This is a genomic window from Nocardia wallacei (genome assembly GCF_029868745.1).
Taxonomy (GTDB): Bacteria; Actinomycetota; Actinomycetes; order Mycobacteriales; family Mycobacteriaceae; genus Nocardia; species Nocardia wallacei_B.
The window spans coordinates 1-57,671 of record NZ_JARWOP010000271.1; the positions used below are offsets into that span (position 1 = coordinate 1).

Annotated in this window: 18 protein-coding genes (1 of these 18 running past the window's edge); 11 read left to right on the forward strand and 7 right to left on the reverse strand. The window is 70.4% G+C overall.

The window, feature by feature from the left end:
• Nucleotides 1–231: 231 nt before the first annotated feature.
• From QH470_RS24200 to QH470_RS24220, 5 genes are all read left to right on the forward strand, one after another.
• On the forward strand, nt 232–558 hold the full coding sequence (locus QH470_RS24200; protein WP_280274625.1) for a cupin domain-containing protein: 327 nt from the start codon (nt 232–234) through the stop codon (nt 556–558).
• 65 nt (nt 559–623) lie between these two features.
• A complete protein-coding gene (locus tag QH470_RS24205; RefSeq protein WP_280274626.1) occupies nt 624–1,655 on the forward strand; it encodes a Dyp-type peroxidase in 1,032 nt (343 codons plus the stop codon).
• Nucleotides 1,652–2,452 (forward strand): family 1 encapsulin nanocompartment shell protein, encoded by an 801-nt coding sequence (locus tag QH470_RS24210; RefSeq protein ID WP_280274627.1) that lies wholly within the window; start codon nt 1,652–1,654, stop codon nt 2,450–2,452. Before QH470_RS24205 ends, QH470_RS24210 begins: the two co-directional genes overlap by 4 nt.
• A gap of 57 nt (nt 2,453–2,509) precedes the next feature.
• On the forward strand, nt 2,510–3,040 hold the full coding sequence (locus tag QH470_RS24215; protein ID WP_280274628.1) for a hypothetical protein: 531 nt from the start codon (nt 2,510–2,512) through the stop codon (nt 3,038–3,040).
• A gap of 91 nt (nt 3,041–3,131) precedes the next feature.
• Nucleotides 3,132–3,530 (forward strand): NUDIX hydrolase, encoded by a 399-nt coding sequence (locus QH470_RS24220; RefSeq protein WP_280274629.1) that lies wholly within the window; start codon nt 3,132–3,134, stop codon nt 3,528–3,530.
• On the opposite strand, the gene QH470_RS24225 is transcribed toward QH470_RS24220, so the two are convergent.
• Nucleotides 3,517–5,157 carry an MFS transporter gene (locus QH470_RS24225; RefSeq protein ID WP_280274630.1) on the reverse strand — a complete coding sequence of 547 codons (1,641 nt, stop codon included), beginning with the start codon at nt 5,155–5,157 and terminating at the stop codon, nt 3,517–3,519. The two genes, QH470_RS24220 and QH470_RS24225, sit on opposite strands and share 14 nt — an antisense overlap.
• Nucleotides 5,158–5,248: 91 nt before the next feature.
• On the reverse strand, nt 5,249–5,917 hold the full coding sequence (locus tag QH470_RS24230; protein WP_280274631.1) for a TetR/AcrR family transcriptional regulator: 669 nt from the start codon (nt 5,915–5,917) through the stop codon (nt 5,249–5,251).
• A 201-nt stretch (nt 5,918–6,118) separates the two neighbouring features.
• On the opposite strand from QH470_RS24230, the gene QH470_RS24235 reads away from it, so the two are divergent.
• Genes QH470_RS24235 through atzF form a run of 5 tightly spaced genes read left to right on the forward strand, consistent with a single transcriptional unit; the run spans nt 6,119 to nt 12,739 of the window.
• Nucleotides 6,119–7,639: an amino acid permease gene (locus QH470_RS24235; protein ID WP_280274632.1), complete on the forward strand. Its 1,521-nt coding sequence runs from the start codon at nt 6,119–6,121 to the stop codon at nt 7,637–7,639.
• 42 nt (nt 7,640–7,681) lie between these two features.
• The gene (locus QH470_RS24240; protein WP_280274633.1) at nt 7,682–8,431 is read left to right on the forward strand and encodes a DUF1989 domain-containing protein; all 750 of its coding nucleotides are present in this window, start codon (nt 7,682–7,684) and stop codon (nt 8,429–8,431) included.
• Complete coding sequence (locus QH470_RS24245) at nt 8,428–9,045, forward strand: urea amidolyase associated protein UAAP2 (RefSeq protein WP_280274634.1); 618 nt, start codon at nt 8,428–8,430, stop codon at nt 9,043–9,045. The genes QH470_RS24240 and QH470_RS24245 overlap by 4 nt, the downstream gene beginning before the upstream one ends.
• A complete protein-coding gene (locus QH470_RS24250) occupies nt 9,042–11,117 on the forward strand; it encodes a 5-oxoprolinase/urea amidolyase family protein (RefSeq protein ID WP_280274635.1) in 2,076 nt (691 codons plus the stop codon). The genes QH470_RS24245 and QH470_RS24250 overlap by 4 nt, the downstream gene beginning before the upstream one ends.
• Nucleotides 11,114–12,739, forward strand: coding sequence for an allophanate hydrolase (atzF, locus tag QH470_RS24255; protein WP_280274636.1), 1,626 nt, complete (start codon nt 11,114–11,116; stop codon nt 12,737–12,739). Before QH470_RS24250 ends, atzF begins: the two co-directional genes overlap by 4 nt.
• An 8-nt stretch (nt 12,740–12,747) precedes the next feature.
• On the opposite strand, the gene QH470_RS24260 is transcribed toward atzF, so the two are convergent.
• The 3 genes from QH470_RS24260 to QH470_RS24270 form a co-directional block, all read right to left on the reverse strand.
• Complete coding sequence (locus QH470_RS24260) at nt 12,748–14,169, reverse strand: vanadium-dependent haloperoxidase (RefSeq protein ID WP_280274637.1); 1,422 nt, start codon at nt 14,167–14,169, stop codon at nt 12,748–12,750.
• A 228-nt stretch (nt 14,170–14,397) separates the two neighbouring features.
• Nucleotides 14,398–15,975 carry a hypothetical protein gene (locus QH470_RS24265; RefSeq protein ID WP_280274638.1) on the reverse strand — a complete coding sequence of 526 codons (1,578 nt, stop codon included), beginning with the start codon at nt 15,973–15,975 and terminating at the stop codon, nt 14,398–14,400.
• A complete protein-coding gene (locus QH470_RS24270; protein ID WP_280274639.1) occupies nt 15,960–16,724 on the reverse strand; it encodes an ABC transporter ATP-binding protein in 765 nt (254 codons plus the stop codon). Before QH470_RS24270 ends, QH470_RS24265 begins: the two co-directional genes overlap by 16 nt.
• 1,207 nt (nt 16,725–17,931) lie before the next feature.
• Here QH470_RS24270 and QH470_RS24275 point away from each other — a divergent pair.
• Nucleotides 17,932–18,657 (forward strand): hypothetical protein, encoded by a 726-nt coding sequence (locus QH470_RS24275; RefSeq protein ID WP_280274640.1) that lies wholly within the window; start codon nt 17,932–17,934, stop codon nt 18,655–18,657.
• A gap of 673 nt (nt 18,658–19,330) precedes the next feature.
• Here the strand turns inward: QH470_RS24275 and QH470_RS24280 are convergent.
• Both QH470_RS24280 and QH470_RS24285 read right to left on the reverse strand, forming a co-directional pair.
• Nucleotides 19,331–19,924 carry a Uma2 family endonuclease gene (locus QH470_RS24280; RefSeq protein ID WP_280274665.1) on the reverse strand — a complete coding sequence of 198 codons (594 nt, stop codon included), beginning with the start codon at nt 19,922–19,924 and terminating at the stop codon, nt 19,331–19,333.
• Between the two features lie 134 nt (nt 19,925–20,058).
• Nucleotides 20,059–57,671, reverse strand: partial view of a non-ribosomal peptide synthase/polyketide synthase gene (locus tag QH470_RS24285; protein WP_280274641.1) — the 3' portion only. Its footprint extends 14,239 nt past the window's final position; only the last 37,613 of its 51,852 coding nucleotides appear in the window; the start codon falls outside the window, past its right edge — the gene reads right to left on this strand; it ends in the stop codon at nt 20,059–20,061.

Below are 57,671 nucleotides of genomic sequence, written 5' to 3' on the forward strand. Positions count from 1 at the left end.
GTCCACAACACCACCCCATCCGGCGTCGGGTGCCCCCCCCCCCCCCCCCCCCGCGGAACGGAAAAAACCCACCCCCACCGGCCCCCCCCCCCCCCCCCCCCCCCCCCCGCCCCCCCCCCCCCCCCCCCCCCCCCCCCCCCCCCCCCCCCCCCCCACCCCCCCCCCCCCCCCCCCCCCCGGGGGGCCCCCCCCCCCCGGGCCCCCCCCCCGGCCAATATTCCAGCGGGGCAAATGGACAAGAAATCGCTGACGGCGGTGGCCCGGCAGCAACTGAAGCTGGCCGCGACCGCCTCGAGTGGACGCAGTTCGCAGACGCTGTACGGCGGCCACGCCCACAGCCTCCGGCAGACCGTGATCGCCTTGACCGCCGGGCACAGCCTGGCCGAGCACGACACGCCCGGGGAGGCGACGATCCAGGTACTCACCGGCACGCTGACCGTGCTCAGCGGCGCCAACGAGTGGAAGGGTTCGCCGGGCGATCTGCTGGTGCTCCCGGGCGCCCGGCACAGTGTGAAGGCCATCGACGACGTGGTGTTCCTGCTGACCGTCGCCATGTGACGCGCCGACGGTAGCCGCGGATCCCACCCGGCCGCCGTTCGGCGGAACCCCGTAATCTGTCGATCATGGGTGAGCCGCAGCCGATTCTCGATCCGCTCACACGGGCCGCGATCTTCCTCGTCGCCACCATCGATGAGGGAGGCGAGCCGGCGGTTCGCGATCTGCTCGCCGACCTGTCCGGGCTGCGGCGGTCGGTCGGTTTCCGGGTTCCCGGGGGCGAGCTGAGCTGCTGCGCCGGCATCGGTTCCGCGGCCTGGGACCGCCTCTATTCCGGCCCGAGACCGGCTGAGCTGCACGAGTTTCCGGGCTACCGCGGCACGTACCACGCGGCTCCGGCCACGCCCGGCGATCTACTCTTCCACCTCCGCGCCGAATCCATGGACGCCTGTTTCGAGCTGGCGATGGTGATCGGCGACCGGCTGCGCGGCGTGGCGACCATCGTCGACGAGACGGTCGGCTTCCGCTATTTCGAGCAGCGCGATCTGCTCGGTTTCGTCGACGGCACCGAGAATCCGGAGGGCCGCGCGGCGGAGGCGACGGCGCTGGTGGGCGCGGAGGATCCGGATTTCGCCGGTGGCAGTTATGTGATCGTGCAGAAGTACACCCACGATCTGGAGGCGTGGAACGCGCTGTCGGTGGAGGAGCAGGAACTCGTCATCGGCCGCACCAAGCAGCGCGATATCGAACTGTCGGACGCGGAGAAACCGCTGAATTCGCACGTGGCGGTCAATACCGTGTACGACGAGGACGGCACGCAGCGCCAGATTCTGCGTGCCAATATGCCGTTCGGCAGTGTCCGGGCGGGCGAGTTCGGCACCTACTACATCGCCTACGCCGCCACGCCGAGCGTCACCGAGCGCATGCTGGAGCGCATGTTCCTCGGGAGCGACGAGGCGGCCTACGACCGCATTCTCGATTTCTCCACAGCGGTCACCGGCACCCTGTTCTTCACCCCGACGACCGAATTCTTGGAGGATCCGCCGGACCCGCCGCAGGAGCGGGTCGCGGTGGCCGACGACGACCTCGAGCTGTCCGGTGCCGCGCCCCCGGGGGCCGGCTCTCTCGGTATCGGCACGTTGAAAAGGAGTAAGGCATGAACAACCTGCACCGCGAACTCGCGCCGATCACCGCCGCGGCCTGGTCGGCGATCGAGGAGGAAGCGACGCGCACGTTCAAGCGCCATATCGCCGGCCGGCGGGTGGTGGATCTGTCGGGACCGCACGGCACCGACTACTCCGCGGTCGGGCTGGGCCGCACGACCACCATCACCGCCCCGGACGAGGGCGTGCTGGCCCGGCAGCGGCTGGTGGCTCCGCTGGTCGAGTTGCGGGTGCCGTTCACGCTGCTGCGCGAGGAACTCGACAATGTCGAGCGCGGCGCCCAGGACACCGATCTGGACGCGGTCAAGGACGCGGCCCGCAAGATCGCCTTCGCCGAGGACCGGGCCATTTTCGAGGGCTACCCGGCGGCGAACATCACCGGCATCCGGGCCGCGGCGTCCAACGAGCCGGTCGCGCTGCCCGCGGATCCGCGGCTGGTACCGGAGGCCATCGCGCAGGCGCTGAGCGAGCTGCGGCTGGCCGGTGTCGACGGCCCGTACTCGGTGCTGCTGTGCGCCGACCTGTACACCCAGGTCAGTGAGACTTCCGACCACGGCCACCCGATCCGCACGCACATCGAGCGCCTCATCCCGGAGGGTGAGATCATCTGGGCCCCGGCCATCGACGGCGCGTTCGTGCTCACCACCCGAGGCGGCGATTTCGACCTGCAACTCGGCCAGGACGTCTCGATCGGCTACCAGTCCCACGACGCCGACGCGGTGGAGCTGTATTTCCAACAGAGCATGACGTTCCTGGTGTACACGGCGGAAGCCGCGGTCGCCCTGCGGTCCTGATCGCTACCCCGGCCCAGCACCCGGCCGGTACGGTGGCTCGCGTAGCTAGGAGGGTCGATGACAGCGGTGCGGGCCGGGGTGGTGCCGGGGCGGCGGGCGCTCGTGTACAGCGTGCTGGGCGTGCTGACCACGGTGTTGATCTGCGCGGGAGTGGTCGGGATGTTCGGGGTGAATCGGGTTTTCACCGGGCTGGCGGCCGGGGCGGTGGTGGCGATCGCGCTGCTGGTGCGGCTGTTCGGGCGCGATGCCGTGGTACTGGCCGACCAGGCCATCTATCTGCGGACGCCGCTGCACGAAGCCAGCATCGACTGGGAGCGGGTGGTCGCGGGGCGGTTCACGCTCGACGAGCGGGCCCGCTGGTCGCTGGCGCTGGATCTGACCGGTGGCGACGAACCGCACAGCGAACTGGTGCTGCTGAGCATTCCGCCGGTGGTGCGCCCGGTGTCCAACGCCTATGAGCACCGCAAGCGGGAGCAGGTGGCCGAGATTCGGAAGGTGTTGCGGCACAAGCGGATTCCGGTGACCGTGCTGCCGGAGATCGCGGAGTCGCTGCACGAGCACTGGAAGCTCGCGCCGCCGGCCCGGTGATCCCGGCAACGCATTCCGGACGACGAGGAGAACAGTTCGTGGTGAGGCGGGAATTCGTGGTGAGGCGGAGATTCGTGGTGAGGCAGGGCGCATGATCCGGACGGCGGCGGTGGCGCACGTCCGGGAGCGGCGGCTGCTGCAGGCGCGGTCGACCGGTAAGGACGTCTTCTATATGGCGGGCGGGAAGATCGATCCCGGCGAGACGCCGGTGCAAGCGCTGCATCGCGAGGTGCGCGAGGAACTCGGCGTCGCGGTGGCGGCCTACCGCGAACTGGGTGTGTTCGAATGCGAGGCGTACGGGCACGCGCCCGGCACCGCACTGCACATGACGTGCTTCACCGCCGATTTGACCGGCGAGCCGCAGCCGACCAGCGAGGTCGCCGAGATCCGCTATTTCACCGGCGGCGAATACGCCGCCATGCCGCACGTCGCGCCGGGGTCGATGCTGGTGTTCCGGCGTTTGCACGAGCTGGGCCTCATCGACTGGTGATCGGGCCGAAATCGGTTGGCCCAGTGCGCCCGTCGCGCAACGGGATTCGGCTGGAGGCAAGGAAGCCGAGTACCAGCACCAGTGCTGCGACGAGCAGGGTGACGCGGGTGGCGTCGGCGAATCCGCGAGCGAGGGCGTCCACGACCACCTGGGTGCCGTCGTGCTCGCGCAGCACCGTGACGGCCCCACCGGCCGATTCCCGCGTCGCCACGGCCACCTCGTCGACGGCCCGGTCCGGCAGTCCCGGCACGTCCGAGAGGCGATCGGGCACTATGCGCGACAGCGACACCGCCAGCACCCCGCCGAGCACGGCGGCACCGAGCGCGAAACCGACCTGCCGCACCGTCAGCCAGGCGGCCCACGGCCCGGTGTCCACGGACCGCCCGTCACCGAGCAGGGCCCCGGTGAGCTGCGCGGCGACCGCTCCCAAGCCGATTCCGTAGCAGGCCAGCAGCGCCCCGAGCAGCCACGGCGACACGTCCGGCGACACGCACAGCGCGGTCACCGCCACGGCCACGGCTTGGATGGCCAGTCCGGCCCGCACCATCCACACCGGCGCGAACAGCCGCGCCCGCGACGCGACGACGCCACCGGCCAGCAGTGCGCCCAGCGCCATCGCGGCGAGCACACAACCGCTGCCGAGCGTGGTCAGGTCGAGCACGTTCACCAGATACAGCGGCAGCACGAACAGCAGACCGAACTCGCTCAGGGTCACGGCCAGCACGACCAGGCTCCCCCATCGGAAATCCCGCGCGGTGAACCACGAAAGATCGCACAGCGCAGCACGTTCCCCCTGCGTTCGATGCCGCTCCCACAGCACGAACAGCGCCAAGAGCACCACCCCGAGCAGCAGCAGAAGCGGAATCGGTGAACTCGCCGCGCGAGTCGACCAGGTCAGTCCGAAGAAGCCGAACTCCCGCAGCGGTTTCCACCAGCCGTAGGTCTGCCCCTCGATCAGCGCGAACACCACGAGCGCGAAACCGGCCGCGCTGAGCAGCAGGCCGTCGATATCCGGTCCGGGCACCGGGCCGCGCGCCTTGCTCTCCGGCACGAACAGCGCAAGCCCCGCGAGCACCACCACGCCGAGGGGCACGTTCACCAGAAATATCCACGGCCAGGTGAAGCTGGTGCTGAGCCAGCCGCCGAGCACGGGACCGACGACGGCCACCGCGGACACGACCACGCCCCACGCGGCGAACGCCAGGACCCGATCACGCTCGCGAATCACCGCCCGCGCCGTCGCCAGCGCGCCCGCCAGCACCGCCGCCCCGCCGATGCCCTGCACGAGACGACCCCAGATCAGCGTCGACGCGTCGTCCGCCGCGGCGGCGAGCAGGCTACCGGCGACGAACACCACCACACCCGCGGCGAAGACGCGGCGGCGGCCGAACCGATCACCCACGCGCCAGGCGGTGACCAGCAGCGCGGCGAACACCAGCGCGTAGACGGCGGTCACCCACTGGGCCTGGGTGAAGCTCAGGCCCAGATCCCGGATGATCGCCGGTAGCGAGACGCCGACCGCGGTGCCGTCGAGGCTCACCATGGCCAGGCCCAGCGCCACCACCGCGAGCGCGCGAACGCGCCGAGGGTCCTGGTGCAGGGGCGAAGCTAGCTCCACGTCCGTCATGCGCAACTCCCGCCGTCGAGTGGGAACGCCGTGAAAGAACCTCGGGTCCCACACAGTCTACGAGCGGTTTGCCCAAAATTCGCCTGCCTGCTCAGGCGGCCGCGACACGCTCCAGCAGTCGCTCGGCGGCGGACCGCACGGCTTCCTGATCCCCCGACCAGCCGAGCAGGTGCAGCGCGGCCTCGGGAATCAGGCGCTCCGCGTACCCGGGCGCGGACCCTTCGTCGGAGCGAATATTGATCGCGCTCTCCACCAGCCGGAAGGGCAGCACCCGCACCCCCGCTACGGGCGACGCGCCGGTCTCGTCCTGCACCTCGCCGGCCAGCTGTTCGTAGTGGCCGCGCAACTCCTCGCGCCGCAGCCGGAACGCCTCGAACCGCTCGGACCGCAGCTCCGGCAATAGATACAACGCACCGAGATTCCAACGCGCGGAGCACAATTGGCGCACGTCGAACCAGGCCAGCGCGTACAGCCGCACCGGCGCCGGATCAGCCTCTCCGCGCAGCCGAGTCGCCAAAGCCAATGGGCCGGTGACGGTTTCGTCGAGGAGGGCGTCGAGGATGTCATCCTTGGCGGAGAAGTGGTGATACAGGGAGGCCTGCCGGATACCCACCGCATCGGCAATGCCGCGGGTCGAGGTGCTGGCATATCCCTTGGTAGTGAACAGCTCCGCGGCCGCGTCGAGGATCTCGGCGCGCGGCGTGTGCCCTTGGCGCCGCCGCGGTTCGAGACGCGGGCGGCCGGGTCCGAGTTGCGTCACCTCTTCATTCTGGCCTATCGGCGCCGCCCGACCGTGCGCACGTCGGCACTCGTGAGATTTCTGTCATCCGACAGAAACGCGGGCAACGCAGAAGTTACCCGAAGGGGCGGGACCGATACATCGGCGTCACCACCGCGGCGGCCCGGATTGGAAAACTTTCACTCGATAGATATTGGCCACGACGCCTAAGGACTCCCGCCCATGGCCACCACGCTCGCCCCCGCCGTCCAGTCCGACAGTGCCGACCTCGAAAGGTTCGGCTACCAGCCCGTTCTGCACCGCAAGCTCGGCCGCTACGCCTCGTTCGCGGCCGGGTTCTCCTTCGTCTCCATCCTCACCACCATCTTCCAGTTCTTCGGCTTCGGCTACGGGTTCGGTGGCGGGGCGTTCTTCTGGACCTGGCCGATCGTCTTCGCCGGGCAATTCCTGGTCGCGCTGAACTTCGCCGAGCTGGCGGCCCGCTACCCCATCTCCGGCTGCATCTATCAGTGGTCGCGGCGGCTCGCCGGTGAGGTGGTGGGCTGGTTCGCCGGCTGGATGATGATCATCGCCCAGATCGTCACCGCCGCCGCGGCCGCGATCGCCCTGCAGGTGGTGCTGCCCTCGATCTGGAGCGGCTTCCAGATCATCGGCACCGATACCGCGCTGACCTCCCGGTCCGGAGCGATGAACGCGGTGCTGCTGGGCAGCGTGCTGCTGGTGCTGACCACCGTGGTGAACGTGGTCGGCATCGAGCTGATGGCACGGTTGAACACCATCGGCGTCACCGTCGAGATCGTCGGCGTGCTGGCGACGATCGCGCTGTTCTTCTCGCACGCCGAGCGCGGTCCGAACGTCGTGTTCGACAATGCGACGGCGGCGCCGGGCCCGTACTGGGCGGCGTTCCTGGTGTCGGGGTTGATGGCCGCGTACGTGATGGTCGGATTCGATTCCGCCGGTGAGCTTTCCGAGGAGACCAAGAACCCGCGCCGGGTGGCTCCGCGCACCATCCTCACCGCGCTGGCCGTGTCCGCGCTCGGCGGCGGGCTGATGCTGCTCGGCGCGCTGATGGCCGCGCCGAGCCTGAACGACGGGGCCTTGGCGAGCGACGGGCTGGCCTACGTGATCTCGGCGAAGCTGGCCACCCCGGCGGGCAAGGTGCTGCTGGCCTGCGTGGCGGTGGCGATCACGGTGTGCACGCTGGCGATTCAGACCGCGGGCTCGCGGTTGATGTTCTCCATGGCGCGGGACGGGAAGCTGCCGTTCGCGCGGCGGCTGGCCGCGGTGCATCCCCGGTTCGGCACCCCGGTGCTGCCGTCGGTCCTGATCGGCGCGCTCGGAATCGCGCTGCTGGTGGTCAATCTCGGCAATCCGGCGATCTTCGCGACGCTGGCCAGCGTCTGCATCGTCACGCTCTACCTGGCCTATCTCCTGGTGACGGTGCCGCTGCTGGTGCGCCGGGTGACGGGGTGGACCGACAGCGCCTCGGCGCCGGAGGGCCTGTTCACCCTGGGCCGCTTCGGAATTCCGGTGAACGTGGTCGCGGTCGTCTGGGGCGTCGCCATGGTGGTGAACCTGGCCTGGCCACGCGCCGAGGTCTACACCCCGGAGGGCGGCGGGTGGTGGATGCTCTGGGCCGCACCGCTTTTCGTCGCCGCCGCGATCGCTGTGGGTGCGGTCGTGCACTACGTGGTCGTCGCGGCTCCGGCCCGCCGCGCCGTTCCGGCCGTCCAGCCCGCCTGAACCCTGGAACGACTGACACATTCTCCGAGAAAGGAGCCGAGCATGACCACTACGGCATCGACGACCGGGGCGCGGGAGCATGCCCGCGCGCAAGCGGCGGCCGCCGCGGTCGATGGACCCGCACTGCCGCAGGATGTTTCGGCAGACCGAATCACCTTCGCGCAGCGGGTACCGGCCGGTGGATACGCGAATGTGGTGCTGGGGCGTGGGACGCGGGTCCGGCTCGGCGACCCGGGTGGGGCGGCGTGTGCGCACCTGCTGCTGTTGCGCGCCGAATCGCCATGGGAGCGGCTCAATGTCGCCGATACCGTGAAGGTCCCGTGGCAGGCCTATCTGGGCGCGGGTCATCCGCTGCTGTCGGATCAGGGACGGGTGCTGGCCACCGTCGTCGCCGACTCCTCCGGACATCACGACACACTGTGCGGCCCGAGCGACGCGGCGCGACAGGCACTGCGGCTGGCCGGCGCCAAACACGGCCTGACGCCACGGGATATCGGCCCGACCGTCTCGTTCTTCCGGGGTGTCCGGGTCGACTCCGCGGGTGGCCTGGTGTCCTCGGGTGGGTCGGGCGCGGGGGCCGCCGTGGACCTGCTGGTTCACCTTCCGGTCACGCTGCTGGTCGCCGATGCCGCGCACCCGTTGGACAGCACACCGCCGACCGATCTCGACATCGTCGCCTGGCATGCCCCCGAAGACCTTGCCCAGCAGCATAATTCGGAGCCGGAATACCTGCGCGCCGTCGAGAACACCGAACATGCCTGGCACGCCGCACGCACCCTGGAGGCACTGTGACCACGCTCGCCCGCACAGTCGTGCTGGATCAAACCGTTCCCGCCCGCGCACCCTGGTCGGCGGTGGTGCGGGCCGGTGACCAGCTGGAGATCATCGACCTGCACGGCAATCAGGCCGTGGACTGCCTGCTGTACTCGGCCGCCGACCACGCCGACCGCTACAGCGCGCAGGCCACCGTCGCCGCCCAGCGCAATATCTTCCTGACCACCGGCAGCGTGCTGCGCACCGACTCGGGCACGGCGTTGATGACGGTGGTCGCCGACGAGGTCGGCAACCACGACACCGTCGCGGGCGCGTGCTCGCAGGAGTCGAACACGCTGCGCTACGGCCACCACACCCGCCACCAGCACGCCTGTGTCGAGAATTTCCTCACCGAGGCGCTGAAATGGGGGCTGGGTAAACGCGATCTGGTGTCGAACATCAACTGGTTCATGAACGTCCCGGTGGAGGCCGACGGCACCCTGGGCATCGTGGACGGGCTGTCGGCGCCGGGAAAGAAGGTCACGCTCCGGGCCGAGATCGACACGCTGGTATTGGTGTCGAACTGTCCGCAGATCAACAACCCGTGCAATGGTTTCGACCCGACGCCGGTGCGCATGGTGGTGACGCGATGAACAGCGCGATCACCGATCGTCCGGCAGCCGAAAGCCGTTCTGCGCCTTCGGTCGACGAGACATCCGGGCACGACGGTCCGTCCCTGGAGGTGATCCGGCCCGGAATGCTGACGACCGTCCAGGACTGGCCGGGCCGGATCGGATACTGGCACGTCGGCGTGCCGCCGTCGGGACCGATGGACGATCTGTCGTTCCGGCTCGGCAACCGGGCCGTCGGCAATCCCGAAGGCGCGCCCGGACTCGAGTGCACACTGGCAGGTCCGGCGCTGCGATTCGCCGAGCCGACGCGGCTGTGCGTGACGGGCGCGCCGGTGATCGTGACCGTCGACGGAGTGCGCGTCCCGCAATGGCGGACCGTCGACGTCCCGGCTGGTGGCGTGCTGGACGTAGGCGCGATGCCGGGCCCCGGCATGCGGTGCTACATCCTGATCGCGGGCGGGCTGGCCGTGCCCGAATACCTGGGCAGCGCGGCCACTTTCACACTCGGTCACTTCGGTGGCGACACCGGCAATGCCCTGCGGCCCGGTGACATCCTCGCGCTCGGCGGTGCGCACGGCCCGGTCGCCACCGCGATACCCGCCGACGAGCAGCCGGTGCTCACCCACCGCTGGGAACTCGCCGTCACCGAGGGACCGCATGGCGCGCCGGAGTTCTTCACGCGCAACGACTTCGACACCATCCTCGCCACCGACTACGAGGTGCATTTCAACTCCGACCGCACCGGGGTACGGCTGATCGGGCCGAAACCGCAGTGGGCGCGCACCGACGGCGGCGAGGCCGGACTGCACCCCTCGAACATCCACGACAACGCGTATTCCGTAGGCGCGCTGGACTTCACCGGCGACACCCCGATCCTGCTCGGACCGGACGGGCCGAGCCTGGGCGGCTTCGTCTGTCCCGTCACGGTCACGGCCGCCGACCGCTGGAAGCTCGGACAGCTCACGCCGGGCGATACGGTGCGCTTCGTCCCGGTGCGCGCCGACCGGGCCGCCGCACCGAGTGCGCTGGGCCCCGCCCGCCGCGCGGGCTGGCCGTTCGTCCTGTCCACCGGCGGCGACGGCGACGACGGCGTGCTGGCCCGGGGCGAATCCGACGACACCTCGGTCACCTACCGGCGCGCCGGTGACGACGGCGTCCTGGTCGAATACGGTGACATGACACTGGATCTCGGGCTGCGCGCCCGCGTGCACGCCCTGCACCAGCACCTGCTGGAGCGACGCGAGCCGGGCATCACGGAGCTCACCCCGGGCGTGCGGTCGCTGCAGGTGCGCATCGATCCGGACCGGCTGCCGACCGCGACGCTGCTGGCGCTGCTGGCCGAGGCAGAAGCGGCGCTGCCGCCGGCCGAGGACCTGGTGGTGCCCAGCCGCACCGTGCACCTGCCGCTGTCGTGGGACGATCCGGCCACCCGGGAGGCCATCACCCGGTACATGCACGGCGTGCGCGCCGACGCGCCGTGGTGCCCGTGGAATATCGAGTTCATCCGCCGGATGAACGGCCTCGCCGACGTGCGGGACGTCTACGACACCGTGTTCGCGGCCGAATATCTCGTGCTGGGACTGGGTGACGTGTACCTCGGCGCGCCCGTCGCCACGCCCACCGACCCGCGGCATCGCCTGGTCACCACCAAATACAATCCCGCCCGCACTTGGACCCCGGAGAACGCGGTCGGCATCGGCGGCGCGTACCTGTGTATCTACGGCATGGAGGGTCCGGGCGGATATCAGTTCGTCGGACGGACCACACAGGTGTGGAACCACCGGTCCTTCGCCGCCGCCCGGTCCGGTCCATCCCGCGACGAGGATCCGTGGTTGCTGCGGTACTTCGACCGGATCCGCTGGTATCCCGTCTCGGCGGACGAATTGCTGGAGCGCCGTGCCGATTTCGCCGCCGGGCACTGTGAGTTGCAGGTCGAGGAGGGCGAATTCCGGCTGGCCGAGCACCGGCGCTTTCTCGACGACAACGCCGACGCGATCGCCGAGTTCCGCGGCCGCCAAGCCGAGGCATTCGGGGCCGAACGCGACTCCTGGCGGACCGCGGGCGAATTGACCGACGCGAAAGTTGGCCCATGACTGTGTGGATTCATCGGCGGCCGGAAGCCGAAGTCGCGGCCGAGACCGCGGCGGCGCAAGGTCCGCTGGGCGGATTGCGGCTGGCCGTGAAGGACAACGTGGACGTGGCCGGGATGCCGACCACCGCGGGCTGCCCCGAATTCGCCTACCGGCCCGAGCGGGACGCGGCGGCCGTGGCGGCACTGCGGGCGGCCGGTGCGGTCGTGGTCGGGAAGACCAACCTCGATCAGTTCGCCACCGGGCTCGTCGGCACGCGCTCGCCGTACGGGGCGGTGCGCAACGCGCTGCGGCCGGAGTACGTCTCCGGCGGTTCGAGTTCGGGATCGGCGGCGGCCGTGGCGCTCGGCGAGGCGGATATCGCCATCGGCACCGACACCGCCGGTTCCGGCCGGGTACCCGCCGCGTTCCACGGCATCGTGGGGATCAAACCGACTGTCGGCGTGGTCGATACCGCGGGCGTGGTGCCCGCCTGCCGTTCCTACGACTGCGTGACGATCTTCGCGGCCGATCCGGCGACGGCGAACCGGGCCATGGGAATCATGGCCGCCGGGGCGCCCGACCGCGCCTGGCCGGCGGATGTCCGGCTCGCCGCGCCGCCGAAACCGGTTGTCGCGGTGTTCGATTCGCTCGACGCGCTGGATCCCGTGTGGCAGGCGGCATTCGACCGCACCGTCGCGGACCTCCGGGAGCGCGGCGTGCGGATCGTGACGGTCGATCCGGAGCCGTTCCTCGCCGCGGCGCGGCTGCTCTACGACGGTGCGCTGGTCGCCGAGAGATATTCGGCCGTAGGGGAATTCGTCGATGCGCACCCCGACGCGGTGGACCCGACCGTGGGCGCGATCATCGGTAACGCCCGGGATATTCCCGCCCACCGGCTGGTCTCCGATCTCGCCGAGTTGCAGCGGCTGCGGGCGCGCGCACTGGACAGCCTGCGCGGCGCCGACGCCCTGCTCGCCCCGACGACACCGATCCACCCGACGATCGCCGAGGTCGAGGCCGACCCGATCGGGGTGAACTCGCGGGTCGGCACCTACACGAACTTCTGCAACCTGTTCGACCTGTGCGCGGTCGCGGTGCCGGCCGGAACGGCGGGCGAGGCACAGTTCGGCGTCACCGTCTTCGGCCGCGCCTTCGAGGACGCCGTGGCGCTGGATATCGCGGCGCTGGTCAGCAACGGCGACAAGGACTCTCCGCTGCCCGATCCGGCATGGCCGCTGCGGGTGGCGCCGGTGCACGAACTCGTCGTGTTCGGCGCCCACCTGCGTGGGCAACCACTCGAGCACCAGCTCACCGAACTGGGCGCGCGCTGGGACGGAGCCGTCCGCACCGCACCCGCCTACCGGCTGGGCGCCCTGGACACCACGCCACCGAAACCGGCCGTAACCAGGTGCGCCGACGGTGAGACGGGCGTGTCCGTGGCCGGTGAACGCTGGCTGCTCTCCCCCGCCGCACTGGGTCGTTTCCTGAGCGGGCTACCGGCTCCCATGCAGCTCGGCGCGGTCGAACTCGACGACGGCAGATGGACCACCGCGTTCGGCTGCGACGCCGCCGCGGCGGCCGCCGCCAAGGACATCAGCGAATACGGCGGCTGGCGCGCGGCCCTCGCCGCCGGGGCGGTCTGATCCCGCCCTCACGGCAGCCGCGGACCCGCCGCCGCGGCCGCCCGCAGTCCGTTCGCCCACAGGTCACCGGCGATGTCCAAGCCCAGCCGCACGCCGCCGATGTTCTGCGACAGGTCCATCCGGCCGTCCGCGTCGACGGCGAAGGCATCGAAACTCCAATGGACGCCGAGGAATACGCGGCTGCGGGCATTCTCCTCGATCATCTGCCACAGCCCGCCCGGGAAGGTACGTGTGTGCCGAGGGCGGCGGATCCCGTACCGGTCGATGCCGGCGCCGTCGAGTTCGTCGGATACGAAAGCCAGTCCGTCGGTGAGGGAGTCGGGGCCATCCGTGCCGATGCCGCAGTGGCGGCGGGTGATCTGCAAGGCGGCCGCACCGAGCGCGGCGTGGCCGGACGGATACGCCGGGAACGGCGGTGTGGCGGAGGGGATGCCGGGCTCGTTGGTGTGAGCCGCGCCCAGGGGCAGCCAGAACGGGTCGCACAACGTGTCCCACCCCTGTGCCGCAAGGCCTTTCGGGCCCATGGACGGATCGTGCTCACGGATTCCCAGCACCGGGCGCCACAGGTTGTGCCGGTACTTGTCGTCCCAGGCCAGGATGGCCGCGTCGGCCATGGCGGCATTGACCAGCGCGAACAACCGCGCGTTCGACGCGATTCCGGACCGCCGGGCGGCGGCGACCGCGCGCACGATCAGGTTGTACAGCCGAGGCGGCGTGCCGATCTTCTTCGCGGCGTCGTAACCCCAGAACGTGCCGATCAGGGTCTCCTCCGGCGTGCGGGGCGACAGGCCCGGCGGCAGCGCGCCGGACAGCTCGGTGGCGATGCCCTTGCCGCGCACCTCCCGCAGCGCCCGTTCGTAGGCGGGGTCGGTCTGCTTGGGCGGGGCGTCGAGGGTGTGCCGGGTGGTCGCCGCGAAGCAGCGCGAGTGGGCGCCGTAGTGCGGCGCGTAGTAGCCCTGGTCCGGATTCGCCGGGTCCGCACGGTGTTTCAGCGGTTCGAGACTCGGGCGATAACCCACGCCGTCGAGTCCGGGATCGGCGGCGCGGGCCGACAGCACGGCGTGGCCGACGGCCAGGCCGTGCGCGCTGCCGGTGCCCGTGCCCGGACCGCGCAGCCCGGCCTGCTGCAATGCCGCGTCCAGCCGGGCGGTCTGAGCCGGATACAGCGCGGTGAGGGTGGTGTGGGCGGCGACCGCGACGGCCGCCTCGGCGGAGGCGCCCGGTGGCGCGGTCGGCGGCGTGGTCAGATAGGTGCCGTGCGCCGCGGGCACGATGCCGAAATAGGCGTCGTGCATGGCGAGGTGGGTGATGGCCAGCGCACGGGAGCTGCCGACCGTTCCGCGCACACCACGTTCGGCATGATGAACGACGGTGTGCGCCATCCGATCCGACTCCAGCGCCACGTTGTTCCAGTACAGGATCTGATCCACTTGTCTTCCTACTCGGAATATCGTCACGGCGCCGGCCCGCGGGAGCATTGCGACTGGACGAAATTGCCCTCAGGTCCGAGCATGCCCGTGCGGAGCCGGGATCGCCGTAGTAGTCGACTACCCGATTCGGGAACGGCGCGAACGGGACGGCCGAGTAGCGCTGTTGCGCGCGTGCGCCGTGGTACCGCTGATGGAGGAAAAACGCAGGCGCACAACGGCTTCGAGACCTCAGCGGGGTTTCACCTCCGCAAGCAACTCCGGTCCATGGGAATCGAGTCGTCGCTCGGTGACGCGGGCCGCGAGCACGGTCGTGCCGACGCCCGACGCCAGCCCCACGGGCAGTGCGCACCACTGGACCACCGGACTGTGCAGGTAGACACCGAATCCCAGGATCGCGAGCACCGGCAGATTCACCAGCAACTGACCGAAACCGACCGCGAGCTGCACCAATGCCCTTGCGCAGCCGGGATTTCCGCCGCCGCCCGCGAAGGGGTTGCCGCGCTGCGGCGGCAGCGGATACGCCGCGTACACCGACAGGAAGATCGCGGCGCTCACCCCGACGCCCACGAACACCGGCAGTGTCGACACCGCCCAGGGATAGAACTCGGCCCGCCCGAGCGCTCCGGGCAGGATCAGGGTGAGCAGCAGCGCGAGCGGACCGACCAGCACCACCCAGGCGATCATCCGACCGCGCACGTCGGCCCGGCTCGCACCGGGGACGACCAGGGTGTGCCACAGCGCCGTGCCGTCGAAGGCGTACATGTTCGCGCTGGCCATCGCCGCCATCCACACCACGAAGGTCCCCGTGAACGGCACCGGGACACCCGTGCCCTGCAGCGACAGCATCACCGGCAGCACGATGCCGAGCAGCAGCAACGGCAGCAGCGCGGCGCGACGGCGGCTGTCGCGCCACCAGGTGCGCAGTTCCTTGGTCACCACTGCGCCCACCGGCGTCGCGGGCGCCAGCCGTGTCAGGATGCCGCGGCCCGTCTGCACCCGAACGGGACCCGCGGGCGCCGCCGTGGTGATGAGCCTGCGACGCAGTAGCACCGCCCAGGCCTGCCACAACAGGGCCGACAGCAGTGCCAGACCCAGCAGGCACAGCGCGGACAGCCACCACTGTCCCCGCCCGGCCGCCTCGACGGCGTAGGGTGCCCAGCCCGAGGGCGGTATCCGCAGCGCCAGCGCGACCGGTTGTGCCGCATGCTCCAATTTCGGTGCGACAGTGGTGATCAGCAGTTGCATCGGGTAGTAGGCCAGGCCCGCCAGCGCGGCGAGCAGCACACCGAGGTCACGGCCGCGCCGGGAGCGCATGGCCGCACCGATCCAGGCCAGCAGCACCCGCGACAGCACCACCACGAAGACCAGTTGCAGCGCCGCGCCGAGCACCGCGACCACCGTTGTCGCGACCCCGACCTGGGCGGCCAGCAGGACCAGACCACCGAACGCGATCAGGTTCACCACGGCCGCCGGGCCCGCGAACGCGGCGGCCAGCAATCCCGTCGCCAGCTGCCGGTAACTCAGCGGCAGTAGCCGAAAATGCTCCGGTTGCAAGGTCTCGTCGCTGCTCCCGGCGAGGATCGGGCCGCACAGCCAGCCCAGTGTCCATACCGCGTAGAGCGCGGCGGCGACGTTGATCGCCGAGGGCAGGTCCCACTCGTGCCCGGCCAATGCCGTGAACAAAGCGGTGAATCCGGCGGCGAGCAGACCGAACACCAACCCGATCCAGAAGGCGACCGCGGCCTTGCCGCTGCTGAGCGAACGGACGGTCAGCCGCCACCGCATCCTGATCAGGACGCCAACCACGACAGCCCCTCCTCGCCGCCGACGCGACCGCCGACCAGCCGCACGAACGCCTCCTCCAGCGTGCCCTCGCCGCGCACCTCGGCGACCGTGCCCGTGCTCACGACCCGTCCCCGGTTGATCACCGCGAGACGGTCACACAGGTTCTCCACCAGCGCCATCACGTGACTCGACAGCACCACCGAGCCGCCCGCGGTGACGAAGCGCTGCAGGATCGTGCGGATGGTTCCGGCCGACACCGGGTCGACGGCCTCGAACGGCTCGTCGAGCACCAGCAGTTTCGGCGCGTGCAGCAGCGCCGTCGCCAGCCCGATCTTCTTGCGCATACCCGCGGAATAGTCGACGACCAAGGTGTTCTCGGCGTCGGTGAGTTCCAGGACGGCAAGCAGTTCCGCCGCCCGTTCGGCCACGGTGTGCGCGGCCATCCCCCGCAAAAGCCCTGTGTACGTGAGCAATTCACGCCCGGTGAGCCGCTCGGGCAACGCCAGCCCGTCCGGCAGCACCCCCACAATCGTCTTGGCCCGCACCGGGTCCGCCCACACATCCGCCCCGAAAATGTGCGACTCCCCCGCATCCGGCCGCAACAACCCCACCGCCATCGACAACGTAGTCGTCTTCCCCGCCCCATTAGGCCCGACCAGCCCGAAGAACGACCCCGGCGGCACAGTCAACCCCACCCCCTCCACCACCCAAGGCCCCCCAAACCCCTTGTACAAGCCCCTCAACCGCAATGCTGAGCTATCCGGCCGCATGATGACTCCCCTTCCACCGAACGCGCCTCACGTCCCACAATCAGGGATCGTCCCACGCCCAACCCGCGCAACACCGCCCATCACCCCAACACCGAGCCGACCGCCCGAGATCCCCGACGCGTTCACCGATATGGATCCCTGCGTAGACGAGGTCGTGACGGTCGCCGGAAACCGGCACCGAAAGTCGTGATCCGGCCTGAGCGGACGCAAATCGGCGTGAAGTGGCAAGGATTGCCGTGTGTGCGCGGATTGTGTCCGCACAGGCCGGGCGGCTGGCTCGAACGACGTGCGCAGTCGAAATCCCCAACGGTTAAGCAGTTTTCATGTTCCCAACCACTGTTCGACCTCATCGAGCGTGCACATGCGGACAATCGGTTCGCCGTCAGCAGCGTCGTACAAGCTCCACCGATTCCGTGATGAGGGTTCTCGCAGCAAGCGGTAGCCACCGCGCCGGGCATGGAACATGAGCCGCTGATATCGCGACCGGGTCGGTTCCACGGTCGCATCCGGCCGCTCGTTGATCATCGCACCCGCCTCCCGGATATGTCGGCGGCACCATCTCCAGGAGTGCGATATGTAGTCCAGAAATGGTCGTGCACCGCATTCCACAAAGCGGCCAAACGGGGAAAACGCTCCCTTACCTCCACCAGATCGGGCGCATGGTCGAGCGAGCATGCGACCAAGGTCTCCGCACCGGCACCTCCACCGCCCGTACCGGGTAGGTCATGCCCCGCGCGGCGACCCGTTCCCGCGGCGACATCGACTCCGGCGTCAAACGCCCGGCCAAGGTCAGCGTCCGATCCGATGCCGGCTCCCGCCCTCGGAGTCGATTCCGGCACTTGCATGTTCGTCATCGCCTATCTCCTCTCGATAGTGCTGCCGCCGTTGCCTGCCGATGAGTGCTGCAACGCGAACCCGATAGCGGGCTGAGTCGAGTTTTGCGCGATAGTTACGACGATCGAAGGCATGGGACCGCTACGAAACCGCTACGCTGCTGGTACAGAAGGGATCGGCGCGGAGGGCAGGTGCGCGGGCCGTGATCGTCGTGGGGAAGTGGACAGGTGTCGAGGTGCGTGCGCTTCGACTCCGAGCGCTGCGGTGGACCCAGCCACAGCTCGCGGAACGGACCGGATTCAGCGAGGGCGTAGTACGGAAATGGGAAGCCCGGGGCGGAACGATCACGCTCAGGGGTCAATACGCCGAAGGCATGGACACGCTGCTGCGGGACTTGGATCCAGAACAGCGCGCGCGATTCGAGATCGCCCTTACCGAAATGGGTAGAGGGTCGGTCGCGGACGGCTGTCCCACCATTCCACAGGGTGTGCTGGCCGATCGGTCAGGAATCGGCGTGGACGGCGTCGATGCTGAGCGACTGGCGTACATCAAGGCGCATCCGAGACGTATCGATCGGAAGGGCGTCGATGAACTGTCAGTTGTGTTGGCGGCGTGGCGGAAGCTTGATGACTCGGTGGGATCGGAGGCGGTACTTCCGGCCGTGAACGAGACCGTGCACGAATTCGGTCCGATGATCGGTTTGTCGGAAGCCGCTGGTCGGTATAAGCAAGCCTCCCCTGCCGTGTTGGCGGTAGCAGCTCAGCAGGAGGCTCGAGGTCATGCCCTCCTCGGCAAGGCAGAGGAAGCCGAGCGCCAGCTGGACAGAGCCGACGAATACGCGGTACGCGCTGCCGAGGAGCCCGACCGGATTCCACCGTGGTTGTACTTCCACAGCACGGATCTGCTTGTGCTGCAACGCGGATTGGCGTACAAGTACCTCGCGGAATCCGGCCGCCCGAAGTACCGACGTAAAGCAATCGCGGTATTGACCGCCGGGCTGTCCGGCCTCGATCAGGAGACCCGCGAATCCGATTGGATGCGCTGGTACGTCGACCAACTCGCCGAGTTGGTGCATGGCACGGACTGGCGACAACCCTGATTCGGATTCGGTTCGTTCGGGATAGCCTGGCAGGCGCGATTGAGCCGCGCACAGTGCTTGGGAGGAGCGCGACCTCGGCGGCTCGAGGACGCATGTGGTACTTGCGCCGGGCGGAATGTGTGCCCGTTCCACAGACCGTATGCCGAGTCATCGGTCGCGGGCGTCGGCCGACGGCGGGTTCCAGCACTCGTCGCGCGGAGATTATCCGACTGATCTCGAAACAAGGGACACCGAATGAGAACATCCACCCGTAGGCCGCAGCGCGGAACTCGTGCACGCACTCTGGCACGTGCCTCTGCTATCTCCGCACTGCTTTTCTGTCCGGTAACCGTATCGGTCGCTGTCGCACTCGGTGCTCCGGTGGCGTTCGAATTCGCTGATGGGTTCGATGCCACCGATTATCGGCCTGAGGTTGCCGACCGCGTGGTTCCGGCTCGGCCCGGGCAGGCGCCACCGAAGACCACGCCTCCGAAGTCGACTCCGCCGAAGCCGACTCCCCCCAAAACCACCCCGCCAAGGACACCGCCTCGCGATAGGGAGCATCATCACCACCACTATTACTACAATGACCCTTACCCGCTTCCTTCCAATCCGCCACCGTGTGACGGCGTGTGGTTCGGAAGTGGTTGTGCGAAGGTGAGTTGAGTGGCTCCGACATTGGGAGATACGGGACCTAGCGCAGTAGTGTGGCCGGATCGATGGTGAATTCGAAGGGCGAGTGCAGGGTTGCGGGCTCGCCCGCGGCGATCCGATGGGTCAATTCGTATTCACCGTTCTCGGCGAGAACATGTGCGAACAGCACCGGAATTGCTTCGCCGGGAAGACGGCCTTTGAACGAGTTGGCCTCGATGCGCCAGTAGTTCGGGATGCCCGCCTCCGCGTAGACGGCGGGCTTCACCAGTCTGTCCTGCAATGTTGTCGAGGCAGAGACGATCTCTACCGCGAGGAGGACGTGCTCGGCTGGAACACCTCGGCTGTCCTTCTCCACGCTGCCTTTACCGGCAACGAGATCCGGAATGGGCTCGTCGTCACCGATCACGACGCCGAGACCTGGCCAGACCCAGTAATCGCTGGGTTTCGCGGCAATCAAGTCGATCAGCAACCAGGTCAGAACTTCTTGGTGACGCGGCTTCGGCGCGGCGTTCACGATGAGCTGGCCATTCAGGACCTCGTACCGGATTCCGTGATCGGGCAGGTTATCGAGGTCGGCCGCGGTCCAACGATCCCCCGCAGGTAGCAAGGCGGACGATCGCTCGGGTACCGGCATCGCCACGTAAGCCACCTCCTACTCGCTGACCTGGGGCGTCGCTTGTCGCCGCCCGCCAGTGCAGTCTACCCAGTCGGGACGACATCGGGCCGGTGAAAGATGCTGCGCACATCCTTCACCGGCCCGATCGCGATCTACTCCGCGGTGATGATTCGGATCTCCTCGTCGGCCGAGTCGGTCGGATCCCCTGGGTTGGTGAACCAGTGGGTGACCTCGCCGTCGGCGAGGTCGGCCTCGACGTCGCCGGTGGGGAGGACCGAGAGGGCGCCTGTGGTGGACCAGGTGAGGAATTCGGCTACTGCGGCGGGGCCGGTGGTGGCGGTGGTGAATGTGGTGGACTCGTAGTCGATTTCGTTCTCCTCGCGGAGGGTGTCGGCGCGGTCGAGGGACTGGTCCTGGGTAAGGGTGGTCCAGGCGCCGTCGGATCGGCGGTAGACGAAGGCCGGGTGGTCCTCGGTGAGGGGGCGGACGCGGTCGGCGTAGGAGACCGGGTGGGTCGGGGCCGCCGACAGTTCCGCCTGCACCTTCGGGTCCGAGGGCACCAGCCAGCGCACCGAGCTGGCCGCCGGTTCCTGGGTGATGCCGAAACCGGCTCCGGCGGAGACGATCTCGCCGAAGGAGAAGCCCTCGGCGAACAGCGCCGCCGCGCCGGCCTTCTGCACCGCCCACACGGCGACCACGGCGTCGACCGAGCGCGGCAGCGTGACCGCGACGATGTCGCCGGGGCCCACACCGCGATTGATCAGCACCCGCGCCAGCTGCGAAGACCGCGTGTCCACCACGTGGTACGGGGTTTCCGTCCCACCGGACAGCAGCGCCGGAGCCTGCGGATCCTCCTCCACGACCTCGCCCAGGATCTTGGCGACCGTGCGCGCGCCGACCCGGGCCGGTTGCGCGGATTCGGTTGCGGTGACCCCGGATTCGGCGAGGAGGCGGGCCCGCTCGGCGGGATCGACGATGTCGATGTCGCCGACCGGCGCCTGCGGATCGCGGGCCAGCGCCGCCAGCACCCAGCGCAGACGGTTCGCCAGGGTCCGCACCTCTTCGGCGGTGAACCGGTTGGTGAGGTACTCCAGGCTGAGGCCGATCGTGGCCTCCTCGGTCACCATGAGGGTCAGCGGGTAGTGCGTGCCGCCCTCGAAACCGACCCCGGTCACCGACACGCCGTCGATGGAGCTGGCGGCCGCGATCGCTTCCTTGTCCACCGGGTACGACTCGAACACGATCAGCGAGTCGAATCCGGCGGCCGCACCGGCCACCCGCTGGATGTCGGTGAGCCCGACGTAGTGATGGTCGAGCAGCGCGGCCTGGTCCCGTTGCAGCCCGGTCAGCAACTCGGCGACGGACCGCCGGCCGTCGGCGCGCACCCGCACCGGCAGCGTGTTGATGAACAGGCCCACCATCGACTCGATACCGGGCAGTTCCGGCGGACGACCCGAGACCGTCGCGCCGAACACCACATCGTCGCGCCCGGTGAGGCGGCCGACGAGCACGCCCCACGCGGCCTGGACCAGCGTGTTCACCGTGATGCCGAGGTCCGCGCAGAACTTGGTGAGCTGCTGGGTCTGCTCGGCGTCGATCGTGGTCGCCAGCTTGGCGATCTCGTAGTTCTCCACCGACCGCGGCTGCGGCGCGAGCTGGGTCGGCTCGTCCACGCCGGACAGCGCGTCCGCCCAGGCCCGCAGTGACGCCTCGCGATCCCGCGTGGACAGCCACGCCAGGAAGTCGCGGTAGGAGCCGGGCTCCGGCAGCACCGTGGTCTCGCCGCGCACCGCGTACAGCACCAGCAGATCCCGCATGAGCAGCGGCATCGACCAGCCGTCGAACAGGATGTGGTGCGCGGTGATGGCCAGTCGCCAGTGGTCCTCGGCCGTGCGGAACAGCGCGAACCGCAGCAGCGGCGCGGAGGCCATGTCGAAGCGGGCGGCCCGCTCCGACATCAGCCGACGCTCCAGCTCAGCCTCGTCGCCGTCCACGAGATCGACGGTGCGCCAAGGCACTTCGACCCGGTCGAGCACGATCTGCACCGGCTGACCGTCCCGGTCGGTGGTGAACGCCACCCGCAGGTTCGCGTACCGGTCCACCATGCCCTGCGCCGCGGTACGCAGCCGCTCGACGTCCAGGTCACCGGTGAAGTCGATGGCGGCCTGCTGGCTGTACACGTCGACGGTGGACTGCGTCATCAGCGCGTGGAACAGCAGACCCGACTGCAGCGGCGACAGCGGCCACACCTCGGTCATGCCGGGGTAGGTCCGCTCCCACGTCTCGGCGTCGGCCGGATCGACCTGCACCAGCGGGCCGGTCGGCAGTTCCACGTCGTCCGCGTCGCCCAGCCGCGCGATCGCCGCCAGTCCGGCGATGGTGCGCTGCTCGAACACCTCGCGGGCGCCGAACCGCACGCCGCGCGCCTTGGCCCGCGACACCAGCTGGATGGACAGGATGCTGTTGCCGCCGACGGCGAAGAAGTCGTCGTCGACACCGATCTCGGTGCGGCCCAGCACATCCGCGAACACCTCGGCCAGCGTCTGCTCCGTCGGGGTGGACGGGGCCCGGTAGGCCGTGGTCTCGAATTCCGGCTCCGGCAGCGCCTTGCGATCCAGCTTGCCGTTGGCGTTCAACGGCAGCGCGTCCAGCACCACGAACGCCGACGGCACCATGTAGGACGGCAGTGCCGAGTTCAGCTCGGACTTGACGCGGTCGATGTCGACGACACCGTCCGGCACCAGGTACGCCACCAGCCGATCACCCAGCCGCGCATCCGACTTCGCCAGCACCGCGGTCTGCGCGACCTCGGGCAGCGCCAGCAGCGCGGCCTCGATCTCACCCAGCTCGATACGGAAGCCGCGGATCTTCACCTGGAAGTCGGTGCGGCCCAGGTAGTCCAGCTCGCCGGAGGCGTTCCAGGCCACCAGGTCACCCGTGCGGTACATGCGCTCGCCGCCGGATACCCCGAACGGGTTGGCCACGAACCGATCCGCCGTCAGATCCGGTCGGCCGAAGTAGCCGTGTGCCAGCTGCGCACCGGCGAGGTACAGCTCGCCCGGCACGCCGACCGGCACCGGCCGCAACCGGGCGTCGAGCACGTAGACCCGGCTGTTCCACTCCGGCGCACCGATAGACACCGACACCTGATCGGCCTCGCCGACCTCGTGACTGGTGATCGACACCGCGGCCTCGGTGGGCCCGTACAGGTTGAACAGAGCCGCGGTGTTGTCGCGCCGGAACCGCTGCGCGGTCGCACCCGGCAGCGCCTCGCCGATGGCCAGCACCCGCCGCAGCGAATCCGTCAGCGCCCCACCGGATTCGGTCAGCAGCGCGTCCAGCATGGACGGCACCACGTGCAGCGTGGTCACCCGCTCGCGAGCCATCAGGTCGTTCAGGTACTCCGGATCCTGGTGTCCATCGGCGGTGGCGATGACCAGGCGGCCACCGCACACGGCCGCGGTCCAGAACTCCCAGACCGACAGGTCGAACGTCGCGGCCGTCTTGAGCAGCACCGCGTCATCCGCGCCCAGGCCGAATTCGGCGGTCTCCCAGAGCAACTGGTTGACGATCGCCGCGTGCGGCACCGCCACGCCCTTCGGACGGCCCGTCGAACCCGACGTGAAGATCACGTACGCGGTATTCGACGGACGCAGCGGCGCAACACGATCAGCGTCGGCCACCGGCTCACCGGACACCTCCGACAGCTCCAACTCGTCGATCCGCACCACATTCGGCACGGTCCCGGCAGCCGGATCGGCCGCCGCGCCCTCGGAATACGCGGCGGCCACCGCGCGCGCGTCGAAACCGCTGTCGGCGTTGGTCAGCACGCACACCGGGCCGGCAGTCCCGAGGATGTAACCCACGCGTTCCGCGGGCTGGTCCGGGTCGACCGGCACATACGCACCACCGGCCACCGACACCGCATACATCGCCACAACCAGGTCCACCGACCGGCGGAACGCCAAGGCAACCCGCGACTCCGCCCCGACACCCAGCGAAACCAGATGCCGCGCAAGACGGTTCACCCGCTCGGCGAGTTCGGCATAGGTGACGGCGGTCCCGTCCGGACCCACCAGCGCCACGGCGTCCGGCGTCGCGGCGACGGTGCGGTCCAGCAGCGCCGCCAGCGTGAGCGACCGATCCACCTCGTGCTCGGTCGCGTTCCACTCGGTGACCAGCGTCGCCCGCTCGCTGCCGCGCAGCAGCTCGAGATCGCCGACCGGCGTCGCCGGGACCGCCACGATCTGGCGCAGCATCCGCACGAAGCGCGCGGCGAAGTCCTCGACCGTGGCCGCGTCGAACAGATCCGTGGCGTAGGTCAGCACGCCACCGATCCCGGCCGGCGCGCCCGCCTCGTCGTAGCTGTCCGACACGATCAGGTGCAGGTCGAACTGCGAGAGCTGGGTGTCGAAGTCGACGCCCGACAGGCTCAGGCCCGGCAGCTCGAGGCTGGTCCGGCCCAGGTTCTGGAACGACAGACCCACCTGGAACAGCGGGTGGTGCGCCGTCGACCGGACCGGGTTGAGCACCTCGACCAACCGCTCGAACGGCACGTCGGCGTGCGCGAACGCCTGCAGATCCGACTCGCGTTGGCGGGCAAGGAGTTCCGCGAACGGCGCGCCCGCGTCCACCCGGGTGCGGAAGACCAGGGTGTTGACGAACATGCCGATCAGGTCGTCGAGTTCGCGTTCGCCGCGACCCGCCATCGGCGTACCGATCGCGATGTCGTCGGTGCCCGACAGCCTGGCCAGCAGCACCGCGAAGGCGGTGTGCACGACCATGAACAGCGTCGCGCTCTCGCCGCGCGCCAGCTCCGCCAGCGCCCGGTGCAGCTCGGCGTCGATATCGACCGAGACCTTCGCGCCGGTGTAGGACTGCACCGCGGGACGCGGGCGGTCGGTCGGCAGGTCCAGCCGGTCCGGCAGGTCGGCCAGCGCCGCCTTCCAGTAACCGAGTTGCTTGGCCGCCAACGACTCCGGATCGTCCTCGCTGCCCAGCAGCGCGCGCTGCCAGAGCGCGTAATCGGCGTACTGCACGGCCAGCGGGGCCCAGCTCGGGGCCTCACCGGCGGCCCGCGCCGCGTAGGCGGTCATGATGTCGCGGGTCAGCGGCGCCATCGAGGAACCGTCACCGGAGATGTGGTGCACGGTCATCGCCAGCACGTATTCCCGTGCGGCCCCGGCATTTCCGGTCTCGACCTCGAACACGGCCACCCGCAGCGGCACCTCGGTGGTGACGTCGAAGGAACTCGACACCACCGCGAGCACCGCGGCCTCGACGTCGGCCGGGGCGACGGTACGGAACTCGACCTCCGGAACCGCCTGCGCCACAGGCAGAATCACCTGCACGGGCATGCTGTCCGTCTCCGGGTAGACCGTGCGCAGCACCTCGTGCCGCGCCACCACGTCGCCGACCGCGGCCCGCAGCGCGGGCAGATCGAGATCACCGGTGAGCCGCACCGCCATCGGCACGTTGTAGGCCGCCGACTGCTGATCGAACCGGTTCAGGAACCACATCCGCTGCTGCGCCAGCGACAGCGGAATCCGGTCCGGCCGTTCGATACTGCCGAGCGCCGGGGCGCCCGAATCGCGCGTCTGCGATTCGATCGCCGCCGCGAACCCGGTCACCGTCGACCGCTCGAACAGCGCCCGCACCGGCACCCGGCTACCCACCGCCGCGCCCACGCGGGCGATGACCTGGGTGGCGATCAGCGAGTTGCCGCCGAGGGCGAAGAAGTCGTCGTCCGCGCCGATCCGCTCGACCCCGAGCACCTCGGCGAACACGCCCGCCACGATCTCCTCGATCGGCGTCGAGGGCGCGCGGAACTCCCGCTGCGTAAAGGTCGGCTTGGGCAGGGCCTTGCGGTCCAGCTTGCCGCTCGGGTTGAGCGGGAACTCGGCCAGTTCGATGACCTGCGACGGCACCATGTACGCCGGCAGCTGCCGCATGGCCGCTTCCAGCAGGCGGCCCTGATCGAGCTGCGCGCCGGGCGCGGGCACCGCGTAGACCACCAGCTGGTCACCGAGTTCGGACGACACCACCAGCGCCGCGGCCTGGCTGACCGACGGCTGCGCCAGCAGCACCGATTCGATCTCGCCCAGCTCGATACGCTGACCGCGGAACTTCACCTGGAAGTCGGCGCGGCCGATGTACTCGAGCACGCCCCTGCCGTCGACCTCGCGCCACACCACCAAGTCGCCGGTGCGGTACATGCGCGTGCCAGCGGCCCCGTCACCTACCCCGAAGGGGTTGGCCACGAAGCGATCCGAGGTGAGATCCGGCCGCCGCAGGTAGCCCCGCGCCAGCTGATCACCGGCCAGATACAACTCGCCCACCACACCCGCGGGCACCGGCCGCAGCCGCGAATCCAGCACGTACAGCTGCGAATTCGCCTCCGGGTAACCGATCGGCACGCTCGGGGACTCGGTACCCGTCGCGGTCCAGTGCGCCACGGTGATCGCGGCCTCGGTCGGCCCGTACAGGTTGTGCACGGCCGCGTCGGAGATGGCGTGCACCGCGGTGACGGTCTCCGGCGGCAGCGCCTCACCGGCCGCGAACACGGTCCGCAGCGTGGGCAGGGCGCCCGCCGCGGTGTGCGTGGCGAGCACGGTCAGCATGGACGGCACGAAGTCGGTGAACGTGACGCCCTGCGCGGCAATGGTTTCCGCCAGGTACAGCGGATCCCGGTGCCCGTCCGGCGTCGCCACGACCAGCTTCGCCCCGGCCCGCAGGGTCATGAAGTAACCCCACAGGGAGACGTCGAAGGTCGTCGGCGTCTTCTGCAGATACACGTCCTCGGGGGTCATCGGGTAGGCCGACAGCATGACGGTGATCTGGTTGTCGATCGCCGCGTGCGAGACCGCCACACCCTTCGGGCGGCCGGTCGAACCCGAGGTAAACAGCACGTAGGCCGGGTTCTCCGGGAGCACCGGGCGCATCAGCTCGTCGGGCTCGAGCGGCGTGCCGTCGAAGCCGTCCACGTCCACGGTGTCGAGGTTCAGCACCTCGACGCCCTCGGGCACCGGCACCTGGTCCGCGGTCCGGGTGAGCACGCACACCGGCTGCGCGGTCTCCAGCACGTGCGCGATGCGCTCGGCCGGATGATCCGGATCCAGCGGCACGTACGCGCCGCCCGCGGTCACGATCGCGTACATGCCGACCACCAGGTCCAGCGAACGCCGGATCGCCAGGCCGACCAGCGATTCAGCCTCGACGCCCTGGTAGATGAGCCGCCGCGCCAGGATGTTGACGCGCTCGTCGAACTCCCGGTAGGTCAGCTCCTCGCCCTCGTAGGACACCGCGACCCGATCCGGGTGCGCGGCCACCGCGCGACGGTAGCCGTCGAGCAGCAGCTCGGGCGCCACCGCTTCGCGAACGTCGTTCCACTCCAGCAGGATTCGATCCCGCTCGGCGGCGTCGAGAACCTCGATGTCGCGGACCCGGCGACTGGCGCCGGCGAGCAGTTCGTCCACGATCCGCAGCAGCCGCGTAGACAGCGTCTCCGCCTCGGCGGTGCTGAACCGGCTCAGCAGGTGCTCGAGCACGATCTCGATCGTCTGCTCGGCCTTGACCAGCAGCGTCAGCGGATAGTGGGTGCCACCGCTGATGCCCGCGCCGGCCACCGACACGCCGTCGATCGCGGAGGCCGCGGTGATGGCGTCCTTGTCGACGGGATAGGACTCGAACACCAGCAGCGAATCGAACTGCGCGCCGATTCCCGCGACCCGCATGATGTCGGTCAGGCCGACGTAGTGGTGCTCCAGCAGATCCGCCTGCTCGCCCTGCAACCGCACCAGCAGCTCGCCGACGGTCGCGCGGTCGTCGACCCGCACCCGCACCGGCAGCGTGTTGATGAACAGACCCACCATCGACTCGATGCCGGGCAGCTCCGCCGGACGCCCGGACACCGTCGCGCCGAACACCACGTCCTCGCGGCCGGTGATGCGGCCGACCAGCACACCCCAGGCCGCCTGGATCAGCGTGTTCACGGTGATGCCGAGGTCGGCGCAGAACTGCGCGACGCGGCGGGTGTAGTCGGCGTCGAGGTGCACGACCTGCTTGCCGAGCGCGTAGGTCTCGTCCGGCTTCGGTTGCGGCGCAAGCTGAGTCGGCTCGTCGACCCCGGCCAGCGCATGCTGCCAGGCCCGCAGCGAGGCGTCCCGGTCGCGCCCGGCCAGCCAGGCCAGGAAGTTCCGGTACGACGGCACCCGCGGCAGCGAGGCGGCGTCGCCGCGCAATGCGTACAGCACCAGCAGATCCCGCATGAGCAGCGGCATCGACCAGCCGTCGAACAGCACGTGGTGCGCCGTGATCGACAGGTGCCAGGCCGTCTCGCCGGTGCGATACACCGCGAAGCGCAGCAGCGGCGGGGTGGTCATGTCGAAGTGGGTCAGGCGGTCGGTCTCGAGCCGCTGCGCCAGCTGCTCGGCCCGGTGCTCCGGCGGCAGTTCGGTGAGATCCACGACCTCCCAAGGCACTTCGACGCGGTCGAGCACGAGCTGCACCGGCTCGCCGTTCGAGTCGGCGACGAAAATCGCCCGCAGGTTCGGGTACCGCTCCAGCATGGCCTGCGCCGCGACGCGCAGCCGCTCGACGTCGAGGGTGCCCTCGAAGTCGACGACCGCCTGCTGGGTGTACACGTCCACCGTGGACGCGCTCATCATGGCGTGGAACAGCAGGCCCGACTGCAGCGCGGACAGCGGCCACACGTCGGTGAGCGCCGGGTACCTGCGCTCCCACACCTCGATGTCGGACTGCGTGGTACGCACCAGCGGCAGGTCCGACGGGGTGCGGCCGCCGGACTCCGGGCGGGTGGCGTGCTCGGCGAGCGCGGTGAGCGCCGCGACCCACAGGTCGGCGAACTCCTGCACCTGCTCGCGGGTCAGCAGCCCGGCCGGGAAGGCGAACGACGCGCCCAGCTGCGGGCCCTCGTCGCCGTCGGTGACGATCGCGTTGATGTCGAGCACGGCGTTGGCGGGCATGTCGGCGTCCATCACCGCGGACAGCTCGCCCAGGTCGTCCACCGGCACCCAGCCCAGTTCGGCGAACTGCGCGGGGACGTCGGCGACGGAGACGCGGCCCAGGTAGTTGAAGCTGATCTGCCCGGTGTCGCCCAGCAGCGCGGCCGTCTCCGGGTTCAGGTGCCGCAGCAGGCCGTAGCCGAGGCCCTTGCCGGGCACCGACAGCACCTGCTCCTTGACCGATTTCACGATGCGCGCCAACGCTTCTCCGCCCGCGAAGGCGTCGGTCAGGTTGGCTTTGCCCAGGTCCAGGCGGACCGGGTAGACGCTGGTGAACCAGCCGACCGTGCGCGACAGGTCCGCGCCCGGCACCGCCTCTTCCTCGCGGCCGTGACCCTCCAGCCGAACCAGCACGGAGGCGGCCGACTGCTCACCGCGCCAACGGGTGACGGCCATCGCCAGCGCGGACAGCAGGCCGTCGTTCACGCCGCCGTGGTACAGACCCGGGATCGCGGTGAGCACCGCGTCGGTCACCGAGGCGGGCACGCTGACCCGCACCGACTCCACCGTCGCGTTGGTGTCCACGGCCGGATCGAAGGCGCGCGAGCCGAGCAGCGGATCCGGCGTCGCCGAAACCTCCTGCCAGAACGGCAGTTCCGTGGTCCGCTCGGTGGCCTGCTCTACCAGCGCGTGCGCCCAGCGGCGCATCGAGGTGCCGTTGGCGGGCAGCGAAACCTGCTGACCCGCGGCCAGCTGCGACCACGCGACCGCGAAGTCCGGGATCAGAATGCGCCACGACACACCGTCGACCACGAAGTGGTGCGCGGCGATCAGCAGCACGCCCGGCCGGCCCGCCGATCCGGTGGCGGCGGAATCCTCTGCGGCGCTTGCCGATTCCGCGCCAGCCGCACCGAACTCGAACCACACGAACTGCACCATGGCCGCGTTCGCCGGATCCAGACGACCAAGCGCCGCATCGTATTCCGCGTTGGCGACCCGGGACAGTTCCGCATCGGAGACGTCACCCGGCAGGTCGACCCGCCGAATCAGCGCGTCGACATCCACCGCGCCCCGGTCCAAAGCCTCGAAGGCCCAACCGTTCTCGGCGTCCCCGCGCAACCGCGTGCGCAGCACGTCGTGGTGCTCGAACACCGCGCCGATCGTCGCGACCAGCGTCGCACGGTCGATGCCCACGGGCAGCCGCAGCGTCATCGACTGCGAGAACCGCTGGTAGGAGGACACATCCGACTTCGCCAGCACCGACGCCATGAACGGCAGTACCGGAATGTCGCCGACCCCGCCGCCGGGCAGTTCGGCCAGCCGCTCCCGCTCGGCGTCCGCGCCGGTGGTGGCCACCTCGGCCAGACCGGCGACGGTGCGCCGCTCGAACACGTCGCGCGGCGAGAACACCACGCCCCGCGCCTTGGCCCGCGACACCAGCTGGATCGACAGGATGCTGTCGCCGCCGAGGGCGAAGAACGAATCGTCCACGCCGACCCGCTCGAGGCTCAGCACCTCGGCCACCACCTCGGCGATGGTCGCCTCGATCTCGCTGGTGGGCGCGCGGAATTCCTGCGACGCCAGCTGCGGATCGGGCAGTGCCGCACGGTCCAGCTTGCCGACCGCGGTCACCGGGATCTTGTCCAGCACCATGATCGCCGTCGGCACCATGTACTCGGGCAGGCGGCCGGACAGGTACGTGGTCACCTCGGGCACGTCGACGGCGCGGTCCGCCGCCGCGTGCACGTAGGACACCAGGATGTCGGTGCCCGCCTCGGTCTTGCGGCCGAGGGTGACGGCGAAGTCGATGTCCGGGTGCGAGGTGAGGGCGTTGTCGATCTCGCCCAGTTCGATGCGGTAGCCGCGGACCTTCACCTGGAAGTCGGTGCGGCCCACGTACTCCAGCGCACCCTGGCCGTCGATCTCGCGCCACACCACCAGGTCGCCGGTGCGGTACATGCGCTCGCCCGTGCCGAACGGGTTGGCCACGAAGCGATCCGCGGTCAGGTCCGGCCGCGCCGCGTAGCCGCGCGCCAGCTGCACACCGGCCAGATACAGCTCACCGGCCACGCCCTCCGGCACCGGACGCAGCAGCGAATCCAGCACGTAGAGGCGAGTGTTCCACTGCGGCAGGCCGATCGGGACGGTACGGCGCTCGCCGCCGCTCACCGGCCAGTGCGTGACGGTGACCGCGGCCTCGGTCGGGCCGTAGACGTTGTGCACCGCGGCGTCCGAGGAGGCGCGCAGAGCGGCGACGGTTTCCGGCGGCAGCGCCTCACCGGCCGCGAACACCGTCCGCAGCGTCGGCACACTGCCGGGGGTCAGCTCCGCGGCGAACACGGCGAGCAGCGACGGCACGAAGTCGGTGAACGTGACGCCCTGCGCGGCAATGGTTTCCGCCAGGTACCCCGGATCGCGGTGCCCGTCCGGAGTCGCGACCACCAGCTTGGCGCCGACGCGCAGCGGCATGAAGTAGCCCCACAGCGACACGTCGAATACCGTGGCGGTCTTCTCCAGGTACACATCGTCGATGCCGAGCCCGTACTCGCCCAGCATCCAGGAGATCTGATTCTGGATCGCGGCGTGCGAGACCGTCACGCCCTTGGGGCGGCCCGTGGAACCGGAGGTGAAGATGACGTACGCCGGGTTGTCCGCGAGGACCGGCCGCAGCAGTTCCTCCGGTCGCACCGGGGTCGCGTCGACCTCGCTCAGGTCCAAGGCGTCGACGTCGAGCACCGAAATGCCCTCGGGCACCGGCACTTCGTCCACCGTCCGCGACAGCACGCAGACCGGCTGCGCCGTCTCCAGCACGTACGCGATGCGTTCGGCCGGATGGTCGGGGTCCAGCGGCACGTACGCGCCGCCGGCGGTCAGCACGGCGTACATGCCGACCACCAGATCCAACGACCTACGGATGCCCAGGGCGACAAGCGATTCCGCGCCGACGCCGCGCGAGATCAGGTGCCGCGCCAGGCGATTCACGCGCTCGTCGAACTCGCGATAGGTCAGCTCGGCGCCCTCGTACACCACCGCCACGCGGTCCGGGTGCGCGGCGGCCGTGCGCCGGTAGCCGTCCAGCAGCAGTTCCGGTGCGACCTCATGCCGGGTGTCGTTCCACTCCACCAGGATTCGATCGCGCTCGGCATTGCCGAAGACGTCGATGTCGGCGACCCGGCCCTTCGGATCGGCGACGAACTCGTCCACGATCCGCAGCAGCCGCGCGGAGATCGCCGCGACCTCGTCGGGCGTGATCCGGCTCAGCAGATGCTTGAGGGTCAGCACGATGGTCGACTCGGCGGTCACCATCACCGTGATCGGGTAGTGCGTGTCGTCGTTGATGCCCGCGTCGGTGACCGACATGCCGTCGATGGAGCTGGTCGCGGCGATCGCGTCCTTGTCCACCGGGTACGACTCGAACACCACCAGCGAATCGAACTGCGCGCCGATGCCCGCGACCCGCTGGATATCGGTCAGGCCCACGTAGTGGTGGTCCAGCAGATCCGCCTGCTCGCCCTGCAAGCGAGTCAGCAGTTCGGCGACGGTGGCGCGCGCGTCCACGAACACCCGCACCGGCAGCGTGTTGATGAACAGGCCCACCATCGACTCGATGCCCGGCAGCTCGGGCGGGCGGCCGGAGACGGTGGCGCCGAACACCACGTCGTCGCGACCGGTCATCCGGCCCACGAGCACCCCCCACGCGGCCTGCACCAGCGTGTTCACGGTGATGCCCAGCTCGGCGCACAGGCGCTTGACCCGCTCGGTGCGGTCGGCGTCGATCTCGACGACCCGCTTGCCGATCTCGTAGGTCTCGTCCAGCGTGGTCTGCGGCGCGAGCTGGGTGGGCTCGTCCACTCCGGCGAGCGCGCGCTGCCAGGTGTCCAGGGACTCCTGCTTGTCGCGCGCGGCCAGCCAGCCGAGGTAGTTGCGGTAGGAGGCCGGGCGCGGCAGCGCGGAGGTGTCGCCGCGGACCGCGTACAGCACCAGCAGATCCCGCATGAGCAGCGGCATCGACCAGCCGTCGAGCAGGATGTGGTGGGTCGTGATGACCAGCTGCCACGCGGTGCCCGCGGTGCGGTACACCGTGAACCGCAGCAGCGGCGGCGCGGACAGGTCGAAGTGCTTCGCACGGTCCTGTGCCACCAGGCGTTTCAGCTCCGCGTCGCGCTCGTCGGCGGGCAGGCCGGTGAGATCGACCTCGTGCCACGGCACGTCGACGTGGTCGAGCACCACCTGCACGGAGTTGCCCTCGACATCGGCGACGAACGCCGTCCGCAGGTTCGGGTACCGCTCCAGCACGGCCTGCGCGGCCACACGCAGCCGGCCGGTGTCGAGCGTGCCGCCCAGGTTGACCACGGCCTGGATGGTGTACACGTCGAACGTCGCCTGGGTCAGCAGCGCGTGGAACAGCAGACCGGACTGCAGCGTCGACAGCGGCCAGACCTCGACCAGCTGCGGGTACTGCCGCTCCCAGCCCTCGACATCGGACTGCGTGGCCCGTACCAGCGGCAGATCCGACGGGGTGTGACCACCGGCGTCGGGGCGTCGGGCGTGCGTGGCGAGCGCGGTGAGGGCCGCGATCCACAGGTCCGCGAACTCCCGCACCGTCGCTTCGTCCAGCAGCCCGGTCGGGTAGGCGAAGGTCGCGCCCAGCTGCGGGCCGTTGTCGCCGTCGGTGACGATCGCGTTGATGTCGATCGTCGCGTTGGCGGGCATGTCGGCGTCCATCAGCGCGTCCAGCTCGCCGAGATCGGCGACCGGCACCCAGCCCAGTTCGGCCATGCCCTCGGGGACGTCTCCGGCGGAAACGCGTCCGAGGTAGTTGAAGCTGACCTGGCCGACGGTGTTCAGGTCCGCACCGGTCGCCGGGTTCAGATAGCGCAGCAGACCGTAGCCGAGACCCTTGTCCGGCACGCCGAGCAACTGCTCCTTGACCGATTTGACGATGCGGCCCACCGACTTTCCGCCCTCGAAGGCGTCGGTCAGGTCCGTGCCCGCCAGGTCCAGGCGGACCGGGTAGACGCTGGTGAACCAGCCCACCGTGCGGGACAGGTCGGCGCCCGGGACCACGGTCTCCTCGCGGCCGTGGCCCTCGAGGCGGATCAGGGCGGCCGATCCGGTCTGCTCACCGCGCAGCTTGGCGATGGCCATGGCCAGCGCGGACAGCAGGCCGTCGTTGACGCCGCCGTGGTAGAGGCTCGGGATGGCGGTCAGCACGGCGTCGGTGACGTCGGCCGGGAGGGTGACCTGCACCCGTTCCACGGTCGCGTTGGTGTCGATCGACGGATCGAAGGCGCGCGAGCCGAGCAGCGGATCCGGCGTGGCCGAAACCTCCTGCCAGAACGGCAGTTCCGCGACGCGGCCGGACGCCGTGGACTCCTCGACCAGGGCGTGGGCCCAGCGGCGCATGGAGGTGCCGTTGGCGGGCAACGTCACCGGCTGGTTCGCCACCAGCTGCGACCACGCCATGGCGAAGTCCGGGATCAGGATGCGCCACGACACGCCGTCGACCACGAAGTGGTGTCCGGCGATCAACAGCACATCGCGGCGATCGTCGAAGGCGAACCACACGAACTGCACCATGGCCGCGTTCGCCGGATCGAGACGGCCCAGTGCCGCATCGTATTCCGCGCTCGCGAGGCGGGTCAGCTCCTCGTCGGAGAGACCGGCGGGCACGTCCACCCGGCGCACCAGGGCGTCGACGTCCACCGCGCCCTGGTCGAGAGCCTCGAATTCCCAACCGGTTTCGAGGTCGCCGAGCAGTCGGGTGCGCAGGACGTCGTGGTGGTCGAAGACCGCGCCGATCGTCGCGACCAGCGTCGCGCGGTCGATGCCGTCGGGCAGCCGCAGCGTCATCGACTGCGAGAACCGCTGGTACGTCGAGCCACTGGCGAGGAACTGCGACATGACCGGCAGCAGCGGGATATCGCCCACGCCGCCGCCGGGCAGCTCGGCCAGACGCTGCCGTTCGGCGGTCGCACCCGAGGCCGCGACCTCGGCCAGACCGGCCACCGACCGCTGCTCGAACACATCGCGCGGGCTGAACACCACGCCGCGTTCCTTGGCCCGCGACACCAGCTGGATCGACAGGATGCTGTCGCCGCCGAGGGCGAAGAACGAGTCGTCCAGACCGACCTGCTCCAGGCCGAGCACATCGGCGAACACCGCGGCGATGATCGCCTCGGTTTCGCTTGCGGGAGCGCGGTATTCGCGCGCGGTGAAGACCGGCTCCGGCAGGGCGCGGCGATCCAGCTTGCCGACCGGGGTCAGCGGGATCTCGTCGAGCACCATGATCGACGTCGGCACCATGTATTCCGGCAGCGTGCCGCCGACGTAGTCGCGCAGTTCCGCCACGTCGACCGAGCGGCCCGCGACCGGGCGCACGTAGGAGACCAGGATGGTCGAGCCCACCTCGGTCTTGTGGCCCAGGGTGACCGCGAAGTCGACGGTCTCGTGGGAGGTGAGCGCGGTGTCGATCTCGCCCAGTTCGATGCGGAAACCGCGCACCTTGACCTGGAAGTCGGAGCGGCCGACGTACTCGACCTCGCCGGACTCGGTCCAGCGCACCACGTCGCCGGTGCGGTACATCCGCTCGCCCACCATGTACGGGTTGGCCACGAACCGTTCCGCAGTGAGGCCCGCGCGGGCGTGGTAGCCGCGGGTCAGCTGGATACCCGACAGGTACAGCTCACCCGCCACGCCGACCGGCACCGGCCGCAGCCGCGAGTCCAGGATCAGCGACCGCATGCCGCGGATCGGGCCGCCGATGGTGACGGTGTCGCCCGGTGCCAGCGCGTCGCTGATGTTGGTCATGATGGTGGTCTCGGTCGGCCCGTACCCGTTGTGCACCGACCGCAGCGGAGCACCCTCGCCGAGCGGGACCGCCCACTTCGTGATCAGATCCGCCGGGACGGCCTCGCCACCGGCGACCAGCACGCGCAGGCTGTCGAGACCGGTCGGGTCGATGGTCGCGAGCGCGGACGGCGTGATGAAGGCGTGCGTGACACCCTCGCCGCGGATCAGCTCGGACAGCTCCTCGCCGCCGTACACGCCGGTCGGCACGACCACCAGCGCGCCGCCCGATCCGACCGCGAGCAGGAACTCGAGGATCGAGGCGTCGAAGCTCGGCGACGCGAAATGCAGTGCGCGCGAATCGGAGTCGAGCGCATATCGCTCGGCCTGCTCGGCGCTGAAGTTGGCCAGCCCGGCGTGGGTGACCACGACGCCCTTGGGCAGACCGGTCGAGCCCGAGGTGTAGATGACGTACGCCGGATGCGCCGGACGCAGCGGCCGCACCCGATCGTCCGCGGTCACGGCCGCGGCGTCGTAGGCCTCCAGGTCCAGTTCGTCCAGGACCAGCCACTCCACCGATTCCGGCAGTTCGTCGCGCACGGCGGCGGTGGTGAGGCCGATCGGCGAACCGGAGTCGGTGACCATGTGCGCGATGCGGTCGGCCGGGTAGGCCGGGTCGATCGGCACGAACGCCGCACCGGTCTTCGTCACCGCCCACTCGGCGAAGTAGGAGTCCGCCGATCGCGGCACCGCGATCGCCACCAGATCCTCGGCGCCGATGCCACGCTCGATCAGCAAGCGCGCCAAGCGGTTCGACCGCTCGTCCAGCTCGCCATAGGACAGCCGGGTGTCCTGGAACACGACCGCGAGCGCCCGCGGATCCCGCGCGACGGCCTCGGCCAGCAGCTCCGGCAGGGTGCGCGGCGGCACCGCCGGTGCACCTGTGCGCGTCACCAGTTCGGCCCGCTCGGCCGCCTCGAGGATCTCCAGATCGCCGACCGGGGTCTCCGGCCGCGTCGCGATCTCGGCGAGCAGCCGCAGGAACCGCTCGGTGAACCGCTCCACCGTGGCCTCGTCGAAAAGGTCACGGGCGAAGGAGAATTCGGCGAGCATCTCGGACCGGTCGGCCGCCTCGCGGACGGTCAGCGACAGGTCGAACTTCTCGATACCGGCCTCGAAATCGACCGCGCCGACGCTGAGTTCGGGCAGTTCGAAGGCGGTCTCGGGCAGGTTCTCGAACGACAGCGCCACCTGGAACAGCGGGTGCCGCGCGGTGGACCGCTCCGGCTGCAGCAGTTCCACCAGTCGCTCGAACGGGATGTCGGCGTGCGCGAAGGCCTGCAGATCGGTGTCGCGGGCCTGGGCCAGCAGTTCGAGGAACGACCGCTGGCCGCGCACCTCGGTGCGCAGCACCACGGTGTTGACGAACATGCCGATCATGTCGTCGAGTTCGGCCTCGCCGCGGCCCGCGATCGGGCTGCCGACGGCGATGTCCTCGGTGCCCGACAGGCGTGCCAGGAAGATCGCGAGCGCGGTGTGGACCACCATGAACAGCGTCGTGTTCTGCTCGGCGGCGATCATCCGCAACGCGGTGCGCAGCTCCACGTCGATCGGGAAGACCACGCGCCCACCGCGATACGACGGTACGTTCGGACGCGGCCGGTCGGCGGGCAGGTTCAGCTCGTCGGGCAGGTCGGCCAGCGCGGTACGCCAGTAGTCGGCCTGCGCGGCGACGAGGCTCTGCGGGTCGTCCTCCGCGCCCAGCACCCGGCGCTGCCAGACGCTGAAGTCCGCGTACTGCACCGGCAGCGGCGCCCAGTCGGGAGCCTCGCCGGCGGAGCGGGCGGTGTAGGCGATCATCACATCGCGGGTCAGCGGGCCCATCGACCAGCCGTCGGCGGCGATGTGGTGGGCCACGAAAACCAGGACGTGCTCGGCGGTTTCGACGGTCGCGCCCGCGCCCGCCGAATCCGAGCCCGTGGTCATGTCGACCACACGCAGGAGCCGCGCCCGCAAGGGAACCTCGGCGGTGACGTCGAAGCCGGTGGAGACCAGCTCGGTGATGGTGTCGCGCAATGCTTCCGGCGACACCGCGACCGGTGTGAGGTCCGGGACGGCCCGGTCGGCGGGCAGCACGATCTGATGCGGGACGCCGTCGGCCTCGGGATAGACGGTGCGCAGGATCTCGTGGCGCTCCACCAGATCGCGCACCGCGGCCTGCAGTGCGTCGATGTCCAGCGCACCGGACAGGCGCACCGCGACCGGCACGTGGTACGCGGCGGACTGCTGATCGAAGCGGTTGAGGAACCACATCCGCTGCTGTGCCAGCGACAGCGGCACCCGTTCCGGGCGCTCCCCCGCCACCAGCGCGGGCCGCCCACCCGAGCCCGCGTGCTGCGCGACCCGGGCGGCCAGACCGGCCACCGTGGAGTACTCGAACAGGTCACGCACCGGAACCCGCGCATCCAGCGCCGCGCTCAACCGCGCGACCACCTGGGTGGCGATCAGCGAGTTGCCGCCGAGCGCGAAGAAGTCGTCGTCGGCGCCGACCCGCTCGACACCGAGCACGTCGGCGAACACACCAGCCACGATCTCCTCGACCGGAGTCGACGGCGCCCGGAACTCGCGCTGCGCGAAAGTCGGGTGCGGCAACGCCTTCCGGTCCAGCTTGCCGCTGGTGTTCAGCGGCAGCTCGGCCAGCTCGACGATCGCGCCGGGCAACATATAGGCGGGCAGCGTCCGAGCCGCCGCCGCCAGCAACTCGGCCTGATCGACGGTGGCGCCCGGCGCGGGCACCACATACGCCACCAACTGGTCACCCAGATCGGACGGCAGCACCAGCGCCACAGCCTGGCTCACCGCCGACTCCGCCAGCAACGCCGACTCGATCTCACCGAGCTCGATCCGCTGCCCCCGGAACTTCACCTGGAAGTCGGTACGCCCGATGTACTCCAGCACCCCCTGCGCATTCCACCGCACCAGGTCGCCCGTGCGGTACATGCGCTCGCCGTCCCCGAACGGGTTGGCCACGAAGCGATCCGAGGTCAGGTCCGGCCGCGCCACATACCCGCGGGCCAGCTGATCGCCCGCGAGGTACAGCTCACCCGCGACACCCGCGGGCACCGGGCGCAGGCGGGAGTCCAGGACGTAGACGCGGGAGTTCCACTGCGGCAAGCCGATCGGCACGCCCGACCGCTCGGCGCCCGTGGCGGGCCAGTAGGTGATCGAGACCGCGGCCTCGGTCGGCCCGTACAGGTTGTGCACGGCCGCGTCGGAGACCGACCGCAGCGCGGCAACGGTTTCCGGCGGCAGTGCCTCACCGATGACGAACACGTCGCGCAGCGTCGGCACCGACCCGGCCGGGGTCTGGGTGGCGAACACGGTGAGCATCGACGGCACGAAGTCGGTGACCGTGACCCGCTGCGCGGCAATGGTTTCCGCGATGTACCGCGGGTCGCGATGGCCGTCGTGGGTGGCGACGACCAGCTTCGCCCCGGCGCGCAGCGGCATGAAGTAGCCCCACAGCGACACGTCGAAGGTGGTGGCCGTCTTCTGGAAGTAGACGTCGTCGGCGCCCATCGGGTACTCGGCGAGCATCCAGCCGGTCTGGTTGTGGATCGCCGCGTGCGAGACCGCCACACCCTTCGGGCGGCCGGTCGAACCGGACGTGAAGATCACGTACGCCGGGTGCTCCGGCAGCACCGGGGCCAGCAGTTCGTCCGGCTCCACCGGGGTGCCCTCGAAGCCGTCGAGGTCCACGGTGTCCATGTGCAGCACCGGGATGTCGTCGGGCACGGGCACGGCGTCGACGGTCGTGCTGAGCACGCACACCGGCTGCGCGGTCGCCAGCACGTGCGCGATGCGCTCGGCCGGATGATCCGGATCCAGCGGCACGTAGGCGCCGCCCGCGGTGATGATCGCGTACATGCCGACCACCAGGTCCAGTGAGCGCCGGATGGCGAGGCCGACCAGCGCTTCCGGCCCGACATCCTGATAGATCAGGCGCCGCGCGAGCACGTTGACCCGCTCGTCGAATTCGCGGTAGGTCAGCTCCGCGCCCTCGAAGGACACCGCGATCCGATCCGGATGCGCGGCGACCGCGCGACGGTAGCCGTCCAGCAGCAGTTCCGGCGCGACCTCGTGACGAGTGTCGTTCCACGCCACCAGGATTCGCTCGCGCTCACCGCCGTCCAGCAGCTCGAGATCGCCCACGGGGGCCTGCGGCGCGGCGACGATCTCACCGAGCAGGCGCACGAAACGGTCCACGAAGCCCTGCACGGTGGCCGCGTCGAACAGATCGCCGGCATAGGTCAGGAAGCCGCCGATCCCGGCCGGCACACCCGACTCGTCGTAGCGGTCCGACACGATCAGATGCAGGTCGAATTGCGACTGCTGGGTGTCGAGTTCGAGCGCGGCGACGGTCAGACCCGGTAGCTCGAGCGTCGACAGCGCCAGGTTCTGGAACGACAGACCCACCTGGAACAGCGGGTGCCGCGCGGTCGAGCGTGCCGGGTTCAGCACCTCGACCAGCCGCTCGAACGGCACGTCGGCGTTCGCGAACGCCTGGAGGTCGGTCTCGCGCTGACGGGCCAGCAGGTCCGTGAACGCCTCGCCCGCGTCCACCCGGGTACGGAAGACCAGGGTGTTCATGAACATGCCGATGAGGTCGTCGAGCGCGGCCTCGCCGCGGCCCGCCATCGGGGTGCCGATCGCGATGTCGTCGGTGCCCGACAGCCGTGCCAGCAGCAGCGCCAGCGCGCTGTGCACGACCATGAACAGCGTCGCGCCCTCGGCGCGGGCCAGTTCGGCCAGCGCGCGGTGCGTGTCGGGATCGATCGCGACCTCGACCCGGCCACCGGCGAACGACTGCACCGCGGGGCGCGGCCGGTCCGACGGCAGGTCGAGCTGTTCGGGCAGGTCCGCCAGCTGCGACCGCCAGTACGAAAGCTGTTCGGCCGCCAGTGATTCCGGATCGCGCTCGCTGCCCAGCAGTTCGCGCTGCCAAATGCTGTAGTCCGCGTACTGCACGGCCAGCGGGGCCCAGCTCGGGGCCTCGCCCGCGGCGCGCGCCGCGTAGGCGGTCATCAGGTCGCGGGTCAGCGGGCCCATCGAGGATCCGTCGCCGGAGATGTGGTGGACCACCACGGCCAGCACGTAGTCGCCCGTGTCGGCGACCCGGTACGCCCGCACGCGCAGCGGCACCTCGGCCGTCACGTCGAACGGCGTCGAGAAGAACTCGATCACGGCGGTTTCGATTGCCGCCGAGTCGATCTCGTACACGGTGAGGTCCGGCGTCGCCTGTGCCGGGGACAGGATCACCTGCACCGGCTGCGGCGTGTCGGGAGCGTCGGGCGCGGTGGTCTCGGGGTAGACCGTCCGCAGCACCTCGTGGCGGGTGACCAGGTCACCGATCGCCGCTCGCAGCGCGTCGACATCCAGCTCACCGGACAGGCGCACCGCCACCGGCACGTTGTAGGCCGCCGACTGCTGATCGAACCGGTTCAGGAACCACATCCGCTGCTGCGCCAGCGACAGCGGAATCCGTTCCGGCCGTTCGACCGCCACCAGGGCCGGTCGTCCGCCCGCACCGGCGTGCTGCTCCACCTTCGCGGCCAGGCCCGCGACGGTCGACGCCTCGAACACCGTGCGCACCGGCACCTGCGCGTCGAGCGCCGCGCCGATCCGGGCCGCCACCTGGGTGGCGATCAGCGAGTTGCCGCCGAGGGCGAAGAAGTCGTCGTCCAGGCCGACCAGGTCCTGACCCAGCACCTCGGCGAAGACGCCGGCCACGATCTGCTCGATCGGGGTCGAGGGCGCGCGGAAGGCCGCGGCCTCGAACTCGGGATCCGGCAGGGCCTTGCGGTCGAGCTTGCCGTTCACGTTGAGCGGCAGGGCCTCCAGCACCACGAATGCCGAGGGCACCATGTAGGACGGCAGCGCCGCGCCGAGCGCGGACTGCACCCGCGCCACATCGATTCCGGCGTCCGCGGAGACCGGCACCAGGTACGCCACCAGCCGATCACCCAGCCGCGCATCCGACTTCGCCAGCACCGCGGTCTGCGCGACCTCGGGCAACGCCAGCAGCGCGGCCTCGATCTCACCCAGCTCGATACGGAAGCCGCGGATCTTCACCTGGAAGTCCGTGCGGCCCCGGTAATCCAGTTCGCCGTCGGCATTCCAGGCCACCAGGTCACCGGTGCGGTACATCCGGCCGCCCGCGCGGAACGGGTCGGCCACGAAGCGGTCCGCGGTCAGGTCGGGGCGGCCGAAGTAGCCGCGCGCCAGCTGCGCGCCCGCCAGATACAGCTCACCCGCGACGCCGTCCGGCACCGGATGCAGGCGCGCGTCGAGGACGTACACCTGGCTGTTCCACTCCGGCGCGCCGATCGACACCGACGCCTGATCGGCATCGGTCACGCGGTGGTTGGTGATCGACACCGCGGCCTCGGTCGGGCCGTACAGGTTGAACAGCTCGGCGTCGTTGGCGCGGCGGAACCGCTGGGCCACCGAGGCGGGCAGCGCTTCGCCGATGGCCAGCACCCGCCGCAGCGAATCCGTCAGCGCGCCACCGGATTCGGTCAGCAGCGCGTCCAGCATCGACGGCACCACGTGCAGCGTGGTCACCCGCTCGCGAGCCATCAGCTCGTCGAGGTAGGCGGGATCACGATGCCCGTCCGGCGTCGCGATCACCAGGCGACCGCCGCACACCGCGGCCGACCAGAATTCCCACACCGACAGGTCGAAGGTCGACGCGGTCTTCAGCAGCACCGCGTCGTCGCCGGTCAGGCCGAATTCGGCCGTCTTCCACTGCAACTGGTTCGCGATCGCCGCGTGCGGCACGGCCACGCCCTTCGGGCGGCCGGTCGAGCCGGAGGTGAAGATCACGTACGCGGTATTCGACGGACGCAGCGGCGCAACACGATCGGCGTCGGCGATCGGCTCGCCGGACACCTCCGACAGCTCCAGCTCGTCGATCCGGACCACATTCGGCACGGTCCCGGCGGCCGGATCGGCGGCCGCGCCCTCGGGATACGCGGCGGCCACCGCGCGCGCGTCGAAACCGCTGTCGGCGTTGGTCAGCACGCACACCGGGTCGGCGGTCTCGAGGATGTAACCCACGCGTTCGGCGGGCTGGTCCGGGTCGACCGGCACATACGCACCACCGGCCGCCGACACCGCATACATCGCCACAACCAGGTCCACCGACCGGCGGAATGCCAGCGCCACACGGGATTCCGCACCCACACCCAGTGCGATCAGGTGCCGCGCGAGGCGGTTCACCCGCTCGCTCAGCTCGGCGTAGGTGACGGTGGTCCCTTCCGGACCGACCAGCGCCACCGCGTCGCCGCGGTCGGCGACCGTCGCGTCCAGCAGCGACGGCAGCGTCGCGGAGCGGTCGGTCGCGAACCCGGTCGCGTTGCGGCCCAGCACGATTCCGGCGCGCTCGGCGTCACCGAGCAGGCCCAGCTCGCCCACCGCCGTGCGCGGCCCGGCGACGATGCCGCCCAGCAGCCGCACGAACCGGCCCACGAAGCCCTCGACCGTCTCGGCGTCGAACAGATCGCTCGCGTAGGTGAGGACGCCCTCGATGCCCGTCGGCGCACCCGACTCGTCGTACCGGTCCGACACGATCAGGTGCAGGTCGAACTGCGACAGCTGGGTGTCGAAGTCCACGCCCGACACCGTCAGTCCGGGCAGGTCCAGGGTCGACAACGCCAGGTTCTGGAACGACAGACCCACCTGGAACAGCGGGTGCCGCGCGGTCGAACGCACCGGGTTCAGCACCTCGACCAGCCGCTCGAACGGCACATCGGCGTTCGCGAACGCCTGGATGTCGGTCTCCCGCTGGCGCGCGAGGAGTTCGGTGAACGCCTCGCCGCCGTCGACCCGGCTGCGGAACACCAGGGTGTTGACGAACATGCCGATCATGTCGTCGAGCACGGCCTCGCCGCGCCCGGCGACCGGGGTACCGATCGCGATGTCCTCGGTGCCCGACAGCCGCGCCAGCAGCACCGCCAGCGCCGTGTGCACGACCATGAACAGCGTCGCGCCCTCGGAGCGCGCCAGACCCACCAGCGCGCGGTGGGTTTCGGCGTCGATCCGCACCGGCACCTTGCCACCGGCGAATGACTGCACCGCGGGCCGCGGGCGGTCCGACGGCAGATCCAGCTGGTCCGGCAGCTCCGCCAGCGCGGTCTGCCAGTAGCTGATCTGCTTGGTAGCCAGCGACTCCGGGTCTTCCTCGCTGCCCAGCAGTTCGCGCTGCCACAGGCTGTAGTCCGCGTACTGCACCGGCAGCGGCGGCCAGTTCGGGGCCTCGCCCGCGGCGCGGGTCGCGTACGCGGTCATCAGGTCGCGGGTCAGCGGGGCCACCGACGAGCCATCACCGGAGATGTGGTGCACCACCATCGCCACCACGTATTCGCGTGGGGCGGAATCGTTTCCGGTCTCCACCTCGAACAGCGCCACGCGCAGCGGCACCTCGCTGGTGACGTCGAAGATCGTCGAGGTCAGCTCGACCACGGCCGCTTCGATCTCCGCCGGGGTGACCGTGCGGACCTCCAACTCCGGAATCGCCCGCGCGACCGGCAGAATCACCTGCACCGGCGCAGACAGCGCATTGGGGGAATCGGACTCCGGCATCTCCGGATAGACCGTGCGCAGCACCTCGTGTCGCGCCACCACGTCACCGATCGCGGCGCGCAGCGCGGCCACGTCCAGCTCACCGGTCAGCCGCACCGCCATCGGCACGTTGTAGGCCGCCGACTGCTGATCGAACCGGTTCAGGAACCACATCCGCTGCTGCGCCAGCGACAGCGGGATGCGCTCGGGCCGCGGCCCGGCCACCAGTTCACGGCGGCCGGAGCCGACCTGGCTCTCCACCCGCGTGGCCAGCGCGCCCACGGTGGACGCCTCGAACAGCAGCCGCACCGGAATCCGGGTGTCGAGCGCGCTGCCGAGCCGGGCCACCACCTGGGTGGCGATCAGCGAGTTGCCGCCCAGCTCGAAGAAGTCGTCGTCCACGCCGATCGGGGTGTCGAGGCCGAGCACGGTCGCGAAGGTGTTCGCGACGATCTCCTCGATCGGGGTCGAGGCCGCCCGGAACTCCCGGACGCCGAACACCGGCTCCGGCAGTGCCCGCCGGTCGAGCTTGCCGTTCGCGCCCAGCGGCAGGGCGTCCAGCACCACGAACGCCGCCGGGATCATGTACGACGGCAGCACCGTGGCCAGGTGCGCGCGCAGGTCGGCGTCGAAGTCGGCGCCGTCGGCCACCGCTCCGGCGACCGGCACCACATAGCCCACCAGCCGCTCACCGGTGTGGCCGTCGGCGCGCACCATGGCCACCGACTGCGCCACCGCCGGGTGCGACCGCAGCGCGTGCTCGATCTCGCCCAGTTCGATGCGCAGGCCGCGCAGCTTGACCTGGAAGTCGGTGCGGCCCCGGTAGATCAGCGCGCCGTCGGCGTCGCGGACCACCAGGTCGCCCGTGCGGTACATGCGAGAACCGTGGGGCCCGAAGGGATTCGCGACGAACCGGTCGGCGGTCATGTCGGCGCGGCCGAAGTAGCCGCGGGCCAGCTGCTCGCCGGACAGATACAGCTCACCCGCGACACCGGTCGGCACCGGGTGCAGTCGCCCGTCGAGCACGTAGGCGTCGGTGTTCCACACGGGCCGCCCGATCGGCACCGCCGTCGCGACGCCGTCCGGGACCACCGCGTGGGTGGCGTTGACCGTGAATTCCGTCGGGCCGTACAGGTTGATCAGCTCGACACCGGACAGGCCCAGCCGCCGGAACGCCTCCACCGCTTCGCCGGTGAACGCCTCGCCGCCGACCAGCAGCGCGCGCAGCGAGGTCAGCGAGCCGGGGTCGGCCGTGGTGGCGAACACCGTCAGCAGCGACGGCACGAACGACGCCAGCGTGATCCGCTCCGCGGGGATCACCTCGGACAGGTACGCGGTGTCGCGATGCCCGTCGGGCACGGCGATCACGGTCCGCGCGCCGATCAGCAACGGCGCCAACGGTTCCCAGACCGAGGCGTCGAAGGTGGCCGGAGTCTTGTACAGCGCCACATCGTCGGCGGTGATGCCGAATTCGGTGATGAGCCAGCGCATCTGGTGGTACAGCGCGGCGTGCGAGATGCCGACGCCCTTCGGGCGGCCGGTGGATCCCGAGGTGAACAGCACGTAGGCCAGGTGCTGCGGGCGCAGCGGGGCCGTCCGCTCGGCATCGGCGAGCGGGGCGTCCGAGTATCCGGACAGGTCCAGCTCGTCGACGACCAGGGCGGGCAGGTCACCGCTGTCGAACCCGTCGCGCGAGGTGGTGAGCACGCATGCCGGAGTGGCGGTTTCGAGCACGTACGCGACGCGCTCGGCGGGCTGGTCCAGATCCAGCGGGACATAGGCGCCACCGGCCTGCAGCACCGCGTGGATCGCGACGACCAGGTCCAGCGACCGCCGCAGTCCCAGCGCCACCCGCACGTCGGGGCCGACTCCGGCCTCGATCAGCTTGCGGGCCAAGCGGTTCACGCGAGCACCGAACTCGGCGTAGGTCAGCGACACCGGCTCGACGGCCAGGCCGGATTCGGCGGTTCCGGCCGACCGGTCCACGATCGCGATCGTGTCCGGGGTCGCCCGCACCTGGGCGACGAACGATTCGACCACCGAGGCAACCGGGTCGAGCCGGCGCTCCACGCCGTTCCAGCCGCGCAGCTGCCGCGCCGCCTCCGGCGCGTCGAGCAGCGGCAGATCGCCTACCGGCCGGTCCGGCATGGTGGTGACGGCCTTCAGCAGCCGCACGAACCAGTGGCCGAACCGCGCGACGGTCTCGGCGTCGAAAAGGTCGGTGGCGTACACGAACTTGGCCGTGATGCCCGCCGGCACGGCGGTCCCGTTGCCGTCCGGCTCCGGGGCCCGCATCCGCTCGGTGAGTTCCACCGCGAGATCGAATTTCGCCGTCTCGATGGGCAATTCGAGCCCGCCGACGGTCAGGCCCGGCAGCTCGAGGGTGATCTGGCGGGTGTTCTGCAGCGACAGCATCACCTGGAACAGCGGGTTACGCGCCTGCGACCGCCGCGGATTCAGGATCTCGACCAGCCGCTCGAACGGCAGATCGGCGTTGCCGAAGGCCGCGATGTCCTCGGCGCGCACGGTCTGCAGCAGATCGGTGAACGTGGTGGCGCCGTCGATCTCGGTGCGCAGCACCAGCGTGTTGACGAACATGCCGATCATGTCGTCGAGCGCCCGCTCGCCACGCCCCGCGACCGGGGTGCCGATCGCGATGTCGGACTCGCCGCTCAACCGCGACAGCAGCACCGCCAGCGCGGCGTGCACGACCATGAACAGCGTGCCGCCCCGGCTGCGCGCGAATTCGGCAAGGTTGGCCTGGATCTCGGCGTCGATGTCGAAGGTGTGCACCGCGCCCCGCCCGGAGGCGACCGCCGGACGCGGCCGGTCCGAAGGCAGGTCCAACTGCTCCGGCACACCGCGCAGCGCGCGGGTCCAGAACGAGATCTGCTGGGAGATCAGCGATTCCGGGTCGTCCTCGGAACCCAGCACATCGCGCTGCCACAGCGCGAAGTCGGCGTACTGCACCTCGAGCGGCTGCCACGCGGGCTCGCCGCCGTCGACGCGGGCGCTGTAGGCGGTCATCACGTCGCGGGCGAACGGGCCCATGGAGAAGCCGTCCGCGGAGATGTGGTGCACCACGATCGCCAGCACGTGCTCGGTCGGGCTCACCTCGAACAGCCCCGCCCGGAACGGCACCTCGACGGTGACGTCGAAGCCGGTCAGCAGCAGCTCCGAAAGCCGCAGCGGCAGTTCGTTCTCCGTGACATCGATCGGCGTCAGGTCCGGGATCACCCGGCCCGTCGCCACGACCTCCTGGAACGCCTCGCCGTCGATCTCGGGGTACATGGTCCGCAGCGATTCGTGCCGCGCCAGCACATCGGCGACCGCGATCTGCAGCGCCTGCCGGTCGAGCAGTCCGGACAGCCGCACCACCACGGGAATGTTGTCGACGGCCGAGCCGGGATCGAAGCGGTTGAGGAACCACATGCGCTGCTGCGCCAGCGACAGCGGCAGCCGCTCGGGGCGCGGCTGCGCGGTCAACGGCTTGCGCATGCCGGCGCCCGAGGGCGACTCGGCGCGGGCCGCCAGCGCGGCGACCGTGGACGCCTCGAAGATCTCGCGCACCCCGAGCTGAGTGTTCAGCGCCGAGGACAACCGCGCCGCCACCTGGGTGGCGATCAGCGAGTTGCCGCCGAGGGCGAAGAAGTCGTCGTCCAGACCGACCCGCTCCAGGCCCAGCACCTCGGCGAAGGTGCCGGCCACGATCTCCTCCACCGGCGTGGTGGGCGCCCGGAAGGTGGCCGCCTCGAACACCGGCGCGGGCAGCGCGCGGCGGTCGAGCTTGCCGGAGGCGTTGAGCGGCAGGGCGTCGAGCACGAGCACCACCGAGGGCACCATGTAGGCGGGCAGCCGCTGCCCGAGGTCCTCGCGCACGGTCTCGACATCGATCGAATAGCCGGATGCCGCAACGACATAGCCGACCAGCTGATCGCCGGTGTGCTGATCGCTGCGCACCACCACGACCGCCTGCGCGACCTCGTCCAGCGCGGTCAGCGCGGCCTCGATCTCGCCCAGCTCGAGGCGCTGGCCGCGCAGCTTCACCTGGAAGTCGGTGCGGCCCAGGTACTGCAGCTCGCCGTCGGCGTTCCACATCACCAGGTCACCGGTGCGGTACATGCGGGAACCGGTGGGGCCGAACGGGTTCGCGACGAAACGGTCGGCCGTCAGGTCCGTGCGGGCCACGTAGCCGCGGGCCAGCTGATCGCCCGCGAGGTACAGCTCACCCGCGATGCCCACCGGAACCGGCCGCAGCCGCGCGTCGAGCGCGTAGACCCGGGTGTTGAACACAGGTCGCCCGATCGGCACCGACTCGATATCGGCGTCGACGACCTCGTGATAGGTGACGTCGACGGCCGCCTCGGTCGGGCCGTACAGGTTGTGCACCTCGGCGCCGGTCAGCTCGCGCAGACGATGCGCCGATCGCGGCGTGAGCGCCTCACCCGAGGCGAACACCAGGCGCAGGTTCAGGCCCTCGCGCTCCGGCCCATCGTCATCCCGGCCCTCCGACCAAACGTCATCCCGGCGTGCTTCTGGCCGGGATCCACCGGTGGATTCCGGCCAAGAGCGTGCCGGAATGACGGGGCTGGATTCCAATTCCGTGACGAACACGGTCAGCATGGACGGGACGAAGTGGGTCACCGTCACGCCCTCGGCGGCGATCAGCTCCGCCAGGTAGGCCGGGTCGCGGTGGCCGTCCGGCCGGGCGACCGCCAGCCGGGCGCCGATCTGCAAGGGCCAGAAGAACTCCCACACCGACACGTCGAAGGTGGCGGGGGTCTTCTGGAGGACGACATCGTCCGCGGTGAGCCCGTACTCCGACTGCATCCACACCAGGCGGTTCACGATCGCCGCGTGCGAGACGGCCACGCCCTTGGGCCGTCCGGTGGAGCCGGAGGTGAAGATCACGTAGGCCGTGTTCTCCGGCCGCAGCGCCGCGCGGCGGTCGGCATCGCTGATCGGCGCGGCCGAATACCCGGACAGGTCCAGCAGGTCGATGCGGACCTGGGCGGTGTCGGTGGCCAGGTCCTCGTCGGAGGTGAGCACGCACACCGGGTCGGCGGTGGCCAGGATGTACTGCGTGCGCTCGGCCGGATGGTCCGGATCCAGCGGCACGTAGGCGCCACCGGCCAGCGTCACCGCGTACATGCCGACCACCAGATCGGCGGAGCGCCGCATGCCCAGGGCCACCAGGGTCTCCGGGCCCACGCCGCGCTCGATCAGCCAGCGTGCCAGTTTGTGTGCGCGCGTGGCGAATTCGGCATAGGACAGAGTTGTCCCCTCGAACGTCACCGCGGTCGCGTCCGGCGTGCGTTCGGCCTGCTCGGCGAACATGGCGGGCAGGGTCGCGTTCGGCACCGAGGCGTCCGCGAGCGCGGCCGCGAGATCGAAATCGGTGGCGTTCCAGCGCGCCACGATCCGCTCCCGCTCGGCGGTCTCGAGCAGTTCGATGCCGCCCACCGGGGCGTCGGGATCGGCGGTGATCGCGGTGAGCACCCGCACCAGCCGGTCGGCGACGCGGCGCACCGTGTCCTCGTCGAACAGGTCGCGCAGGTAACCGGCGCGGATCCGCAGCTGCGCGTCGAGCTGCACGATCAGCGTCAGCGGATAGTGCGTGGCGTCGGTGGCGTCCAGGCCGGTGACCGCCATGCCGTCGATGTCGGCGGCCTGCCGCTGGATGCCCTCGGCGTCGACGGGGTAGGACTCGAACACCACCAGGGTGTCGAACAGTCCGCCGACACCCGCGGCGGCCTGGATCTCCGCCAGCCCCACGTAGTGGTGGTCCAGCAGGTCCGCCTGCTGGCCCTGGGTGCGCACCAGCAGTTCCCGCGCCGACTCCGACTCGTCGAAACGCACGCGCACCGGCACCGTGTTGATGAACAGGCCGACCATGGACTCCACGCCGGACAGCTGCGGCGGCCGGCCGGACACGGTGGTGCCGAACAGCACGTCGTAGCGACCGGTCCAGCGGCCCAGCAGGATTCCCCACGCCGCCTGCAGCACGGTGTTCGCGGTGACGCCCAGGTCGGCGGCCAGCGCCGTGAGCCGGGCGGTGGTCGCCTCGTCGAGTTCGAAGAGGTATTCACCCGACAGCGCGGTGATCTCGCGCCCGGCGTCCGGCCGGGTCAGCAGCGTCGGCTCGGACACGCCGGACAGGGCATGCGCCCACGCCGCGACCGAGGCCGAATGATCCTGCTGCGCAATCCATTCCAGGAAGTGCCGGTAGGAGCGCACGGCCGGCAGCGCGCCGGTGTCGCCGCGAGTGGCGTACAGCACCAGCAGATCCCGCATCAGCAGCGGCATCGACCAGCCGTCGAGCAGGATGTGATGGTTCGAGACGGCCAGCTGCCAGCGGTCCGTCGCCACCTGGATCAGGGTGAACCGGATCAGCGGCGGTTCGGTGAGGTCGAACCGGTTCATCCGGTCGGCCTCGACCAGATCGCTCGCGTCGCCGGTGGCCCGGCGGTCGAATTCCGCCCACGCCACCTCGACGTTGTTCAGCACCAGCTGGACCGGGTTGCCGTCGGAGTCGGTGACGAAGGCCGTGCGCAGATTCTCGTAGCGGTCGACGAGAGCCTGTGCGGCCGAACGCAACCGGGCCGCGTCGAGGCGTCCGGTCAGCGTCAGCACCGCCTGCGCGGTGTACACGTCGACCGACGCCGCGGCCAGCTGCGCGTGGAACTGCAGGCCCGCCTGCAGCGGCGACAGCGGCCACACCTCGCGCAGGGCCGGGAAGCGCTGCTCCCAGCCGTCGATGTCGCGCTGCCCGACCCGCACCAGCGAGAAGTCCGACGGGGTGTGCCCACCGGCCTCGGCCGAATCGGCATGGCGCGCCACGGCTTCCAGCGCCGTCACCCACAACCGGCCGAACTCGGCGACCTCGGCCTCGCTCAGCAGCGTTGTCGGGTAACCGATATTGGCCGACAGCTGGTCGCCGACCACGATGGCGTTGATGTCCAGCGGCGCCATCACGGGCATGTCGGCGTCGTAGCCGCCGCCGAGCGCGCCGAGTTCGGCCGCGGGAATCCAGCCGAAGCCGCGCATCGCCTCGGGCACCGCGCCCTCGGCGACCCGGCCCAGGTAGTTGAAGCTCACCTGGCCGGGCAGCTGCTCGGGCAGCCGGGCCGCGGTCTCGGGGTTCAGGTAGCGCAGCAGGCCGTAGCCCAGGCCCTTGTCCGGGACCGCGAGCAGCTGCTCCTTGATGGCCTTGACCGCCGGGCCCATGGCCGGGCCGCCGGTCAGCGCCGCGTCGATGTCGATGTCGGACAGGTCGAATCGCACCGGGAAGATCGCGGTGAACCAGCCGACCGTGCGGGACAGGTCCGCGCCGGGCACCACGTCCTCTTCGCGGCCGTGGCCCTCCATCCGGACCAGTACCGAGTCACCGGCGCCGGAGGCGACACGGCTCGCCCGCCACTTCGCCACCGCCAGCGCCAGCGCGGTCACCAGACCGTCGTTGACACCGCCGTGGAACAGCTCGGGCACGGTGTTCAGCAGGGCGCGGGTGGTCTCGGCCGACACCTCGACCCGATGCCGCTCGAGCACGCCGGACACGTCGACGGCCGGATCGAGCGGCCGCTCGGTGAGCAGCGGGTCGGGTCCGTCGACCACCGCGCGCCAGCGGTCCAGCTCGGCGCCGCGCTCGGCCGCCTGCCGCTCCAGCGCGTGCGCCCAGGTGCGCATGCTGGTGGCGGGCGCGGCGAGTTCCGGTGTCTGGCCGGACGACAGCTGTCCCCAGGCCGCCACGAAGTCCGGCACCAGGATGCGCCACGACACACCGTCGATGACGAGGTGGTGGGCGATCACGACGAGACGACCGGAACGATCGGCCGTGCTCGGCGCCAGCCACACGAACCGGATCACCACGCCCGCTTCGGGATCCAGCCGGTCCAGCGCGGAATCCAGTGCGGCGGAGGCGATCTCGAACAGCTCGGCGTCGTCGGCGGCGGCGTCGAACTCGACCCGCTCGAGCAGCGCGTCGATGTCGACGGTGCCCGGCGCGGCGGTCTCCACGATCCATTCCGCGCCCGCGTGCCGGCGCAGCCGCGCCCGCAGCATGTCGTGGCGATCCACGACCGCGGCGATCGTCGAGGCGATACCGGCGCGGTCGATGCCGACCGGAAGTTCCAGTGCCAGCGTCTGATTGAAGCGGCCGAACGAGCCCGGCCGCTCCACCATGAACCGCACCACCGGGGTGAGCGGCATGGTGCCGACGCCGCCGCCGGGCAGCTCGGCCAGCACCGGCTTGGCATCGCCGGTCGCGCTGCCGGTTTCGGCGACGCTCGCCAGCCCGGCGACGGTGCGCTGCTCGAAAACGTCACGCGGCGTGAAGATGACGCCGCGCGCCTTGGCCCGAGACACCAGCTGGATCGAGACGATGCTGTCGCCGCCGAGGGCGAAGAACGAGTCGTCTACGCCGACCCGCTGCGTACCGAGCACCTCGGCGAAGACCTCGGCGATGGTCCGTTCCAGCGGCGTGCGCGGCGCGCGGAACTCCGCCTCGGTCTCGAAGACCGGTTCCGGCAGCGCCCGGCGGTCCAGCTTGCCGACCGGGGTCAGCGGGATGCTGTCGAGCACCATGATCGAGGAGGGCACCATGTAGGTCGGCACCCGCTCCTCGAGGTGCGCCTTCAGGTCCGCGGTGTCGATCGAACGGCCCGGCGCCGCAACCACATACGACACCAGCACGACCGCGCCCGCGACGTTCTTGTGCCCGATGGTGGTGGCGAAGTCGACGGCCTCGTGCGCGGTCAGCGCGGTGTCGATCTCGCCCAGTTCGATGCGGAAACCGCGCACCTTCACCTGGAAGTCGGAGCGGCCGACGTATTCCAGGCGGTATTCGGTGTGACCGGCGGGACGCGGCCGCGAGGTCCAGCGCACCACGTCACCGGTGCGGTACATCCGCTCACCCGGCACGAACGGGTTCGCGACGAAGCGGTCGGCGGTCAGCGCGGCGCGCGCGTGGTAACCGCGCGTGACCTGAATGCCGGCGACGTACAGCTCACCGGCTACCCCGTCGGGCACCGGCTGCAACCGGTTGTCCAGCACCAGCGACCGCATGCCGCGGTTGGGTCCGCCCATGGTGAGCGCGTCGCCGGGCAGCAGCGGCTCGCCGATATTGACCACGATGGTGGTCTCGGTCGGGCCGTAGATGTTGTGGAACGCGCGGACCACGCCGCTGTCACCGAGCGGCACGGCCCACTTCGCCAGCAGCTCGGGCGAATACGCCTCGCCGCCGACCGCCAGCACCCGCAGGCTGTCCAGGTTGTGCGGCTCCAGCGTCGCCAGCGCCGCGGGGGTGATGAACAGGTGGGTGACCTGCTCGCGCCGGATCAGCTCGTACAGCTCCTCGCCGCCGAACACGCCGGTCGGGACGATCACCAGGGCGCCACCGGGCCCCACGGCGAGCAGCAGCTCCATGATCGACGCGTCGAAGCTCGGCGAGGAGAAATGCAGTGTGCGCGAATCGGAGTCGAGCTCGTACCGCGCCACCTGCTCGGCGCTGAAGTTGGCCAGACCGGCGTGCGGCACCACGACGCCCTTGGGCACACCGGTGGAACCGGAGGTGTAGATGACGTACGCGAGGTTGTGCGGACGCAGCGGCCGCACTCGATCCTCGTCGGTCACGGCCGCGGCGGCGTGGGCGTCCAGATCCAGGTCCTCGAGCACCAGCCACTCGACCGAATCCGGCAGCTGATCGCGCACGGAGGCCACGGTCAGACCGACCGGCGAGCCCGAGTCGGTGAGCATGTGCTCGATGCGGTCGGACGGATAGGTCGGGTCGATCGGCAGGAACGCCGCACCCGACTTGGTCACCGCCCACTCGGCGAAGTAGGAGTCCGCCGATCGCGGCACCGCGATCGCCACCAGGTCCTCGGTGCCGATGCCGCGCTCGATCAGCAAGCGCGCCAAGCGGTTCGACCGCTGATCCAGCTCGCCGTAGGACAGCCGGGCGCCCTGGAACACCACGGCCGTCGCCGCCGGATCGCGGGAGACCGCGGCGGCCAGCAGCTCGGGCAGCGTGCGCGCCGGGACCGCGGGGCCGCCGGTGCGCGCCACCACGTCCGCGCGCTCGGTGGCGTCCAGGATGTCGATGGCGCCGACCGCGATCTCCGGATCGGCCGCGACCGACTCCAGCACCCGCTGCCAGCGCGTCACGATGGCGTCGGCCGTCGACTCGTCGAACAGCTCCGTCGCGTAGGTCAGCGCCAGCGCCATGCCGTTCGCCGCGGTCTGGTCCGAGAGCGTGAACTGCAGGTCGAAGCGGGCGATGTTCTCCTCGAGATCCAGCGCCGACACGGTCAGGCCGGGCAGGTCCAGCGTCGGCCGTTCCATATTCTGGAACGACAGCGCCACCTGGAACAGCGGGTTGCGAGCCTGCGAGCGCTCCGGCGCCAGCAGGTCCACCAGTCGCTCGAAGGGCACGTCGGCGTTGCCGAAGGCCTCCAGGTCGGTGTGGCGCACCCGGTCCAGCAGCGCGGTGAACGGCTCGGCCGCCTCGATCCCCGTGCGCAGCACCAGGGTGTTGACGAACATGCCGACCAGATCGTCGAGCGCGGCCTCGCCGCGGCCCGCGATCGGCGTGCCGACGGCGATGTCGTCACCACCGGACAGCCGCGCCAGCAGCACCGCCAGCGCGCTGTGCATCACCATGAACAGCGACGAACCCCGTTGCCGGGCAACATCTTCCAGCTTGGATACCAGCTCCGGCGACAGGCTGCGGTGCAGCGTCGCGCCGCGGTGGGACGCGACGGCGGGCCGCGGCCGGTCGGCCGGCAGGGTCAGCTCGTCCGGGATCCCGTCCAGCGCGCGCTGCCAGTAGCCGACCTGCGCGGCCAGCAGCGACTGCGGATCGTCCTCGGATCCCAGCACCTCGCGCTGCCACATCGCGAAGTCGGCGTACTGCACCGGCAGCGGCGCCCAGCCCGGGGCCGTGCCCTGGGTGCGCGCGGTGTAGGCGGTCAGGACGTCGCGGGCCAGCGGGCCCATCGAGAAGCCGTCGGCCGCGATGTGGTGCACCACGACCACGAGCACGTGTTCGTCCTGCACCTGCCCGGTGGCGCCGTCGGTCTCGACCCGGAACAGCCGGGCCCGCAGCGGCACCTCCTCGGCGACGTCGAAGCCGTCCGAGGCGAATTCGCCTGCCGCGCGGGCGAGTTCGCTCTCCGCGATCGGGTACGCCAGCAGGTCCAACGCGATCTGCTCGGCGGGGACGGTCACCTGGGTGGCGGCGCCGTCCTGCTCCGGGTAGCGGGTGCGCAGCGACTCGTGCCGCCGCACCACGTCGAAGATGGCCAACTTCAGTGCGGCGCTGTCCAATTCGCCGGACAGCCGGATCGCCAGCGGCAGGTTGTAGGCCGAGGACGAGGTGTCGTACTGGTTGAGGAACCACATGCGCTGCTGCGCGAACGACAGCGGCACCGGCTGCGTCGCCGAGCGCTCCCGCGCCACCAGGCGCGGGCGGGACTCGCCGCCGGTGTGCGACTCCAGCCGCGCCGCCAGCGCCTCCACGGTCGGGGCCTCGAACAGCGCGCGCACCGCGACGGAGATGCCCAGTTCGGTGCCGATTCGCGCGACCACACGGGTGGCGCTCAGCGAGTTGCCGCCGAGCGCGAAGAAGTCGTCGTCCAGGCCGACCCGGGCGAGTTCCAGCACGTGCGCGAAGACCGCGGCCACCGTCTCCTGCACCGGCGTCTCCGGCGCCCGGAAGGCGCGGGCCTGCACGGCCGGTGCGGGCAGCGCGCGACGATCCAGTTTTCCGTTGACGGTCAACGGGATCCGGTCCAGCACCACGAACGCCGAGGGCACCATGTAGGACGGCAGATCCGCGGCGGCGCCGTCGCGGACGGCCTCGAGTTCCAGCGCGGTGTCGCGATCGGGCACCAGGTAGGCGACGATGCGCTGGTCGCCGGGCTGGTCCTCGCGGACGATCACGGCGGCCTGCGCCACGCCCGGCTGGGCCAGCACCGCGGCCTCGATCTCGCCGAGTTCGATGCGGAAGCCGCGGACCTTCACCTGATCATCGGCGCGGCCGAGGTATTCCAGCTCGCCGCGGCGGTTCCAGCGCGCCACGTCGCCGGTGCGGTACAGCACCGACCCGGAGTCGTCCGCGTCGCCCGCGAAGGGGTTCGCCACGAAGCGGGCGGAGGTCAGATCCGCGCGCCCCAGATAACCGCGGGACAGCTGCGGTCCGGCGACGTACATCTCCCCGGCCACGCCGACCGGCACCGGGCGCAATCGGTTGTCCAGCACGTAGACCCGCAGCCCGGCGATCGCCCGGCCGACCACGCTGCCGGTGGCGGCGGCGATGGTGGCGGCGTCCAGCGCGCGGTAGGACACATGCACCGTGGTCTCGGTGATGCCGTACATGTTGACCAGTCGCGGCACCGAATCACCGTGGCGGGCAACCCAATCGGCGAGACGGCGCAGCTCCAGCGCCTCACCGCCGAAGACGACGTAGCGCAGCGACAGCGGCCGCAGCTCGGAGTCCGGGTGGTAGGACTGCTCCTCGGCGAGTTCGGCGGCGGCCAGCTGGTAGAACGCCGACGGGGTCTGGTTGAGCACCGTGACCCGTTCGCGGCGCAGCAGTTCCAGGAACTGCTCCGGCGAGCGGGAGGTGTAGTAGTCGACCACCACGAGGGTGCCGCCGAACAGCAGCGGGCCCCACAGCTCCCACACCGAGAAGTCGAAGGCGTAGGAGTGGAACATCGTCCACACGTCGCCGGGGCCGAATCCGAATTCGCGATCGGTATTGGCGAACAGCCGCACCACGTTCCGATGCTCGACCGCGACGCCCTTGGGGCGGCCGGTCGATCCGGAGGTGTAGATGACGTAGGCGATGTTCTTCGCGGTCAGCGGCGCGATCCGGTCGGCGTCGGTGATCGGGCCCTCGCCCGCGTCGACGACATCCGGCACGTCCATGCCGAAGTCGTCCATGAGGACGCGCGGCAGCCCTGGCGGCAACTCGACATCCACACTGCTGTCGATGATCACGCTCGCGGGCGCGGAGTCCGCGAGCACGTAGGCGATGCGGTCGGCCGGGTTGTTCGGGTCGACGGGCACATAGCCCGCACCGGTCTTGATCACCGCGAGCAGCGCGACCACCAGATCGGCCGAGCGCGGCAGCAGCACCGCGACCAGCGTCTCCGGTCCCGCGCCGTCCTCGATCAACCTGCGCGCCAGCTGATTCGCGCGCTGGTCCAGCGACGCGTAGGTGACCCGGTCGTCGCCGAAGGTGACGGCGACCCGGTCGGAGTGCGCGGCCACGGCGGCGTCGAACAGGTCCGACAGGGTCGCGGTGCGATCGTCGAAACGCCCGCTCTGCCCGTCTTTTCCGGAGGAGACCCAGCGCTGCGAGACGTCCAGCCGCTCGGCCTCGCCGAGCAGGT

What these genes read in the sequence shown, in the direction of transcription:
- QH470_RS24215 (WP_280274628.1), top strand. Translation starts at nt 2,510, where the DNA reads ATGACAGCGGTGCGGGCCGGGGTGGTGCCGGGGCGGCGGGCGCTCGTG.
- QH470_RS24200 (WP_280274625.1), top strand. Translation starts at nt 232, where the DNA reads ATGGACAAGAAATCGCTGACGGCGGTGGCCCGGCAGCAACTGAAGCTG.
- QH470_RS24225 (WP_280274630.1), bottom strand. Translation starts at nt 5,157, where the DNA reads ATGACGGACGTGGAGCTAGCTTCGCCCCTGCACCAGGACCCTCGGCGC.
- QH470_RS24280 (WP_280274665.1), bottom strand. Translation starts at nt 19,924, where the DNA reads ATGCCGGTACCCGAGCGATCGTCCGCCTTGCTACCTGCGGGGGATCGT.
- QH470_RS24240 (WP_280274633.1), top strand. Translation starts at nt 7,682, where the DNA reads ATGACCACTACGGCATCGACGACCGGGGCGCGGGAGCATGCCCGCGCG.
- QH470_RS24270 (WP_280274639.1), bottom strand. Translation starts at nt 16,724, where the DNA reads ATGCGGCCGGATAGCTCAGCATTGCGGTTGAGGGGCTTGTACAAGGGG.
- QH470_RS24205 (WP_280274626.1), top strand. Translation starts at nt 624, where the DNA reads ATGGGTGAGCCGCAGCCGATTCTCGATCCGCTCACACGGGCCGCGATC.
- QH470_RS24220 (WP_280274629.1), top strand. Translation starts at nt 3,132, where the DNA reads ATGATCCGGACGGCGGCGGTGGCGCACGTCCGGGAGCGGCGGCTGCTG.
- QH470_RS24235 (WP_280274632.1), top strand. Translation starts at nt 6,119, where the DNA reads ATGGCCACCACGCTCGCCCCCGCCGTCCAGTCCGACAGTGCCGACCTC.
- QH470_RS24210 (WP_280274627.1), top strand. Translation starts at nt 1,652, where the DNA reads ATGAACAACCTGCACCGCGAACTCGCGCCGATCACCGCCGCGGCCTGG.
- atzF (WP_280274636.1), top strand. Translation starts at nt 11,114, where the DNA reads ATGACTGTGTGGATTCATCGGCGGCCGGAAGCCGAAGTCGCGGCCGAG.
- QH470_RS24275 (WP_280274640.1), top strand. Translation starts at nt 17,932, where the DNA reads ATGGACACGCTGCTGCGGGACTTGGATCCAGAACAGCGCGCGCGATTC.
- QH470_RS24250 (WP_280274635.1), top strand. Translation starts at nt 9,042, where the DNA reads ATGAACAGCGCGATCACCGATCGTCCGGCAGCCGAAAGCCGTTCTGCG.